Annotated in this window: 31 protein-coding genes (1 of these 31 only partly in view); 15 read left to right on the top strand and 16 right to left on the bottom strand. The window is 66.6% G+C overall.

All coding sequences use genetic code 11. The annotated features are described in order from the left end of the window. The 6 genes from AQZ52_RS14000 to AQZ52_RS13975 all read right to left on the bottom strand — a co-directional run. A partial coding sequence (locus AQZ52_RS14000; RefSeq protein ID WP_420806449.1) for a hypothetical protein occupies window positions 1-404 on the bottom strand: 404 nt, incomplete at its 3' end. A gap of 94 nt (window positions 405-498) precedes the next feature. Beyond that, a complete protein-coding gene (locus AQZ52_RS13995; RefSeq protein WP_067911937.1) occupies window positions 499-1,065 on the bottom strand; it encodes a hypothetical protein in 567 nt (188 codons plus the stop codon). Continuing rightward, window positions 1,058-2,407, bottom strand: a complete 1,350-nt coding sequence (locus tag AQZ52_RS13990) for a sensor histidine kinase (protein ID WP_067911934.1) — start codon at window positions 2,405-2,407, stop codon at window positions 1,058-1,060. Before AQZ52_RS13990 ends, AQZ52_RS13995 begins: the two co-directional genes overlap by 8 nt. Next, window positions 2,404-3,096, bottom strand: coding sequence for a response regulator transcription factor (locus AQZ52_RS13985; protein WP_067911931.1), 693 nt, complete (start codon window positions 3,094-3,096; stop codon window positions 2,404-2,406). The genes AQZ52_RS13990 and AQZ52_RS13985 overlap by 4 nt, the downstream gene beginning before the upstream one ends. Then, window positions 3,093-6,011: a CHAT domain-containing protein gene (locus tag AQZ52_RS13980; protein WP_067911930.1), complete on the bottom strand. Its 2,919-nt coding sequence runs from the start codon at window positions 6,009-6,011 to the stop codon at window positions 3,093-3,095. Before AQZ52_RS13980 ends, AQZ52_RS13985 begins: the two co-directional genes overlap by 4 nt. Window positions 6,012-6,412: 401 nt before the next feature. After that, window positions 6,413-7,009 carry a hypothetical protein gene (locus AQZ52_RS13975; RefSeq protein ID WP_156424940.1) on the bottom strand — a complete coding sequence of 199 codons (597 nt, stop codon included), beginning with the start codon at window positions 7,007-7,009 and terminating at the stop codon, window positions 6,413-6,415. 308 nt (window positions 7,010-7,317) lie between these two features. On the opposite strand from AQZ52_RS13975, the gene AQZ52_RS13970 reads away from it, so the two are divergent. The 3 genes from AQZ52_RS13970 to AQZ52_RS13960 are packed head-to-tail and all read left to right on the top strand — an operon-like array spanning window position 7,318 to window position 12,643. Then, window positions 7,318-8,376, top strand: a complete 1,059-nt coding sequence (locus AQZ52_RS13970) for a hypothetical protein (RefSeq protein WP_156424939.1) — start codon at window positions 7,318-7,320, stop codon at window positions 8,374-8,376. Beyond that, the gene (locus AQZ52_RS13965) at window positions 8,373-10,268 is read left to right on the top strand and encodes a hypothetical protein (RefSeq protein WP_067911924.1); all 1,896 of its coding nucleotides are present in this window, start codon (window positions 8,373-8,375) and stop codon (window positions 10,266-10,268) included. The genes AQZ52_RS13970 and AQZ52_RS13965 overlap by 4 nt, the downstream gene beginning before the upstream one ends. After that, window positions 10,265-12,643 (top strand): hypothetical protein, encoded by a 2,379-nt coding sequence (locus AQZ52_RS13960; RefSeq protein ID WP_067911922.1) that lies wholly within the window; start codon window positions 10,265-10,267, stop codon window positions 12,641-12,643. The genes AQZ52_RS13965 and AQZ52_RS13960 overlap by 4 nt, the downstream gene beginning before the upstream one ends. 36 nt (window positions 12,644-12,679) lie before the next feature. On the opposite strand, the gene AQZ52_RS13955 is transcribed toward AQZ52_RS13960, so the two are convergent. The 3 genes from AQZ52_RS13955 to AQZ52_RS13945 all read right to left on the bottom strand — a co-directional run bounded on the left by AQZ52_RS13955 (window position 12,680) and on the right by AQZ52_RS13945 (window position 16,905). Then, entirely contained in the window at window positions 12,680-14,089 is a 1,410-nt protein-coding gene (locus tag AQZ52_RS13955; RefSeq protein ID WP_067911919.1) for a PepSY-associated TM helix domain-containing protein, read from the bottom strand. A 2-nt stretch (window positions 14,090-14,091) separates the two neighbouring features. After that, complete coding sequence (locus AQZ52_RS13950; protein ID WP_067911916.1) at window positions 14,092-16,419, bottom strand: TonB-dependent receptor; 2,328 nt, start codon at window positions 16,417-16,419, stop codon at window positions 14,092-14,094. An 87-nt stretch (window positions 16,420-16,506) separates the two neighbouring features. Next, window positions 16,507-16,905 (bottom strand): DUF2946 family protein, encoded by a 399-nt coding sequence (locus tag AQZ52_RS13945; protein ID WP_067911915.1) that lies wholly within the window; start codon window positions 16,903-16,905, stop codon window positions 16,507-16,509. A gap of 215 nt (window positions 16,906-17,120) precedes the next feature. On the opposite strand from AQZ52_RS13945, the gene AQZ52_RS18585 reads away from it, so the two are divergent. The 5 genes from AQZ52_RS18585 (at window position 17,121) to AQZ52_RS13925 (ending at window position 28,141) form a co-directional block, all read left to right on the top strand. Beyond that, on the top strand, window positions 17,121-17,288 hold the full coding sequence (locus AQZ52_RS18585) for a hypothetical protein (protein ID WP_156424938.1): 168 nt from the start codon (window positions 17,121-17,123) through the stop codon (window positions 17,286-17,288). A 29-nt stretch (window positions 17,289-17,317) separates the two neighbouring features. After that, the gene (locus AQZ52_RS13940) at window positions 17,318-18,547 is read left to right on the top strand and encodes a parallel beta-helix domain-containing protein (protein ID WP_067911912.1); all 1,230 of its coding nucleotides are present in this window, start codon (window positions 17,318-17,320) and stop codon (window positions 18,545-18,547) included. Window positions 18,548-18,561: 14 nt separating this feature from the next. Continuing rightward, a complete protein-coding gene (locus AQZ52_RS13935; protein WP_067911910.1) occupies window positions 18,562-19,752 on the top strand; it encodes an SO2930 family diheme c-type cytochrome in 1,191 nt (396 codons plus the stop codon). Between the two features lie 346 nt (window positions 19,753-20,098). Beyond that, a complete protein-coding gene (locus AQZ52_RS13930) occupies window positions 20,099-26,488 on the top strand; it encodes a beta strand repeat-containing protein (RefSeq protein ID WP_067911907.1) in 6,390 nt (2,129 codons plus the stop codon). Window positions 26,489-26,620: 132 nt separating this feature from the next. Next, on the top strand, window positions 26,621-28,141 hold the full coding sequence (locus tag AQZ52_RS13925; RefSeq protein WP_067911904.1) for an acyl-CoA carboxylase subunit beta: 1,521 nt from the start codon (window positions 26,621-26,623) through the stop codon (window positions 28,139-28,141). On the opposite strand, the gene AQZ52_RS13920 is transcribed toward AQZ52_RS13925, so the two are convergent. Then, window positions 28,138-29,283 (bottom strand): DUF2332 domain-containing protein, encoded by a 1,146-nt coding sequence (locus tag AQZ52_RS13920; protein WP_169793749.1) that lies wholly within the window; start codon window positions 29,281-29,283, stop codon window positions 28,138-28,140. The genes AQZ52_RS13925 and AQZ52_RS13920 overlap by 4 nt on opposite strands. A 217-nt stretch (window positions 29,284-29,500) precedes the next feature. On the opposite strand from AQZ52_RS13920, the gene AQZ52_RS13915 reads away from it, so the two are divergent. After that, a complete protein-coding gene (locus AQZ52_RS13915; protein WP_067911898.1) occupies window positions 29,501-32,014 on the top strand; it encodes a TonB-dependent siderophore receptor in 2,514 nt (837 codons plus the stop codon). A gap of 71 nt (window positions 32,015-32,085) precedes the next feature. Beyond that, complete coding sequence (locus AQZ52_RS13910; protein WP_156424937.1) at window positions 32,086-33,939, top strand: methyl-accepting chemotaxis protein; 1,854 nt, start codon at window positions 32,086-32,088, stop codon at window positions 33,937-33,939. Between the two features lies 1 nt (window position 33,940). On the opposite strand, the gene AQZ52_RS13905 is transcribed toward AQZ52_RS13910, so the two are convergent. After that, a complete protein-coding gene (locus tag AQZ52_RS13905) occupies window positions 33,941-35,386 on the bottom strand; it encodes a helicase HerA domain-containing protein (protein WP_067911892.1) in 1,446 nt (481 codons plus the stop codon). 79 nt (window positions 35,387-35,465) lie between these two features. Next, window positions 35,466-36,848 (bottom strand): M24 family metallopeptidase, encoded by a 1,383-nt coding sequence (locus tag AQZ52_RS13900; RefSeq protein ID WP_067911890.1) that lies wholly within the window; start codon window positions 36,846-36,848, stop codon window positions 35,466-35,468. Window positions 36,849-36,979: 131 nt separating this feature from the next. On the opposite strand from AQZ52_RS13900, the gene AQZ52_RS13895 reads away from it, so the two are divergent. The 3 genes from AQZ52_RS13895 to AQZ52_RS13885 all read left to right on the top strand — a co-directional run bounded on the left by AQZ52_RS13895 (window position 36,980) and on the right by AQZ52_RS13885 (window position 40,765). Further along, window positions 36,980-38,539, top strand: a complete 1,560-nt coding sequence (locus AQZ52_RS13895; RefSeq protein ID WP_205626479.1) for an acyl-CoA synthetase — start codon at window positions 36,980-36,982, stop codon at window positions 38,537-38,539. An 83-nt stretch (window positions 38,540-38,622) separates the two neighbouring features. Beyond that, window positions 38,623-39,039 carry an MAPEG family protein gene (locus AQZ52_RS13890; protein WP_082697973.1) on the top strand — a complete coding sequence of 139 codons (417 nt, stop codon included), beginning with the start codon at window positions 38,623-38,625 and terminating at the stop codon, window positions 39,037-39,039. A gap of 4 nt (window positions 39,040-39,043) precedes the next feature. After that, complete coding sequence (locus AQZ52_RS13885) at window positions 39,044-40,765, top strand: N-acyl-D-amino-acid deacylase family protein (protein ID WP_067911885.1); 1,722 nt, start codon at window positions 39,044-39,046, stop codon at window positions 40,763-40,765. Here AQZ52_RS13885 and AQZ52_RS13880 read toward each other — a convergent pair. Continuing rightward, window positions 40,762-41,550, bottom strand: a complete 789-nt coding sequence (locus tag AQZ52_RS13880) for an SDR family oxidoreductase (protein WP_067911882.1) — start codon at window positions 41,548-41,550, stop codon at window positions 40,762-40,764. The genes AQZ52_RS13885 and AQZ52_RS13880 overlap by 4 nt on opposite strands. Before the next feature lie 77 nt (window positions 41,551-41,627). Continuing rightward, window positions 41,628-42,362, bottom strand: coding sequence for a CHAP domain-containing protein (locus AQZ52_RS13875; RefSeq protein WP_082697971.1), 735 nt, complete (start codon window positions 42,360-42,362; stop codon window positions 41,628-41,630). 193 nt (window positions 42,363-42,555) lie between these two features. On the opposite strand from AQZ52_RS13875, the gene AQZ52_RS13870 reads away from it, so the two are divergent. Together AQZ52_RS13870 and AQZ52_RS13865 are read left to right on the top strand one after the other, a co-directional pair. After that, window positions 42,556-43,422 (top strand): enoyl-CoA hydratase, encoded by an 867-nt coding sequence (locus AQZ52_RS13870; RefSeq protein ID WP_067911879.1) that lies wholly within the window; start codon window positions 42,556-42,558, stop codon window positions 43,420-43,422. A gap of 121 nt (window positions 43,423-43,543) precedes the next feature. After that, complete coding sequence (locus AQZ52_RS13865) at window positions 43,544-44,221, top strand: TetR/AcrR family transcriptional regulator (protein ID WP_067911877.1); 678 nt, start codon at window positions 43,544-43,546, stop codon at window positions 44,219-44,221. A 48-nt stretch (window positions 44,222-44,269) separates the two neighbouring features. Here AQZ52_RS13865 and AQZ52_RS13860 read toward each other — a convergent pair whose 3' ends face one another. After that, complete coding sequence (locus AQZ52_RS13860; RefSeq protein ID WP_067911875.1) at window positions 44,270-44,629, bottom strand: EthD domain-containing protein; 360 nt, start codon at window positions 44,627-44,629, stop codon at window positions 44,270-44,272. 213 nt (window positions 44,630-44,842) lie between these two features. After that, a protein-coding gene (locus AQZ52_RS13855; protein ID WP_067911872.1) for a peroxidase family protein crosses the window boundary here: on the bottom strand, window positions 44,843-50,593 show its 3' portion. Its footprint extends 750 nt past the window's final position; 5,751 of the gene's 6,501 nt are visible here — the last part of the coding sequence; the start codon falls outside the window, past its right edge — the gene reads right to left on this strand; it ends in the stop codon at window positions 44,843-44,845.

The raw sequence follows: 50,593 nt of genomic DNA, 5'->3' as shown, positions 1-50,593 counted from the left end.
TATTTCGAGGCGTAGTAGGCGGCCGGATCGACCAGAGTGATCCCGCTGGCAGCGAGCTTGGTCTTGAAATCCTCGAACACCGCATCGGTGATCCTCATGTACTCCTCCCGGCTGACGCCGCTGAGCTGGCCGATGGCCTTGCCTTTGGCATTGGCGGAGAGGAAGCCGCCACCCGAGAAATCGACCTTCTTGGTCAGGAAGACGACCGAGAACTGGCCGATCACGACCTGATTAAGGCCTTTGAACGCATCCTGCCGTTCGAACCAGACCGGGCCATTGCCGTGGCCGTTGATCGATTTGTTGATCATGCCGCCGATCAGGCCGGCACTGGCCGGAACAGACCCGATGCAAAGCAGCGCGGCGGCTGCAGCGGAACCGGCAAAGGCGAGACGAGACTTCAGCATGGCAACCCCTCCATCGAACAACACGGCAACGGTACCGCCGCTGCGGGCAGGGGCGCACGTTACAAGTCCTGAAAGGTTCGCCTGCGGTGCGGTTTCAGTAGGTCACGAGATAGAAACGACCGGGCCGGGCGCGGGCATTGCTGACGGTGATATCGTGCGGGAGCGAATAGAGCGGCACCCATGTGCAGGCGACACGGCCGCTGTCCGCCGTGCGGCGGCAGAGCGGAGTTGACTGGTCTTCCGAGACGCTGAGCGTAAAGCCGCCTCCGGATAGCGCGAGAACCTCGACGCGCGCCGACTGCCCGCCCGTGAAGACCTGCCGGGTATGGAAATCGCTGCCCGCGTTCAGCGTGATCGCGCGGTAGCCGGGACCGAGCATGCGGCCGCGTTCGGCAGGGATCACCGCCGGCGGCGCACCCCAAAGCACCGCCTGGTGCGCCCACGCGCGGGCAAGGTCGGGCTCGCCCTCGATCGGCTTTGCACCGCTGGTAGCGAGTGCGATGGCGGCCTGCATCAGGCCGACTGCATCATGCGCGGCCAGCGCGGTCTCGCCTGCCACGAACAGCGGTGTGAGCGAACCTGCATCCTCAGGGCTTTCAGGCGGGCGTACCGCTGCAAGCAGCGCCAGCGGCGCAAGGGCCAGCAGACAGCGTTCAGGCAATGACAAAGCGCGCACCCTTTCGGTCTCCCGTAACAAGCGTGGGTTCGCATCGGACTTGGAGGCCATGGCGCTCGGCAATCGCGCGGACAAGCGCAAGTCCAAGGCCGTGCCCGGCTCGACTGCCGCCTTCGTCCGCATGCGCGCGGCTGAACCGGTCGAACAGCGTTGCGGCGATGGCAGGATCGACGCCCGCACCCTCGTCTTCGACGACGATACGCGGGCCGGGTTCCACGATCAGCCGGATCACGCCGCCCGCCGTGCCATACTTGAAGGCGTTGTCGAGCAGGTTGCCGATGAGGCTTGCAAGCTGCACCGCATCGCCGCGCATCATGATCGGCGATGCGATATGCGCCTCGAGCCGGAGGCCGATCGCCTCGGCGCTGGGCTCGTAGAGCTGGACGAGCCGGCCCGCCAGCTCGCCCAGGTCGGTTTCCGCAAGGCTGTTCATCTCGCCGCGCTGGGCTTCGGAGGATGCGATATCGAGCAGCGCATCCAGCATGCGACGCAGGCTGGCAATCTGCCCTTGCGCGCTTTCCAGTTGCTGGTCCGCCTCCGGATCGAGGCCAGCCTCGCGTGCCTTGGCGATGCGCGCCCCGATGAGCATGAGCGGCGAGCGGGTTTCATGCGCGATGGTGTCGCTCAATTCCTTGCGCGCGGCGAGCAGGTGATCGACCCGGTCGAGCACCTGGTTGAGGTTTTCCGACAGCGTGTCGATCTCGTCACCCGCAGCCGAAACCTGCGCGCGCGCCTGAGGGCCTTCCACCCCGACGCGTGCGAAGACCGCATTGATCGCGCCCAGCCTGCGGTTGAGCGCCCGCGCGGCAAAGCGCCCTATGGCAAAGGCGATCGCTGCCATGGCCAGCAGTGCGGCTGCAAACAAGGTGCCGATCCCTGCGAGCGAGCGATCGGTGGCGGTGGTCGAACGGCCAACGAGGAGCCGCAGCCCGCGCCCGAGCAGCGTGACGCGGTATTGCACCCGCGTGCCATCGCCCATCCGCAGGGTCCCGGCGGCCGACACTTCGGGGCGGGCATCGGGCCATATCGGGAGATTGCCCGCGAGCACGTGGCCTTGCCGGTCTTCCACGCGGTACCAGGGCTGTTCGCCGCCGCGCGGGGTGAAGGCGAGGCGGTCTTCCACGCTGCGCCGAAGCGCGGGCAGGCCTTCCATCGCATAGCCTTCGACGAGCCCGGCGAGATCGGTGTCGATCGCGGTCTGGGTGAGCGCACGCGTGGCGCTGTCCACCGCAAGGAAGATGCCGAGGAAGATCACCGCGCTGGCCAGGGCGATCACCCCGGCAACCTTTGCGGCCACGCCCGCAACGATGGAGCGCCGGTGCGTCACGCGTGGCCGACAAGCCGGAAGCCGGCCCCGCGCACGGTCTCGATCGCGGAAGTTGCGAAACCTTCGTCGAGCCGCTGGCGGAGGCGGCTCATCGCAACGTCGATCACATTGGTTTGCGGATCGAAGCTCAGGCCCCAGACTTCGCGCAGCAGCATTTCGCGCGTCACCATGTCGCCGGCGTGATCCATCATGAACTTGAGGATATCGAACTCCTTGGGGCTGAGCGGCACGTGGCGGCCCTGTCTATGCGCGGTGCGCGCCTTCACGTGGAGCTCGATCTCGCCGTAGAGCATGAGCACGCCGGTTACCGGGTTGGTCGTTCGGCGCAGCAGGGCGCGCACGCGTGCAACCAGTTCGCTCGGCTCGAAGGGCTTGCCGATATAGTCGTCCGCCCCGGCATCGAGGCCTTCCACCCGGTTCTCGCTGCGGGCGAGCGCGGAGAGCAGCAGGATCGGTGCGGCGATCCCTTCGGCACGCAGGCGCCGCACGATGGAAAGGCCTTCGATTTCAGGCAGCATCCGGTCGAGCACGATCGCATCGAAGGTGCCGGCGATGGCTGCGGCAAGACCAGCGGCGGCGGAGGCATGCCACTCGGTGTCAAAACCGCCCCCGACGAGCGCCTCGATCACGAGCTCGGCGGCTTCGGCCTCATCTTCGACCAGCAGGACGCGGGGAACGGCGGCGGTCATTGCACCACCAGCGAAAAGGGCGCCCAGATCGCCGGATCGGCTCCTCCGGGCACCTTGCGGTCGGCAATCAGCCGGAGTTCGGACCGGCGCAGGGCTTCGGCCTTGCTCAACCCCCGCACAGCCCCGCGCACCGCTTCCACGGTCAAACGCGCGGCGACATCGTCGCGCACCGGCCAGAGCGAGACGAGCAGGCTGCGCGCGCCCGCCTGCATGAACCCGCGCGCAAGGCCGGAATAGCCGCCTGCGCCGTTTTCCGTGCCCGCGCCGGTGTTGCAGGCGGAGAGGATGACCCACTGCGCGTCGAGCTTGAGTCCGGCGATCTCGGATGCGGTAAGGAGGCCGTCATCGTCGCTGCTGCGCGGCTCGGCGGTGGGCGGGGTCAGCACGAGCGCAGGTTCGTCAAGCCCGCGCAGTTCGCCGCTGATGAGGCCATGTGTGGCAAAGGCAAGCAGCCCGAAGCGCGCGAGGGGCTGGGCGCGCACCGCTGCTTCGGAAGCGGCCGGGCCAGTGAGCAGGACGCTGCCGTTCGTGGGGAGCGCGCGTGCCATGGCCGTCAGTTCGTCCCCGGCGCGCGGCAAGCTCGGCAGTGCGCGCAACGTGGCCGCATCCGCGACGCTGCCGCGCAGGAGGCCCGCGCTGCTACCCGCGCCGCGCAGCACTTCGTTGGACGGGCCGAGCACGGGAGCGCCGACCCCGAGGAAGGCGACCGCCGCACCGGCGGTGGGTGGCGATGCCTTTGCCACGGTGGGCCGCACGGCAAAGGCAAAGCGGCGCAGGGCATAGGAAAGGGTGGCGAGATCGGGGGTGCCCGTGCGCGGCTGCGGCGCGGTCAGCAGCAGGAGGCCAGGCGGCAAGGTCATCAGCGGGCCTGAGCCGACGATGTCGATCTCGCGGCTGCGGGCGAGCGCTGCAAGCGCCGGCTTGGTGAAGATCGCACCGCCAAGCTGCCACGCGGCGCCTGCATCGAACGGCGTGGTGGCGCCCGCGCCGCCATCGAGATGCGCGCGCAGGCGCTGTACCGCGCGGTTGGCATCGCGCTGTGCAAGCTGGGCGCTGCTGACGGTGAGCCCGGCGGGGGTTAGCACAAGGCTCGTCAGCCGGTCATCGCTCTGCACCGGCAGCAAGAGCGCCTGATCGGCGCGCAGCCCGGCCTGCGCAGCCGCAGGATCCAGCGGCGCGGGCAGGGTCAGCGCGTCGTAATCCGGAAAGGCGCGGCGCAGCGCGGCAAGGCGGGTATCGAGATCAGCCTGGGCGGTCTTGAGATCGGCGTCGATCCGGGCGGTCTGTTCGGCCGACTTGCCCTGCGCGAAGCTGCGTTCGCGGCCGAGGTGGTCGATGCGTTCCTGCAAGTCCTGAACCGCGCGCACGTCGGCCCCGGTGGCAGGATCACGGCTGGCGGCGCGAGCGGCGAGCGCCAGGCTGGAGGCGCTGATCTCGGTGAAGGACGCAAGCTGCGCCGTGCGGAACGCCTCGGCCGGGTGGCCGGACGCGGCGGCCACGTCGGCCAGTCGCGACAGGGCGCTGCGATAGAACGGGGCGATCGCAAGGCGCGCGCGGCGGCTGGTGCGAGGATCGGCAAGCGCTGCGCTCATTCGCACCAGCAGCGGCTGCGCCCGTTCCCATGCCTCGGTATTGCGGCCCAACCGGGCGAGGATCAAGGCGTGCAAGGCCTCGGCATCGATCCGTTCGGGTGCATCGAGAGGCAGAATGCCCGCGAGCAGTCCCAGCGCCTCTCCACTGGCGGCAAGGGCTGCGGCGGGATCGCCCTGCAGCAGGCGTGTGCGGGCGAGCAGTTCGTGCGCCTGCCACACATCGTTTGCGGTATCGCCGCGTTCGACATAGGCGGCTTTGGCGCTGTCCACTGCGGCAACAGCCCCGGAATCGTCGCCCCGCGCCAGCAGGATCCGCCCGAGCCGGACCCACCCGGTGCCAAGCGCTCCCCGTTCGGATGTCCGGTTGTCCTTGACCGCCTCGAGCGAGCGCCGCGCCAGCGCCTCGGCCTCTTCCAGCCGGCCCTGCCGCACCGCGATATCGGCCAGCTTGCCGACCGCGACGCCGGCCAGCATGACATTGATGCCGGGATGTGCATCAAGCACCGTAAGCGCGCGGCGGTAGCTGGCCTCCGCCTCCGCAAGACGTCCGGAATCGGCATAGGTCGTCGCCGTGTTCATGTGGAAATAGGCAAAGCCGACATGGTTCGGTGGGAGCCATTCCGCAGCGCGCTGCAGGCCGAGTTCGGCATAGCGCAGCGCCTCGTCGTAGTCGCCAAGCCTCGCGAGAGAGCTCACCAGCGTGTTCATGCTGCCGAGGTAGGCCACCCGCGTGTTGCCTCCCGGCGAGCGCCCGTCGACGGCCTTGCGCAGGTGGCGCATCGCCTCGACCACCCGGCCGAGGCGGAGGTAGGAATAGCCGATATTGCCCTCGATCGCGGCAAGCTCGTCGAGATCGGGCTCGGCCTGCCTGCCGACGAGATCGAGCGCCGCCTGCAGCACCGTCAGCCCCTTCGAGGGATCGCCGTGGAGGCTTTCCATTGTTCCGAGGTTTTCAAGGAAGCTGACCATCATGGGATCCTGATCGAGCCGCTGCGCGCGGGTGCGCGCCACGACATCGTTCATCATGGCCGTGGCCCCCGGAAAATCGCCGGTATGCGCTGTGGCAACGGCGCGCAGCTTGTCGAGAACCAGCAGGTCGCGTGCGTCGATCTTCATGCCTTTGGCAACTTCGGCGCGCATCGCCTCCATCGCCGCGAGCTCCTCCTTCGGATTGGCGAAGGGCATGTCTCCGTTGTCGGCACGGGCGATCCGGTCGTGGAGCGAGACGCCAGCCGGCGCGCCTTGGGCAAGGACTGGCACGGCCGTGCCCAGCAGCAGCGCGAGGATGGCCGAACGCCCGATGTGCTGTCTCGACCGCCCCATGTTGCCACTCCTTCGAACGTGCTGCTCCCGAGAAATCCGATGCCGGTGTCTCTCGGCGCTCCCGCCCCCGCGGAATACTTACAAATGCAGAGAGGAAACCGCACCGCAAGTCCCTTTCAGGGTTTGTAAGGTGGCCGGAGGCGCGGGGCCCGCTAGCCTTTGCCCAACAGCCGACGTCTGGCTGCTTGGGGCCAGGTGCCCCGGGGCGCCGCGGATCGAGGCCGGCAATCAGGATCCCCGGATCCAGACTTTCCCGGAAGGGAACCATGGCGCACCGGCGGCCTATGCGACCCGGAATGCCAGTGCCTGTGGCAACCCCTCCTTCCGGGGGGCGGGTGCGGATATCGTCCCCGCCCACTTTCAAGACCTCGCCGGTCAGGTACGCGGAGCCGGTGCGAACCCTATTTTGCGGTCTGACGGGCTTCGGGCGGGCAGCTTCCCGGCGGCCCTTTCAAATCGCCGCCTGTGCGGGCGATATCGATCGAATCGACCGTGACCTGGGTGTCGCTCGGGACAGGTGCCTTGAGCGTCATTGTGACGCGCACGGGAATGGCCGCCTTGTCGGCCGCAAGCGCCAGACATGCCGTGAAAGGCTCATCGCTCCCTTTCGGCGTGATGTCGATCGGTCCGCCGGGGGCTTCCACCTTCAGGCTCCAGCTCCCGGCGGGCGCATGGTGAAACCCGCGGACAAAAAGCTGTATCGCTTCTTGCGCTTTGGCCGATCCCGAGCCGTTCGGGCCAATCACTCCGAGCGTGAAACCGCGCTGCGCCACTCTGTCTTTGTTGATCGTGCCTTTTTCGACAACTGCCCCGGTTTTGATTTCGAACTGGTCATACAGCAGACTGAGGGTGCTGCCGTCTGGTGATGAAGTGAAAGTTATGCCATCACCGGCCAGCAAACCTGAAAATGCAGGTTTGTGCGCCGGTTTTTGCGGTGAACAGCCCGAAACAAATGCAGTCGCTGCCAAGCAGCTTGCAAGCAGTGCTTTACGTGACATCGCTGTTCTCCCCTTTGTACCCATTCATCATCGCAAGATGATTTTGTGGTGAGAGTGGCCAAAAATATCTTGGCGAGGAAAGAAGATTTCATTCGATATTCGAAGAGATTTTTGTATATCGCAAGATTCGCTTTAAAACCAGCTATATAGTTCGCACTAAATCTGTTTGGAATGAATTAAAGCGACTGCATTGTCTTTTTCCCGTCTGGAAACTGTGCTGCATTCACAGGCCGTGGGCACACAATATGTGGGGGCGGTAGATGCGGGCTTTGCTTGGCGTTCGATGCATCCTGGGGGCAGCGTGTTGCTTGTCGCTTGCCGGTTGCGGTGTGCCTGTCTCGATGCATGTGGCGCGGGGGCTTGGTCCGGGGCAGGTCGATGATCAGGTGCGGTTTCAGACGACCTACTACTTCCGCACCTTCGACTACTGCTGGGATGCCCACACCCGGGTAAAGCTGGGCGAAGACAACAACGAGATCGACTACCGCCAGATCGTGCCGCAGACGGATACGCTCTACCGCTACCGGATGACGGGCAAGGCGAGCGCGATGTTCAACAAGATCCGCTTCGAGTCCGGCACGATGAAGGCGAGCGAGATCGACCCGTTCGGCAAATCGGTGAAGATCGAGGATGAGGACAAGGGCGCGGACAAGGATGCCGCCGGGGGGAACGTCGCCGGGCAGATCGCGCCCGCCACGGCCGACCAGTTGAACAGGATCCGCGGCCTGACCGACTACTACAATGCCCTTGCAGACCCGGCAAAGGCCAAACTCGGACCCGGCTTCCTTATCGATCTCCAAGGTGCAATCACGGCGTTTCTCGCCAATCCCACCGTCAGCAATCCCGATCTTGTGGCCCTGAAGGCCGAGGTGTCGAAGCTCTCGGGCGAACTGGCACAGACAAAGGCCGATCTGTTGGCGCGGATCGACGATGCGGAAAAGGCCATTCTCGCCAAAGTTGGCGCCGCACCCGGAGCAGCTGCGGCAACGCCGCAAGACGGCGCATCCAGCCAATTCTGCCAGGTGGGTGAGAAGCTGGCGAGGGGCTTCCAGATCATGGGGCCCGAAGGCATCCGCACGTTCAAGCAGGACGAGCGGCTGGTCATGGCAATGACGACGTCGAGCGCACCGCTGATCGCCACGATGCAGGAATACAGCAGCCGGGTGCTTTCTTCCAAGGGTGCCAACATGGCCGATGCGAACGCGATCACAACCGAAATGCTGCACACCATGTCAGCTCTTAGGGTTCTTGCCGATGCGCGGCGGGCGGAGGCCGAGCCGGCGGCGATCTACGACCAGGTCATCGCGGCGTTCGATCCTCCGGCACCTGCCGCTGCCAAAATTCCGTCGCTGCCGAGGTTGCCATGAACAGGGGTATCGCCACCGCCGCCGCCCGCTGGGGCAATGCCTCCGCCGCGCTTGCCCTCGCGGTGCTGCCGATCTGCGCGGAAAGCGCCCATGCGGCAGGTATGATGCGGGTGGAGGTCGAGGTTTACAAGGGACCGGTCGGCCAGTCGCTCGAAATCCAGATCGGGCAGGAAGCCGCCTTGCTGGCGGGAGCGGTCACGACGCTGGCAGGGCTGGAGCGTTCGGCAAACAGTTTGTGGAATGAATCAGAGCTGGGGTGCCGTCCTCCTTCGCCGGACTCCAGAAAAAGAGCCAGCTGCGCCTACTTGCAAGGTGCCATCGAAGCTGCCGCCGATGCCCGGGCCCAGATCTGCCGGATCAACGAATTTCCCCTCTACAAAGTGCTGGGCATCAGAAAGGATTACTCGGCGACTCAGGCCGCACTTGTCGGTCTCTACAGTGCCTACAGGGGTGTCGTGGGGCAGGGCGCAGCGGTCACTTCCGATACTGTCACTGCGGCACTTGCCGGACAACGCGATCCAGCCAGCGCCCAGAGCAAGGCCGCGATCATCAGCGCTTTCGAGAAGCTCAGTTCGGATGGCGTGCCTGTTGTCATGCAGGCCTGCGCCAATGCAACCGCCATCCGCACATTGCCAAAGGTCGACGAAGCGCCGCTTGCTGCCGAAGCCGTGCCGCAAGCCTATTTCCAGGCTGGGATAACGCCGAACCTGACACCAGCGGAGATCGTCAGCAATCTCACGCGCGAAGTCGCCACAATCGCCGCGCTGATGCAGGTGAAGGCCTATTCGATCACCAACAGCCTCGTCGGCTTCGTGCCCGGCGACCGGCGCGTGCGCAATCATGCGCTGGCGATTGCCTATACGCTGGCGGAATTTTCCAACCAGATCGCGGCGCGCAATCATGTCCTTTCGAAGTTCTGTGCGGTCAATTCCAACCCTAACTGTGAATCATCGCCACAAATGGCCCGCAAGTTCCCGACCGGCGATTTCCTGCGCGATTCCGGCACGACCGAATTCATCGACGTGTTCGACTGGTTCAACGCCAGCCTGCCGGGCAATCATGGCGCGCTGCGGCAGGTTGATCGCACACGGGCGATCAACCTGCTGACGGACGATTTCTACTGGGAGAAGGTCAATCAGGTCTACGCCAGCGGCACGGGCGAGGTGGCCATGGCCTTCATCAAGGATGATATCGGCAACTGGGATCTCAAATCGTTCTCCAATGATCCGACCAAGCTGCTTGCCGCTTACAGCCAAGCCGCGCGTGCGCTTATCGGCACGGCGGTCAAGGTGGCCACTACGGCCGGCACTGGCGGTGCCGGGGGTGTTGGAGTGGGTGTTGGCCAGCGGTTGCTGGGCCTCGCCAGCAGTGTCGTTTCGGGCGACGGGATCGGCGCGCCTTCGCTGGGCGGGCTCGATCTGGCGGCGCTGCGCGCCCGCACGCGCCAGCGGCTCGATACCGCCAAGCAGATGTTCATCGACCGCAAGGCCGCCCTCGAAGCGAAGCTGAAAGATCAGACGACCGAGGTCGGCAAGGCGGAGACTGCGCTCGCTGAGGCTGTCACCGCGCGCAACAAGGCCCAAGACGAGATTGCCCACGCGCGGGACATGCGTGCGCAGTGCGGGGCCGCCGACCAGCCGTGCGCCGATGCGGACCGCGCCTTGCAGGATGCCTATACCGGCAAGGACAGCGCCGACATCGCCCATGCCGCCGCCACTTCGGCGCTGGCCGAGGCCAAGGCCAAACAGGCTAAGCTGGTCGCCGCGCAGGACGTGTTGGGTGAGACCGCTGCGGACAGCTTCGAGCGCATCCTCGATGACTACAACCAGGACCTTCTGGTCCTGCAGCAAGTCGCCTCCAAGGGGGCGGGCGGGGAGACCGCCAAGCCATGAGCCGGCCATTGCAGCAATGGGTCTTCGTGGCGCGCTGCAAGGACCGGCTGGAGGCGCTGCGCAATTGGTCGAGACCGTTCCGGCATCTTACGTTTCAGACGCTGCTCTGCATTGGCGTCGGCACGGCGATGCTGTGTCTGTCGCCTGCGCGCGATGTCATGCGCAGCTTTGCGGAAACGGACAAACCGCCCTGGGAGTTCGATTGGGGATCGGCCACGCAAGTGCGCCTTTTAGCCAACTGGACCTGGTTGTGGCTGGCCTGCTGCTTTTCGGGCCTGACGATGTGGTACTGGCCCGCCATTCTCTACAAGTTCACGCCGGGGCTGAGTAACGACGAGGCGAAAGAGCAGCCTTGCTGGTTCCGGTGGGTCAGGAGGGGCTTCGGAATTTTTCCGTTTGGGCTGGCGCTGCTGGCGATCGCCCGCGTTGTCAGTGCCGATTCCAAATCGCTGTGGCGGCCCGGCACGCTGTCTCTCGTGGCAGGAATTGTCCTGCTGATGGTGTTCTTCATCCAGCGCAAGGTCTGGTTCAAAACGCGATATGCCAAAGATGAGGCGGGTTCGGGCATCTTCGACCTGCTCTACACCCGGATGTCGGGTGACAATGCGCGGACGCTGACCCCCTACGAGGGTACCTTTGCTTCCGTGACGCTGGCGATCAGCTTGTTGATACTCGGGTTTTTTTCCTGTGGGTACCTGCTGGGAGCATCTGTTCATGTGGTGGGTTGGATCGGCGCCCCGGCGATCCTGTTCTTCGCCATCGGCTTGATCGTACCGGGCCTGTCGCTGCTGATCTGGCTCTTGCGACCGGCGAAAGTGCCGTTGTTCACGCTCGTCTTCGGCTTTCTGCTGTTTTCGAGCCTATTCAACGATGTTCATACGATCACGGTTTCGGGGACCTACCGGCCGGATCGGCCGACCCTCGACGAGGCACTGGAGAAGTGGAAATCGGCGCACGCGCCGGGTGATCCGATCTTCATCGTCGCCGCCCCCGGGGGGGCATCGCGCGCGGCCTACTGGACCGGCACCGTACTCGCCGCGCTCGACCAAAAGACGCACGGCGAGTTCACGAAAAACGTCTTTGCCATCAGCAGCGTTTCGGGCGGATCGCTCGGCGCCTATGATTATGCCGCATGGCTCAGTGCGGTGCCGGCATCCTGCCGCAGCAATCCGGAGGCAACGCGCTTCGTCCAACGGGTGCTCGGTGCCGATTATCTTTCGCCGGTCCTGGCAGGCATGTTCAATCCCAATCTGGCCCAGATGTTCAGCCCCTTTCCCTTTCTGCCCAGCCGCGGCTGGTTTCTGGAGGAAGGCTTCCGTCAGGGCTGGCAGCATGAACCGGAGCGGGCCGACGAGCCATTCACGCACGCCTGCCGGCCCCGCATCGATCCGCTGAGGCTGGATTACACCGCGCCCTGGACCAACCCGCGCAAGGATGCCGGCTGGGTGCCGCTGGTTTTCGCCAACAGCACCCATGTCAAAACCGGTCGCCGCGTGATCTTCTCCCCGGTCAGGGCCTCGCACGTCGCTGGCCAGGATCAGTTTTACCAGACGTTCCTTAACGCCTACGATTTCACCAGCGACTTTGCCCATGGACACGGCATCGATGGCGCAAGCGCGATCCACAACAGTGCCCGGTTCCCTGTCGTCAGCCCGCCCGGGCGCACGCCAGACGACGTTGAAAGGGATCGGCAGGGCCGTGTTATAAAGAATCCGCAGGGCCATCTGGTGGACGGGGGCTATTTCGACTCATCCGGCCTCGTGACAGCCTACGATCTGGCGCGCTTTGTCGCGGGCCGGCTCAATCCGGATCCCGACCTCAAGGTGCTGCATCCTGTCTACATCATCGATATCGACAACGTAGATCGGGCTGATCCCGCAGATATCGAGCGCTTTTACGCGCCGACCAACAGCCAGTCGCAACCGTCCGCCGAAGGGGCGGAAACGCCACACGCCAACAAGCCGGTCAGTTCCAGATGGGGGCCGCTTCTCTTTGAGATTTCGCTGATCCAGCAGGGTTTCATCAACACCTGGTCCGCGCGCCAGCACTATGACGCCAAGCGCATTTCCGAGGCGACCAACGGATCCGGCAAAACGATGGGACCGGAAGCGATCGGCTATCTCCGCCTCGGGCTGCCACTGCCTGCTCAGGATCCCGACAAGACCGGTGCGGTAGCGCTGAACTGGGTGCTTTCATCCACGATGCGTGATCGGATGGACAGGTTCGGCCGCGCCCTCGCAGCGATGAAGTCCTCGGGTGATGATCCTGAAGTGGACAGAATCCTCAACTGCATCGGAAAGGCCTGCCCGGCCCGCGCGATCCTCGGGGCGGTTACCGCATCCGCCAACGCATCTCCGCCGACCAAGGCGCCCTGATTCATGGCCTGCGGGGCTGACTGAACAGCTTTGGCCCTATGGCACTGACGCCCCCCGCACAGGTCGCAATCCCAGCCAGCGTGCGGCAACGGGCAGACGCCGCAACAGGGCAAACTCGATCAGCAGCATCACGGCCATCGAGATCGCCAGCAGGGGCAGCAGCGCGGCAAGGGCGAGGCTGATGGCGACTACGCCGCCGATACGCGGGGGCATGGCGGGCAGGGGCGGGGCGCCAAGCCGGTCAGCCGGTTTGCGCCGCCGCCACAGGATGAACCCGGTCACGGCCAGCGTGACCAGCATCACCGCCGTCGCCACACCGATGAGCTGGTTCGCAAGGCCGAACAGCTGGCCTTCGTGCCAGGCAACGCCATAGCCGACGATCCGGTCGATCACGTGCTTGTCGGCAAAGACCTCGCGCGATGTTTCGCGGCCGGTCATCGGATCGAAGGTCAGCGCCGCGCGCAAGGGGCGGTTCTGGGTATCGGAGCGCACCGACCAGCCGGCCTGCGGCTTGCCGCCGAACGGCCGGACGCCACCCGGCGGGGTCACGATGACCGGGAAGGGGAGGTGCAGGCCCTTCGCCTCGGCCACGATTTCGCTGAGCGAGACGCCGGACATGGCGGGGCCAGCCATCATGGTGCCATCGGGCATACGGTGCATCGCGGCGGGCATTGAGCCTGCCATGGCCGCCATGGCCGCGTGATCGTGCCCGGCGTGTTCATCAGCGCCCGCAGGGGCGCCGCCGATGGTCCAATCCTGCTGACCCTTGACCCACCCCATCTCCGTCCGCACTGCCTTGAATGCGCTGCCCCAGACGTCGGCCCACGGCAGTCCGGTGACCAGCAGCACCAATGCGAGCCCCGAGACCCAGAAGCCGGTGACGGCGTGAAGATCGCGCCAAAGCATCTTGGCTCCCCTGCCGAACCGCGGCCAGACCACGCCGGCAAGGCCGCGCCCGGTGGGCCACCAGAGGTAGAGCCCGCTGAGGATCATCACGATGGCCCAGCTGGCGGCTAGCTCGACAATCCAGCTTCCCCGCTTGCCGATCAGCAGCTGCCCGTGGATGTCGTGCACCACCTGCATGATCCGCCACTCGGGATCGAGCGCGCCGACGACCCGGCCTTCGGGCGAGACGAACACGTCGCGCATGGCGCGGTCCGGAAGCGCGAGGTGGATCAGCGCTGCGTCGGTTTCGGCTTCCGGCAGGCGGTAGGACTCGAGCCGGCTGCCCGGGAAAGCGGCGAGCGCCGCCTTGACCTGCGCGTCGGCGGAGACCGTCCGCTCTGCCGGGAGGCCGCGCCAGGCGCGCTCCTCCCATGCATCGACCTGCGGTTTGAACAGGTAGGCCGCGCCGGTGAGCGCCAGGATCACCACCATCGGCATGACGAACAGCCCGGCATAGAAATGCCAGCGCCAGATGGTGCGATAGAGCGATGTGCGGTCCATGATCAGAGCCTCCAGCCCGCTTCGATGAGGAACGTGCGCTGGGGATAGGGATGAAACACCCAGGCGCGATCATTGGTAAGATTGTCGATCCCAGCAGAAAGCCGCAGCGTCTCGGCGACCTGCCAGTTGAGCCGCAGGTCCAGCGCAAACAGTTCGGAGGTGAAGCCGAAGGTATCGCCGCGCTGGAGGCCGAACAGATCGGTGTTGGGCCGGCTGGCATAGCGCAGGCCGACCGAACCCTGCAGTGCGCGCGTCAGATCGTAGCGCAGGTTGGCGTTGACGCGCCACTTGGGAATGCGCGGAAACTGCACCCCTTCCGCGGCTGGAGCCGCCGGATTGCGTAGCGTTTTCGAATCGATATAGGCCGCGTTGAAATCGATGTTCATGCCCTCGAGCGGCCAGTTCCGGGTCTCGGCGATCCCTTCGAACCCGAACTGGCGGGTGAGCGCTATGTTCTTGAACGTCGATGTCGTGATCCCGTTCTGATTGAAGCCCACGAACGCAAAGATCGTGTCGTCCACGCGCTGAAAGAAGGCAGAACCCGTCAGCTTCATCCAGCCGAAATCATGCACGGCGATGAGGTTGGCATCCTTGCTGCGTTCCGGCTTCAGCGCCGGATCGAAACTGTTGGGATTGAAGCTGCCGTCCCCGTTGAGACTGCCCTGGAACAGCTCGCCGACGGTGGGGTAGCGCGTTGCCGTCGCGAGGCTGAGCTGCAGGCTGGTATGCGCGCCCAAAGCATATTCGAACGCCAGGCTGCCGTTGACGCCCTCGTTGCTGCGGGCCGCATAGGCGTTCGCCACAGGCTGCCCCGCCAGCGGCCCGGTCGTGCCCAGTCTTGCAAGGCCGCCATCGTAAGCGCGCCAGTTGTCATAGCGTGCGCCGAGCGTGATGGTGAGCGGGTCAAGGAAAAGCTGCGCTTCGCCCCAGGCGGAAAGCTGGCGGGTCTTCCCGAAGGTCCGGGTGGAAAAGGCCTTGCCTGCCGCGCTTGTCCAGTCGTTCAGCGTGGAGCGGGTCTGGTCTGTGCGGTAGGCATTGGCGGTGAGGCCAAGCGCCAGCGCGCGCCGGGCGGTGCGGTTCTCGAGCGTGAAATCGCCGGTCCACCATCCCGTCGGCCCTTGCCCGGCCAGCGTGCCAGCGCCCCCCGTGCGCCCTGCCAGAGGGCCGTTCGATGTGAAGGTATCGGTGCGCGGCACTTGATAAGTCGAAATGGCCAGCCGTGCGGTGGTATGGGCGGCGATGTCGGCCGCGAGCTTGAGGCCGGCAAGGTATTCGTCGCGCAGGGTTTTCGACCAGTTGGCCCCTGCGGCGATGTAGCTCTGCGCCCCGATGCTCACGCGGCCTTCGCAAACGGCGTTGCCCGCCGCATCGCGCAGATAGCAATCGGGGGCGGTCTGGCTGTCCTCGTTGTGCCAGAACGCGAAGAGGAACTGGCCTGTCACCGCGCCGTTCTCGTAGCCGATCCTGAGCTTCGCCTGCTCCTGTGTGATCCGCGCCGGGGACTGCGCCGCGAAATAGGGGCTGCCGGCCGTGCCCGGGGCACCGGGGATGCCGGTTCCGGCGGCTGCGGCGCGGACATGTTCGGGATCAACCACCGCGCCGGTAACGGGGGTGCCGCCGCCGCCCGCCACGGGTGAGAGGCCCAGGAAGGTCATCGGCTGGCCTGTGTTGCGGAAATAGCGGCCGGTGAGGCGCAGCGACCAGGGGCCATCATGCTGCTTCAGGCCAACGCCGGCTTCGGCCGAGAAGCCGGCGTAATCATCCCCCGTTGCGAACTGCCGGTAGGGCTGGATGAAGCCCTGCACGGTCGCAAAGGCCTCGGTGCGGTCCGGAGCGCGGGTGGTGATGTTGACGATACCGCCCATCGCATTGCCGAGATAGCGCGACGAATAGGGGCCGTAGACGATGTCGAACTGCTTCACTTCACCGGGGCCGACGACCCCCCATTTGGGGGCGAAGCCGAAGCTGTTGCCGAGGAAGTTGGAGACCACAAACCCATCGACCATGACCAGCGTGCGGGCGCTTTGCGTCGAATGGGTGCCGCGAAATCCGGGTACGCCGTTGCTGTCGCCCGCGTAGCGTTTGCGCACGAAGAAATCGGGCGCGTACTTCATCAGGTCCTCGGTGTTGAAAGCGTTGACGGCCTCCAACTGTTGCGCGCCGAGGCTGACGGCAAGCCCGCGCGGGGCGATTTCGATCGGCGCGTCCTTCTGCCCGACAACGAGGATGGATGTGTCCGAAGCCTCGGCATCCGGAGCGGCGGTGTCTTGCGCCCAAGCAGGCGCGGCCATGCTCAGCGCAAGGCTGAGCGCGATCAATGAAGTCTTCATGGGTGGTATCCGCTTGCCCGGCACGCACGGCGGCGCGCGGGGACGATCTGTCAGGAAGCCTCACGCGCGGTGAGGCCGGTCAGTCTGTCAGATCAGCGCGGGTGGGCCGCGCAGCGGAGGGCGGACATGGCGTGTGCCCGCAAGGCTGGGCATGCGTACCGGCGCAAACCCGAGCAGCAGCAGGAACGCGATGGCCAGCGCGATGAACGGCGGCAGTCCGCCTTCAAGCGACGCAAACGACAGCGAGGCATAGGGGCAGGTGTCCCCGGCCTTGGCCTGTCCGTCGCTCTTTCCGCTGGCGGGGATCGTGATCTGCTTGGTCAGGTGGTCGCCGGACACATCGCCGCAGACGAGGATCGTGAGCGATCTGCCTTGCGAGCCGACCATATATCCGCTCGGCACCGCCGCCTTGAGCACGAGCGCAAGGCAGGCCAGCAGCATGGCCAGCCGGTAGTGCCCGCGGAAAAAGACGCGCAAGGTCTGCATCGGCGCGGCCCATAGGCGCAGAAGGCGGGCTTGTCACCCGGCAATATGGTGACGGTTGCGCCGGTTTGCGTCCTAAGGCCGATGCGCCGGGTATAGCCATCGAACTTCAGTTCGCTGCGAATTCAAGTTGTCAAAGGGGGCAGGGCGGTGTTCAACATGCGAACCGGCCAGCCTGCAGGCGCGCAGAGCCGGCACGGCAAGCCGCGGGGTTGGGGGTGAAGACTGCAAGCGAGCGCCCGACATTCTCGGGCTGGGCAGAAAACGTTCGCGGCGCGCGCGCCATGATCGGGATCGAGGCCATCGCGGTGGCCATGTCCGGCACGCCCCATACCTGCCTTTCGCCGCCCCGTTTCCACGGTGGCAGCGTGATCGTGACGTATTGACCGGTTTTGCCGGAGATGAGGAGACGAGGATGAAGGCTGCCACCCCGACGCACCGCGCCTTGCTGGCCGGCGCCGCTGCCTGCGTCATGGCGCTTTGCTCCCCCGCGCTGGCCGCGCCGGGCGCGCCCGATGCCGACGGGTTCGTCACCGACCGCGCCTTTGAAAAGCACCTTGCCGAACAGCTGCTCGATGCAAGGCCCGGCGATGTCATCACGATCCCCGAGGGCAAGTGGAAGCTGATGCGGGGCCTCTCGCTCACCGCGCCGGGGGTCACCATTCGCGGCGCCGGGCGTGACCGGACGGTGCTGTCGTTCGCCGGGATGGTGTCGGGGCCGGTCGGCCTCCAGGTGACGGGTGACCGCTTCACGCTGGCCGACCTCACCGTGCAGGACACCAAGGGCGACGGGGTCAAGGTCAACGGCACCAAGGGCGTTACCATTCGCGCTGTGCGCGTGCGCTGGACCAATCCGGACAAGGCCACCCACGGTGCCTACGGGCTCTATCCGGTCGGCTGCACGGATGTGCTGATCGAGGACAGCGAGGTCTTCGGCTCCTCCGATGCGGGCATCTATGTCGGCCAATCGGACAATATCATCGTGCGCCGCAACCGCGCCGAGCAGAACGTTGCCGGGATCGAGATCGAGAACTCCACCCATGCCGACGTCTACGACAATGTGGCCACCGGCAACACCGGCGGCATCCTTGTCTTCAACATGCCCAACTTGCCCAAGCCGGGCGGCTTCACCCGCCTGCACAACAACGTGTCGGAAGCCAACAACACGCCCAATTTCGGCGCCAAGGGCACGGCGGTCAGCATCGTCCCTGCGGGCACCGGCATGATCGTGCTGGCCAACGACGACGTCGAGATCTTCGACAACGTGATCCGCGGCAACAACACCGTAGGCATCGCCATCGCCAGCGATTATTCAACCAACTACAAAATCGAGGCGGGATCGCCCGGCGCACATGATCCCTATCCCGAGCGCGTGCTGATCGCGAACAACGTGATAACCGGCACCGGCGGCGCGCCCGACAACGCGCTGTTTCCGGCAGCGCAAGCGATCCTGGCCGCCGGGCAGAGCGTGAACCTTGTGTGGGACGGCTTTGCCCGCAGCGATGGCGGTGACAACGGCATCTGCGTGGCGGCAGGGGGCGACAAGCTCGTCCGGCTCGATGCCGCGCATCCGGGGCAGCTCACCCTGATCCCGGGTCGCGATTGCAGCGCGTTCCCGCGACAGAAAGCCGTCGTGATCCCCTGAAGTACGCCCCTGCCATGTCCACGCGACTGCGCCTCGCTCTTTGGTCGTTACTTGCCCTGCTTCTGGGCTCGGCTCTGCTCGGCCGCGCGGCAGGGGAAAGCGGCCTCGCGCCGGGTGCGTTTCCCGCCCGCCTTTCTGCCTGGGGGCTGATCCACCGTGAAGGCGGCATGCTCAAGGCGCGCGCGGGCAGCGTCACCTACGATCTCGCGACGCCGCTGTTCAGCGATTATGCGCTGAAGTGGCGCGTCCTGTTCCTGCCGAAGGGAGCGAAGGCCGCCTACGATCCTGATCGCGTGCTCGATCTGCCGGTGGGCACGGTGATCGCCAAGACCTTCTACTACCCGCTCGCCCCCACTGCGCAGCCGGGCGGTGAAGAGGTGCTCAAGGCCCACCCGGCGGACTACCAGACCGGCGTTGGCGGCCTTCGGGTGGGCCGGGTGCGGCTGATGGAAACGCGTCTGCTGGTCCGCCGCGCCGCGGGCTGGATCGCGCTGCCCTATGTGTGGGACGAGGACCAGCGCGACGCCACGCTCGAACGCGTCGGCGATACGATCCCGCTCACGCTGGTCGACGGAGCGGCGCGCACATCGTTCGTTTATGTCGTGCCGGGCACCAGCGATTGCGCCGGCTGCCATGCGCCCGATTACACCAAGGGTGCGATCAACCGGATCGAACCCATCGGGATCAAGGCACGCCACCTCAATCGCCGCTTCCCCGGTGCCTTCGGTGATATCAACCAACTCGCGCGGCTGGTCCGGCTCGGGCTGCTGACCGGGAAGCCGGCAGCCGCTGAGATCCCGGCGAATGTCGATTGGCGCGATGCGCGGTTGCCACTGAATGCGCGCGCGCGCAGCTACCTCGATATCAATTGCAGCCATTGCCATTCACCGGTCGGAGCCGCGCGTACCACCGGGCTGTGGTTCGATCAGGGCCACGAACACGGTGCAGATTGGACAAACCCGACGCGCACCGGTCTGTGCAAGCAGATCGTGGCCGGCGGGCACGGCGGGGGCGGGCGGCCGTTCGATGTCGCGCCCGGCGAGCCTGATCGCTCGATCCTGCTCTACCGCGTCGGCTCGAACGAACCCGGCACGATGATGCCCGAACTCGGCCGTTCGCTCGTCCATGCCGAGGGCCTGGCCCTGCTCGCCAACTGGATCGCCCGGATGGACGGCCAGTGCCGGCTCGCATCCGAGGTGCGCTAGCGAGGCAGGAAAGGTCAGAGCCGCCTCGCTCCGCCCTGCTCCGCCTCGGACGTTTTCCGTGATGGCGTTCTGAACCGAAAGTCTGTTTTGCCGGTTTGCCTGGCGTGCAAGTCCAGCCGTCCGGCGCTGTCGGGGCACAGGTTCTGATCGATCCGGACATATTTCCTCACGAACCGGTTTGCCTTTGACAATGAGCAGAGGTACCTATGTCACTGAGAGGAAGGCGTCCCCGGAACGGTCCTGTTTGCCTGTTCGTTGCCTTTGATCTCGCCAACTGAGTGGTCGCATCAATCTGGTTCGCCAGCGCGGATTTTGCGCGCTGGTCTGCATTCGGAAGAGGTACGCGATGAGCTCTGTTACGATCAACGGCACGGCTGGTAGCAATGGCGCTGCGGGCGCAACCCCCGGTGCAGGCGGAGCTGATGGTACCATCGGCAGCGATGCCTCGGCGGTCACGTCGACCCCCGCAGACAGCAGCAACAGTGCGGCGGCCTATGGCGGCTCCGGCGGCGCGGGCGGCAATGGCGCCAGCAACGGTTCGGGCACGGGCGGCAATGCAGGGGCCGGCGGCGCGGGCGGCGCGGCCAGCGCATCGGCGACCACGTCGCGGGCTGGCGGCGCGTCTGCGATAGCGACCGCGAATGGCGGCGGGGGTGGCAGCAGCGGCACCGGCGGCAGCGGCCTAACCCCGGGCGTCGGCAACAACGGCGGGGCTGGCGGCGCTGCCACAGCGAGCGTCCTTGCCGAAAATACGGCGGCGACGGCCGATACCGTTTATGCGTCAAACGCGGCAACCGGCGGTACGGGCGGGTATGCCGTTGATCCGGGGCACATCGGTGGGGCCGGTGGCACGGTTTCGGGCACCACGGCAACCGCGCGCACGGCCGGCAGCGGATCGGCCAGTGCCGTCGCCAGCCAGACGGGCGGCAATGGCGGCTATGGTTATTCCGGTGCCGATGGCGGGGCCGGCGCTTCGAGCAGCCTGACCAATGCGGTTTCGGGCTATACCAATGGCGGCAGTCTCTATCTGACCCAGTCCGCCTATGGCGGCGGGGGAGGCGGCACCGACGGTGGCCTCGTCGGCGCCTCGGGGTCGGCGCTTTCGCGGCTCACCGTGGATGACACGGCAAGTCCCACCAAGAGCGCCAGCATCAGCGTCTCGATCGCCTCTGGAGGCGGTACGGGCGGTTCCGGCGCGAAGGGCAGCTCCGGCGTGGCGGGCGGCAATGCAACCACCAATGCCAATATCACCGGCGCGGGCAGCATTTCCCTTTATGGCACGGCCAATGGCGGCTCGGGAAGTTACGTCTCCGGCAGCGGCGGCGGCACGGGTGGCAACGGCGGAACGGCCACGGCCACCGGCCTTGCGGCCAGCAAGTCCACCGGCAGCCAGCAGGTCAGCATCACCGTGGCGGCAAACGGGGGCGGCGGCGGCTCGGCCGATGGTGCCGCCAAGACCGCCGGCAACGGCGGCGTGGCGAAATCGTCGACCGCGCGCGGGACGACGGAAGGGGCCGGGATCGTCAACGTCACGCTGACGCAGAGCGGGGGCAGCGGCGGCAGTGGCAGCAACGATGCCGCTGCGGGATCCGGGGCCAACAGCACGCTGACCAATGCGGTGAGCGGCCATTCGAACGGCGGCTCGCTGGTGCTCAGCCAGTCGGCCTTGGGTGGATCGGGCGGCTCCTCGCGAACGGCAGCCGGCGCGGCCGGTTCGGCCACCTCCAACCTTACGTTCAGCGAGAACGCCGAGGTCAAGCAGAGCAATTCGCTCACCGCCAACATTGCGGCGAATGCGGGCGCGGGCGGAAATGCACTGGGCGGGTTTGATGGCAAGGCGGGCGGCAGCGCAACGGCGCTTGGTGCGATCACCGGTGCGCGCAGCGTCAACACGAGTGTTTCTGCGGGCGGCGGCACCGGCGGCTACACCTCGACCAGCGGGCTCGGAACGGGCGGCGCGGGCGGCGGTGCCGGCGCCTCGGCTGCGGCGACGAGCACGACGAGCGGGAGCGAATCAATCTCCGCAGCCGCAGCCGCCAACGGCGGCGCGGGCGGCTATGGCGACGGTGCGGGCAAGACCGGCGGTGCGGGCGGCAAGGGTGCGGTCAGCGCGGTGAGCGCGAGTTCGGCCGGCAGCGGTTATGTGACGGCTTCTGCGTTCCAGACCGGCGGTGCCGGTGGATACGGCTACAACGGCGCGAGCGGCGGCGCAGGTGCGGCTTCCGCCATCACCAATGCCGTTACCGGATCGAGCAAGGGTGGCTACCTGCAGCTCCAGCAGACCGCCAATGGTGGCACGGGTGGCAGTTCGAACGGCGGCAGCGGCGGGCTTGCCGGGTCAGCGACCAGCAAGCTCACCTTCACCGATACCGTCAACACCAACAAGAGCGCCACGATCTCTGCCGCGAGCAATGCGTATGGCGGCGGCGGCGGCACTGTCGGTGGCGGGCAGAACGGCGTGGCGGGCGGCGCAGCCATCGCGGCCTCCACGATCACCGGGACCCGCGCGGTTTCTGCCAGCAGCACGGCCTATGGCGGCGCGGGCGCCATCGTGAACGGCAGCGGCGCCGGAACGGGCGGTGCAGGTGGCAAGGCAACCGCGCAAGCGACCGCCGTATCGACGACGACCAGCAACGAGTCCGTTTCCGCCAATGCGCTGGCCTATGGCGCGGGCGGCGGCAGCGCCGATGGTGCCGGGAAGACAGCAGGTGCTGGCGCGGTCGAGGCAGGATCATCCGCATCGGCAACCAGCGCCGGGAACGGCCAGGTCTCCGCATCCGCAAGCCAGAGTGGCGGCTCGGGCGGCAATGGGTTCAACGGCGCGAACGCGGGCGCGGGCGGCGGCAGCACGCTTGCCAACGCCGTGACGGGCAAGAGCAATGGCGGTACCCTCTCGCTGACGCAGTCCGCCGTTGGCGGCAGCGGGGGCAGCGCCAGCAACGGCGGCGAATCCGGCGTAGGCGGCAAGGCGGCATCAAGCCTCACTTTCTCTGATGCGGCGGCCTCTACCAAGAGCGCACAGATCAACGTCAACACCGCAGCCACGGGCGGCAACGGCGGCGGCAACAGCGGCGGCGGGTCGGGCAAGGCAGGCGGCGCGGCAACGAGCACGGCTGCGATCACCGCGACAAAGGGCGTAAGCGTCACCAGTTCGGCCTATGGTGGCAGCGGCGGTCTGGTGAGCGGCTCCGGTGGCGGTATCGGCGGTAAGGGCGGGACAGCAACTGCCAGTGCCAGCGCGACATCGACGACCGCCACCAATGCGTCCGTCTCGGCCACGGCAACGGCCAACGGTGCCGCCGGCGGCTATGGTGACGGTGCGGGCAAGACAGCGGGTGCGGGCGGCGTTGCCAGCCTCACCAAGGCCAGTGCGATTTCCGCCGGCAATGGCTATGTCAGTGCCACGGTGACGCAGACCGGCGGTTCGGGCGGTACCGGCTACAATGGCGCGAGCGCAGGCGCAGGCGCGATCAGCACGCTGACCGACGCGGTGACCGGCTCGACATTGGGCGGGACGCTCTCGCTCAGCCAGACCGCCTCAGGCGGTTCGGGCGGCAGCGCCGCGAACGGCATGGCGACGTCGGCGGCGGGTGCCGCCGGTGCGGGAACGTCGAAGCTGACCTTCGATGATCGCACGAACACCAACAAGAGTGTCCAGGTTAATGCGAGCGTGACCGCCAATGGCGGTTCGGGCGGCGGTGCAAGCAGCGGCGCAGACGGGACTATTGGCGGCGCGGGAACCGCTGCGGCCACGATTACCGGCACGCGCGCGGTCTCCGCCACGGCCTACGGGACCGGCGGTACCGGCGGCTCGATCAGCGGAACCGGCGCGGGCTCTGCGGGCAAGGGCGGCGCTGGCCGTGCCACGGTCGATGCCGTCACCACCAGCACCTCGACCGATTCGGTGAGCGCTTCAGCCACGTCGATGGGCGGCCGGGGTGGCAATGCCACCGGCACCGGCCAATCAGCCGGCGCCGGTGCTGCTGCGAGCGGGTCCTCCGCTTCTGCGATCACGGCGGGCAACGGCACGGCCAGCGCCAGTGTCATCCAGACGGGCGGGTCCGGCGGCAACGGCCTGGACGGTGCGAACGGCGGCGCTGGCGGCGCCAGTTCGCTGTCCAATACGGTGACAGGCAAGTCGGTGGGCGGCACTGTTGCCCTCACGCAGAACGCCTATGGCGGTCAGGGTGGCAATTCGACTGGCGGGGTTTCCGGCGTTGGCGGGGCGGCGGCCTCGGCGATTGCGTTCGATGACACCTTGCAGGCGACCAAGAGCAATCAGATCAGCGCCTCGGTAACCGCCGTGGGCGGCGGCGGCGGAAGCAATCTCGGCGGCGGCAACGCGCTCGCCGGCGGCAGCGCGACGGCCAGCGCCCGCGCGGTCGGCGTAAAATCCGCCTCGGTCACGGTTGCGGCCAGCGGCGGTGCGGGCGGCAACGTCGGTGCCGGGGGCACCGGCAACGGCGGCGATGGCGGCAAGGCCACCGGCAGAGGCGTGGTGAACAGCCTTTCCGTGGGCAGCGATTACGTCACCGCGACAGTTGCCGTCACGGGCGGAACCGGCGGCTACGCCGATGGCGCCACCAAGGTCGCTGGCAAGGGCGGGCTTGCCTCGGCATCGGTTGCCTTTGCCAAGACGGCAGGCAGCGGCAGCGCCACGGCAAGCGTGACGCAGACGGGCGGTGCCGGCGGAACCGGCTACAACGGTGCCGATGCCGGCAATGGCACGGCCAGCGTGCTGACCAATGCGGCCGGCGGCTCGACCAACGCCGGCTCGCTCAGCTTGACGCAGAACGCCATCGGCGGCGCGGGCGGCAACATCTACGCCGGGTCGGCTACCTCGGTTGCCGGGCTCGGCGGGGCAGGCACCTCGAACCTCACCTACGATGACAACGTCGCCGCCCAGCGGTCGAACCTGATTTACGGGCAGGCGTCGAGCTCGGGCGGAAGCGGCGGGAGCGCCAATGACGGCGGTAATGGTCGCGCCGGCGGCGCCGCGACATCAGGCATCACCGTCACCGGCGTGCTTGGCGTCAACGTCTATGCCGTCGCCTCTGGCGGCAGCGGCGGCGCCGTGGGGGGAACCGGCGGCGGTGCGGCTGGCAAGGGCGGCGGGGCGGCGGCGTCTGCCACCGCGATCAGCACGGCCACCGGCAATTCCACGATCGCGGCCCAGGCGCAGGCGAACGGCGGAAATGGCGGTTCGGCCAACGGTACAGGCAAGACTGCCGGTGCGGGCGGTGTCGCCAGCAACGCGGCGGCGACGGCGAGCAGCAACGGCAACGGGCAGGTCTCGGCTACGGCCACGGAATATGGCGGTAGCGGCGGTGCGGGCTACAACGGCGCGGTCGGCGGCGCGGGCGCTGCCAGCACGATCACCAATGCGGTGAAGGCGGGCAGCAACAGCGGCACCCTCAACCTCAGCCAGACGGCCTATGGTGGTTCGGGCGGAAGCTCGAGCGGCGGGACCGGCGGCGCGGGCGGCCTTGCCAGCTCGAGCCTTGTGTTCGACGATGCCATTAATCCCCATGCCAGCGCCGCGCTGAACATCATCGTTTCGGCATCGGGCGGCTATGGCGGCAGCAACGCGTCCGGCGCAGGGGGTGCGGGCGGTGCCGCCACGGCCAGCGGCACGGGCACAGGCACCGGCACGCTCAGCCTCAATGTCACGGCCAATGGCGGCTATGGCGGTACGGGTTCGACCGCGGGCGGCAAGGGCTCGGTCGCCATGGCCACCGGCATCGGCTCCGGCACCACCACCAACGTGTCCGTCGCGGCCCACGGCGGCACCGGCACGACGAGCAGCTCCGGCATTGCTTCGGCCACGGCGACGGGCAAGGCGGGCACGGCGAGTGCCTCTGCCGATGCCCACCTGACCGCCGGGGCGCTGGTGCGTGATGTCTCGGGCAACACCTCGAGCACGCTCTATGGCGGCGGTTCGACCTCGAGCACGGTTGTCGACAAGGTTGTCGCGACCATCGGTGTGGCGGCAGCGGCCATGGACACCACCTCGCAAGGCGTGGTGCAGATTGCCGGCAAGCCGCAGGCAGCGGATGTCACCGCCATCCTCTCGGCCAACAGTGCGATCAAGGCGGCGTTCAACACCGCCTCGCCATCCTACTTCGCGATTGCCGAGGTGGGCGGGCGCCACAGTTCGCTGGCGGCGGGTGCCGAGACGGTTACGGCGTCCTTCAACCTTACCGTCGACCTCTCCCAGCTTGCCGTGCGCGAGCACCTCATCCTGGGCTTCTTTGGCGGCAAGAGTTTCGGGGCCACGGGCGTGACGGGCGTGACGCTGACGATTACCGCCAATGGCAGTTCGGTGGTGAGCGAAACGTTCTCCACCGCCGCGGCGGCGGTGACCTATTTCACCAATCATGCGGTGGATGTCGGCAGCCTGACCGCCCCGGCCTATGGCTCCGGCACGCTGAACCTGACCGCCACACTGACGGTGACGACCAAAGCGGCGGGCTCGGGCTTCTATGGCAACATCCTGATCGGCGATCCTCCGGCAGCGCAGTCGCACGAAGCGCTGCACCATGCCGATGCGTTCCACTTCCCGGCACCGCCTGCCGAGGCGGCTCTGCCGGATTCGCACATCCAGCCGATTGATACGGCACCGGCCGATCATGGCGCGGCACTGCCCGGCTGGGAAGCCGACGCGTTGCCGCTTGCGGTGCACGATTTCGGCGGGCTCGGGCTGATCCATCACGCCGGCGATCTGGTGCTGATCTGAACGGGGCGAACAGCAAGCGGAAGAGGCCCGGCCAAGCCCGCCACCTCTTCCGCTTTGCCGGGCCTGCGCGCGCTTCGGCTCTTTTCCCCGATGGCTGGACATGCCACATCACGGGGTGGGAGAGCGACAACGATGTCCTGGCAAGCCGAAATAGAGGAACTGCGCCGCCGCGAGGCCATGGCCGAGAAGATGGGCGGGGCCGACAAGGTCGCGCGCCAGCACGGGCGCGGCAAGCTCGATGCGCGGGCGCGGATCGCCGGGCTGGTCGATGCCGGATCATTCCGCGAGATCGGCAAGATTGCGGGCAAGGGGCATTATGACGCCTCCGGAGAGCTGACGGACCTCAGCGCCTCCAACCTGATTTTTGGCCGCGCCAACATCGAAGGCCGCCCGGTGGTCGCCTCGGCCGACGATTTTACCGTGCGCGGCGGTGCGGCCGATGCGGCGATCCATCGCAAGTTTGTCCAGTGCGAGATGATGGCGCATTCGCTCGGCATCCCCATGATCCGCATGATCGACGGCACCGGCGGCGGCGGATCGGTGCGCACGCTGGAGGAGATCGGCGCAACGTATGTGCCCGCCGTGCCGGGCTGGGGCGACGTGATCCGCAATCTCGACAGCGTGCCGGTGGTTGCCCTTGCCCTCGGGCCGACAGCCGGGCTGGGCGCGGCGCGGGTCGTGGCGAGCCACTATTCGCTGATGGTCAAAGGCCTCTCGCAGCTTTTCGCGGCCGGGCCGGCGGTGGTCGAGGCGCTGGGCGAGGCGAGCGACAAGGAAAGCCTCGGCGGCAGCGCGATCCACACCCGCAACGGCGTGGTCGACGACGAAGTGGCGAGCGAGGCCGAGGCGTTCCAGCGCGCGCGCCGCTTCCTTTCCTATCTGCCGAGCCGTGTCGGCCAGCCCGCTCCCCGCACCGCGCCGGGCGATCCGGTGGACCGCCGCGAGGATTTCCTGCTCTCCGCCGTGCCGCGCGATCCCAAGCAGGTCTATTCGATGCGCAAGGTGGTCGAAGCGGTGGCCGACAAAGGCAGTGTGTTCGAGATGGGCCGGCTCTGGGGCCGCGCCGCGATCACCGCCTTTGCCCGGTTCGACGGTTGGCCGGTGGCGCTGCTCGCCAGCGACCCCTCGTTCCTCGGTGGATCGTGGGAAGCGCGCACGTCCGAGAAGGTCGAACGTTTCGTCAAGCTGGCCGACCAGTTCCGCCTGCCGATCATCCACCTCGTTGACAATCCCGGCTTCATGATCGGTCTTGCCGCCGAAACCAGCGGCACGATCCGCTACGGGGTGCAGGCGATGAACGCGATCTACCGCGCCACCGTCCCGCTCGCCTCGGTCATCGTGCGGCGTGCCTATGGCATTGCCGGCAGCGCCATGAGCAATGCCGATGCGTTCCAGTACCGCTTCGCCTGGCCGTCCGGCGATTGGGGCAGCCTGCCGATCGAAGGCGGGATCGAAGTGGCCTACAAGGCGGAGCTTGAACAGGCCGAAGACCCCGCCGCGCACCTTGCGATGGTCCGCGAGCGGCTGAACAGGGTCCGCTCACCCTTCCGCACGGCCGAACGCTATGCGGTGGAAGACATCATCGACCCGCGCGAGACCCGCCCGCTGCTGTGCGAATTTGCCGAACTGGCTTGGTCCAGGCTGAGCGGCTAGTTACCGGGCTCGTCACGGGTCGGGGAGGCGCGGCCAAGGCCGATCCAGTCGAACCACTCGGCATAGGGATGGCACCGCGCGGCGAGCGTCGTGGTCCCGTCCTGCGGGCGGCCGTCCCAGCAGGTTACCAACACTTCGACATCGCTGCGCGCGGCGTTCCATTCGATGGCGACGCGCGCCAGCGGCCGCGCCGGACTGGCCTGCGCTCCGGCATCCGCGAGGAGCCGGTCGATCCGCGCGCGGTCCGCCGGCGGCATGTATTGCAGCGTCATCGCGTGAAACACGACGCGGCGTTCGCCGGCCAGCTGGGGGGATTCCAGCTGCTGTTCCAGCCATGCCGCCGCACTGGCTGCATCCACGCGCGGCCGGTGCCGGCGCGCCAGTGCGATGGCGGCACCCAGCCGCTGCGTGCGGGCCCTTTCGCCTGGCCAGACATAGGCGTGGAGGCGGTCTGCATCGCCCGGGTGCGCCACATCGAGCGGGCACAGGTCGACCCCCCGCGCGCCGGCGATCATGACAGGGCCCGCGGCGGGTGAGGGACCGGACCAGCGCGGGGCAATCCGCACCGCGCTGCCGGTCTTCCCCAGTTCGACCGCGCCGACTGTGATGGCGTAGTGCGCCAGATTGAGGTTAAGGCCTGCGCTGGAGCCCAGTTCAAGAATGCGGCAGGGCAGGGGTTGCGCTGCGGACAGGTCGGCCAGAACTGCGGCCAGCCCTGCGATCCGGGCAACTTCGTTGGTCTGGGTCGGGCCGCGCAGCCATGCGAGCAGGGCGTCCTCCCCCAGTACCAGCGCCTGCGTGACGGCGAGATCGAACTGTACAGGGTCGGGCACGGTCGCCGCACCGGCATCGCGGTAGAGCGCGTGCAGCATGGGGAACTGCTGCGAGCGGGCGAGCGCGTGGAGCCCGGCAGTCAGCCGGAAGATCACGCCGGCGCTGGCAAGGTCGCCCGGCCATGTCTCGATTGTGCGCGCGACCGTGGGCGCCGCGCACAAGGTGCGTCCAAGGCTGTCGAGCACGGCGGCCACGAAGGCCTTGCCGAATGCGCGGGCCTTGGCGGCCTCCACCGCCAGTTGCGCCTCTGCGCGCGGGGCCGGATCGGCGGAAACGGACGGGGTTGCGGCAAGGGCGGAGTGGTGCACGGACGCGATGCTTTCTGGACCCGGTTGTGGTTGCCCCGATCTATCCGTTTGTCGCAAACATGCTGGCAGCACCGGCTACGGGACACTTCGTATCCCGGTGAAATAGTTCCCTGAATCCGGGACGCTTCCACCGGGCAAATGCGTAATGGCCCGGCGCTCCACCCTTAACGGGCCCGGCTTAAGTGGCTCCCTTGTCATCCCTTGACGAGGTTCATCCATGCGACTTTCCCATCTTCTGGCGTCTACTCTTCTCGCAACGTCCCTTGCCACCCCTGCGCTCGCCGAAACGGCTGCGGGCGAAGGTGCTGCTGCCGCGAAGGCGCCTGCCTCCGATCCGGTGCGCAAGGAGATTGCCAAGCCGGCCGCAAAGGCCTTCAGCACCGGCGTTGCCAAGGGCCGCGACCTGCTCGATACCGCGATCTCGGCCAGCGTGATCGACGAGACCGATCTGCCCAAGTTGTCGGTAAGCTCGGTGGCAGGGATCATGCAGAACATTCCCGGCATCCGCGCCGAGACCAGCGATGTCGACGGCTTTTCGTCGATCACCGTGCGCGGTCTGCCGCTCTCGGCGGACGGGTCGAAGTTCCTGCAGTTGCAGGAAGACGGGCTTCCCGTGCTCGAATTTGGCGATCTCCACTTCGCTTCGGCTGATCAATTCCTCCGGGCCGACCTTTCGCTTTCGCAGGTCCAGGCAATCCGCGGGGGTTCGGCCTCTACCTTCGCATCGAACTCCCCGGGCGGCGTCGTCAATTTCATCTCGAAAACCGGTGAGACGGAGGGCGGCACCGTCCAGCTGTCGAGCGGCCTTGGCTATGATCTCAAGCGCGTTGATTTCGCCTATGGCAGCCCGCTCGGCGGCGGTTGGCGCTTCCACGTCGGCGGCTTCTATCGCGACGGCGAGGGTCCGCGCCGCATCGGCTACACCGGTTTCCGCGGCGGGCAGGTGAAACTCAACGTCACCAAGCAGTTCGAAGGCGGCTATATCCGCTTCTATGGCAAGTATCTCGATGATCGGCAGCCCAACTATTCGCTCTACCCGGTGCTGTTGACGGGTACCAACGACAAGCCGGTGGTGCAGGATCTTCCGGGCAACAGCGTGCAGGGCGATACCTATGAATCGCCCTACACCGCGCGCTATCCCGGGCTCGACGAACAGAACGCGCGCACCACGTACGACGGACGCACCGGTCTGCGCGGAATCAGCAAGTCGGTCGGCTTTGAAGTCCAGGACGATCTTGCCGGGTGGAGCGTGAGCAACCGCTTCCGCTACTCGGGGATCAGCGGCGAATACAATGAAACGATCCCGATGGTGACAGCGCCCGGCGCTGTGCTCGGCACGTTGCTTGGTGGTCCGGGGGCCGGCTTCACCTATGCCGCGGGTCCGGCGGCGGGACAGCCGTTCAACCCGGCCGCGCTGGCGGCGCTTTCGATCAAGATCGGGGCACGGCTCAACAAGATCGACAATGTCACCAACGACCTGCGCGCCAGCCACGTATGGCAGGCGGGCAGCGGCAAGCTGACCACGACGGCGGGGCTCTACCTCGCCTCGCAGACGGTCGACATGTACTGGAACTTTGCGAACACGCTCAACGACCTGTCCGGCGGCGGCCGCAACCTGCCGCTTGACCTCACCAGCGCGGGCGGCACGAAATTGAGCAATAACAGCATCTATGCCTATGGCTTCGGCTTCGGCGTGCCGGTTTCCGCGTACCACAACCACTATGATCTCGATTACAGGATCATGGCGCCCTACGGCTCGGTCAACTACCAGGTCGGCAAGCTCTCGGTCGGCGGCAGCCTGCGCTGGGACAAGGGCAAGGTTACCGGCAACATCTTTTCCGCCTCGCTGCAGGGCCAGGGCGTGGCCGCTGTCGACGTCGATGGCGACGGAACGGTGAGTGTAGCCGAGACCAAGGTGGCGATCCTGCCGCTGGGTCGGGCGGCCGTGGTCGATTATGATTATGACTACCTCTCGTACTCGGCCGGCGTGAACTACCGCTTTGCCGAAACCCTCTCCGCATTCGCGCGCTACAGCCGTGGCGGCCGTGCCAATGCCGAACGCATCCTCGGCGCCGGCTCGCTCAATACGGCCACCGGCAAGCTCTTTGATCCCTCGACCGCCTACACGCCGGTCAAGCAGGCCGAAGGCGGTATCAAGTATCGCCAGGGCGGTGTGACGGCCTATGTTACCGGCTTCTGGGCCTCGACCAGCGATCGCAATTACCAGATCGGCGCGGACAACAAAGGTCAGGTCATCGTCATCCCGATCGACCGGACCTACACCGCGAAGGGCGTCGAGTTCGAAGGCGAAGTGCGAAAGGGTCCCTTCGCGCTGACAGTCGGCGCGACCTGGGTCGACGCCAAGATCGGCAAGGACCGCACCGATTCCACGCTCGAGGGGAACCGGCCACGGCACATCCCGACGTTCTTCTGGCAGGCCCGTCCGCAATTCGAGTTGAATAAGGTGACCGTGGGCGCGGTGGTCAACGGCACCGCCGAGAGCTTTGCGCAGGACAGCAATATTCTCAAGCAGCCGGGCTATGTGCTGGTCAGCCCGTTCCTGCAGGTGCGGCCGACCGAGCGGCTGCAGGTTTCGGTCAATGCTTTCAACGTGTTCGACAAGCTGGCGATCGTCCAGCTCGCCTCGGCAGTCATCCCGGCAGGCGGGCTCACCAATGCGCAAGTCATGAACGGGCGCACCGTGACCGGTTCGATCCGTTTCTCGTTCTGATGCTTCCGGCCGTCCGTCCCTGATCCGGGGCGGACGGCCGGAGCTCCCGTCAATCAAGGAAATTGGGACCCGTGTTCGACCGTATGAGCATTCCCCGCCGTCTTGGTCTGTCGTTCATATCGCTCATCGCCACCGCTGCGGTGATGATGATCGTTTTCGGCGTGAGCCTCGCCATGGTGTCGAGCGTGACGGCGCGCAATACCGCCAGCCAGGATGTTCTCGCCGATGCGCTGACGCTGGAAACCGCGCTGCTGCGCCAGAACAGCCAGCTGCGCGGCTTTCTCGTCACAGCCGACGAGAGCTATCTGAAGTCCTATTACGAAGGGCGCGACGAATACGACAAGGCCTCCGCCGGGCTCGAGGCGCAGCTGACCGAGCCGGAGCTCAGGGACCTGCTGCTCAAGTCGCGCGCCGAAACGCTGAAGTGGCGGGCGAACTGGGGTGACAAGTATGTTGCCCTCGTGCGCTCGGGCCAGCGCGATGCCGCGCAAGATGCCATCCGCGCCGCTGGCAAGGCCGTGCTGGTCACCGATGCCGTCCTGCCGCTGCGCGCGATCAGGGACACCAAGATCAAGGCGATCAAGGAGGAGACCGCGCGGCAGGACTGGGCGATCACGTTTGCGTGGATCGCTCTCGTGCTGGGCGGCAGCGCGCTCATCGGCCTCGCTTTCCTCCTTGCGCGGCGGCTGTCAAACGCCATCGCGCAGCCGATCGGCGCGCTTACACAGACGATGTCGGCGCTGGCCGGCGGACGCAGCGATGCGCCGATCCCGGGCGCCGACCGCGCTGATGAACTGGGCGACATGGCCCGTGCCGTCATGGTGTTCCGCGATGCCGCGCTGGAGCGCGCCCGCGCGGTGGCGGATCGCGAGAAGGCCATGGCGCTGATCGGCGAACGGCTTGCCGCGGTGGCACAAGCCGATCTGTCCGTACGTATCGGGACAGTGCCGCCCGCTTTCCAGACCCTTGCCGACGACTTCAACGAGGCCATGGCGCGCCTGTGCGAAGCGATGGGGATCGTGCAGGACAGCATCGTCGCGATCAATCTGACCTCGAGCGAAATCCAGCAGGCGACCACCGATCTTGCCAGCCGCAGCGAGCAGCAGGCGGCCAGCCTGCAGGCGTCCTCCAGCGCGATGGACCACCTGACCACCCAGATAGAGAACTACGCCAAGATCGCCGCCAACGTGAGCGAATCCATGGTCGAGGCGCGCGGCGAGGCCGAAGGCGGTGGTCGGATTGTCGGCCGCGCGATCGAGGCGATGGACAATGTCGCGCGGGCCAGCACGGAGATTTCAGACATCACCGCGCTGATCGACGGGATCGCGTTCCAGACCAATCTCCTCGCGCTCAACGCCGGGGTCGAGGCGGCGCGTGCGGGCGAGGCGGGCAAGGGCTTTGCCGTCGTTGCATCCGAGGTGCGCGCGCTCGCTCTGCGGGCCACAGAGGCGGCTGGGGCGATCAAGCAGCGCGTTGCAGCGGTCACCAGCCATGTCGAATCCGGCGTGTCGCTGGTCAATGAAACGGGCGCCGCGCTCGAGGCGATCATTGGCCGTGTCAGCACGGTCACGGCCTCGATTTCGACCATTGCCAAGACTGCCAGCGAGCAGAGCGCCGACCTGCGCAAGATCAACCTCGCCATTGGCGCGATGGATCAGATGACCCAGCAGAATGCGGCAATGGTCGAGGAAACGAATGCAGCGACCAAGAACCTGACGCAGGAAGCCAATCAGCTGAGCCAGGCTTTCGCCAGCTTCACCATCGGGCGCGAGCGGCGCTCCGCTCCGGTGGCCCGCCTTGGGGCCGCTGTGCCGGTCCGCGTTGCGATTTCGCCGCCCCGTCCGAAGGTTGCTGCACCCGCTACACCCGCCGCTCCGCCGGTCAGCGGTGCGTTGGCGCTGGATGCGGATTGGGACGAATTCTGAATCAGGCTTCGGTGGGCAAGGTGGTCCAGCCCAGCGCGGGGATCGTGATCGACCGGCGTCCGGAAAGGTCGGTCCGGGCAACGATGATGTCGCGCTCTTCCATATAGCTTAGCAGGCGCCGCGCGCGGCCAAGCGAGCTGGTGCCATAGACGAGCGCGAGCTCCTGATCGCTCGGGCAGGGGCGGTTCTCGCTCGCGGCGCGGGCGATCAGCAGGAAGGCGCCGAGCATGTCGTCCGGCACCTTGCGGCCGGCTTCCAGCGCCGGTGCCCACGCCTCGTCCAGCCCCTCGAAAATGCCCGCGCGCGCTGCCGCCAGCCGCCGCGTGAAGCCTGCGAGGTCCAGCGGCGCCTGGCGAAGGCCCAACATCCGGCAGCGGACCTGAAAGTCCTGAAACAGCACGGAAGTCGTCTTGCCCGCCGCGTCCTCGTCGGTTGCGATTGCGCGCAGCGCTGATGCCATGACCGGCTCGGGATCGACCGGCTCGGCGGGCTCCTCGATCACCGGCTCGAGCGGCAGGCGGGCGAGCTCTTCGAGCACGATGGCAGCCGGCTGTGGACGCGGCAGCGGGACCGGCGCCGGCATGACCGTGTCCTCCAGGCCGCCGAGCAGAAACTCGCGCATGTCCGGCGCAGGCGCCTGGGGCAGGGGAACCAGCACCGGGCTGCTGCTGCGCGCCGAGGTTTCGACCGGCCCGATCTTCAGCATCACCGGCCGCCGGGCGATGGCCGGACCCAGGCCGAGGAACGTCCCGCGCGCCAGATCGCGGATGGTTTCGGCCTGCCGCCGCTCCATGCCGAGCAGATCCGCCGCGCGCGCCATGTCGATATCGAGGAACGTGCGCCCCATCAGAAAATTGCTCGCCTCGGCCGCGACATTCTTGGACAGTTTGGCGAGGCGCTGTGTCGCGATGATCCCGGCAAGGCCGCGCTTGCGCCCGCGCGACATCAGGTTGGTCATCGCGCCCAGCGAGGCGCGGCGCACCTCCTCGCTCACTTCCGCGCCGGCGGATGGCGCGAAGATCTGTGCTTCGTCGACCACCACCAGCGCCGGGAACCAGTGTTCGCGCGGGGCATCGAACAGGCCCATGAGGAACGCTGCGGCGCAGCGCATCTGCCCTTCCATCTCAAGCCCCTCGAGGCTGAGGACGACCGACGTGCGATGCTCGCGGCACCGGCGGGCGAAGTGGGTGATCTCGGCGACGGAGTAGTCGATCGCCTCGATCGCGACATGGCCGTAAGGGCCCGAAAGCGTGACGAAATCGCCCTCGGGATCGATGATGATCTGTTGCACCTGCCCGGCGCTGCGCTCCAGCAGCCGGCGCAGAAGGTGCGACTTGCCCGAGCCAGAGTTGCCCTGGACGAGAAGCCGCGTCGCCAGCAGTTCCTCGAGGTCGATCAGCGCCGGCGCCCCGGTGCTTTCGAATCCCATGTCAACCTTGAGTGTCATCCCCCGGCGCATGGCCCGGTTGCGCCGCGCGGGGCAAGCCCTGCGCGGCGGCTTATGCGACCAAATCCCCAGCCTGCGATCAGGGCATGGCAGGGATCAGCGTCAGGCCGGTCTTGCGCCCGTCGATCCAGCGCACCGCCTTGCCGTCGAGGAACGCGTTCTCCTCGGCGCGGAAGTCTACGCGCTGGCCATCCCATTCGGGCACGGCATGATAGGTCGTCAGCTCGATCGACCAGGCCGTGTTCGCGCGGATCGGCGCGGCTCCGCGCGGATCGGGGTTCTGGTTGTCCCAGAAGCCGATGGACGGGCCCGCGCCGTGGCCGTGAAAGCCGATCGGGTGCGAATAGATCGAGGGTTCGAGCCCGGCCGAGAGGGCGGCTGTCCGCGCGCGGGCCAGCGCCTCGTTGCCACTGCGCCCCGCCGCAAACTGGCTGAGGAGGATATCCTGCAGCCGGTTGGTGGCAGCAAGGCCCTGCCGCAGGCCAGCCGGCGCCTCGGTCTCGCCGGGCTTCAGCACATAGGCAAGGTGCTGCATGTCAGTGTTGAGCCTGAGATAGGTGATGCCGAAATCGGTCCAGAGGAGGTCGCCCGGCCGGATCACCTCGGCCCCTTCGAGCATCCCCTTCGCGCCCTTGCGCTGAATGCCGACCGAGGGGTGGAACCAGGTGTCGAGGCCCAGTTCGAGCAATCTGTCGCGGTACCACCACTGCACCTGCTCGGCGGTCGTCACGCCGGGGGTGATCACCTTGCGCGAGAACGCCTCGCCGATCACCGCGTGGGCGGTGCGCGCGATCATCGGATAGAGCGCCATTTCGGCGGGTGTGCGTGTCTCCAGCCAGCGGATCGCGAGGCCCTCGCCGCTCACGATACGCGGGCGCAGCGTGGCCGGCAGCGCGGCCATGAACTTGTCGTACTGGCTGACCGTCATCCCGTCGGCAAACTGGTGCAGATCGCTGGTGTTGACCGCGATCTTCGCGGGGTTTTTCGCCGCGATGATGTCTGCCGCCGCCTGCCACTGGTCAGGCTGCTTGTCGGGATCCCACGCCGCCGTGAACAGCCCGCCGAGACCGTAGCGGCTGACGGTCAGCCGCTCGACCGGCTTGCCCGCGCCCGGATCGTGGAAGATCAGGATCGTCCGCCGCCGCGCATGCATGTTCTCCGCGTCGAGCATCGTCGCCACCACCGGCTCCTCGAAATATTCGCGCGCCACCAGCAGCCACAGGTCGATGCCTTCGGCGCGCATGATCGCCGGGATCACCGTGTCGAGCCGCTCGGCGAGGAGGCGGTTCTCCGTCTCTGCCCGCTCGCGTGCGGAGAGCAGCGGCGGCACCGTCGGGGCTGCTACCTCCGCCTCGCTCATCCCGATCGGGGCGGGAATAGGGGCAGGGGAAGAGGCCGCCGAGGCCGCCAGCGGGAAAAGGGCAAGTGCAAGGCTTGCGGTGAATGCCGTGGTTTTGATCATCGGGCCCTGTCGTTTGCAGTTATGGCGCGACAGTGGCGCTTCACCGTCCGGGGATCAAGCGGCGGTGCGCCGGGGTTTGTATTGCAGGGCAAGAGCAGGCAAACAGACCTTGTACGGGAGAGAGGGAACACGTGAGCAGCAAGGTCAGTCTCGGTCAGGCGCTGCGGCGCGCGGTGCATCTGCGCGGCGCGGGGGTTGCCGTCATCGATGGTGCCAGGTCGTTCACCTGGTGTGCGTTCGCCGACCGGGTTGCCCGCCTTGCCGGGGCCTTTGCCGCGCTTGGGCTCGGTGAGGGCGGGCGCGTCGTGCTGCTGTCACTCAACAGTCACCGCTCGCTCGAATGCTTCTTCGCCGCGATCCATGCGGGCGGTGCGATCACCCCGCTCAACCACCGGCTGGCGCTGGGCGAGCTGTGCGATCAGGTGGCTGATGCCAGGCCCGACGTGATCGTGCTCGGCGATGATTTTGCCAGCTATCGCGGCGATCTGCTGGCCGCTGCCGGGGGCAAGGCTGCCCTCGTCCACGCGGGTGAAGGCCATGCCGGGGAGGGCATGCACTCGCTCGACGCGCTGATTGCCGAGACCGAGCCGCTGCCGGATCGCGGCCGTGGGGGCGACGACCTTGCCATCCTGATGTACACCAGCGGCACGACCAGCGCGGCCAAGGGCGTCATGCTCAGCCATGCCAATCTCGTCGCCAACACCGCGAACACCTATGGCGAACTGGGGTTCGGGCCGGACATTGTCCATCTCCATCACGGCCCGCTGTTCCACGTCGCCGCCGCGGCCCGCGTCTTTTCGGTGACCCACGCCGCTGGCACGCACGTGCTGCTGCCGCGCTTTGTTGCCGGCGAAGTCCTGGCCGAGATCGCCCGGACCGGCGTGACCCATGCGACCTTTGTCCCCACGATGCTGCGCGCGATGCTCGATGATCCGGCTCTTGCGAGCACCGATCTCTCCTCGCTGCGCATCCTGTCCTACGGCTCCGCCCCGATGCCCGAGGCGCTGCTCAGGGAAGTCATGGCTGCCCTGCCGAAGGTGGGCATTCTCCAGTCCTATGGCATGACCGAACTGTCGCCGGTGGTGACGATCCTGAATTGCCGGGATCACTTGCCCGAAAACCACGGCAGCGGCCTGCTGCGATCGGCGGGGCGCCCGGTCCTCCTGTCCGAAGTGGCGGTGGTCGATGTTGCAGACCGCCCGCTCCCGGTGGGCGAGGCGGGCGAGATCGTCGCGCGCGGGCCGAACGTGATGCTGGGGTACTGGAACCGCCCCGACCTCACCGCCGAGGTGCTGCGCGGCGGCTGGATGCACACGGGCGACATCGGCTATTTCGATGATCGCGGCTATCTCTACGTAGTCGACCGCCTGAAGGACATGATCATCTCAGGCGGCGAGAACGTCTATTCGCTTGAAGTCGAAAACGTGCTGACCGCGCATCCGGCGGTCTCGCAATGCGCGGTGTTCGGCCGTCCGCATGATCACTGGGGCGAGGCGGTCCACGCCGTGGTCACGCTCAAGGCGGGGATTGCGGCCACCGAGGCCGAACTCATTGCCCACTGCCGGGCCCATCTGGCGCACTACAAGTGCCCGCGCACGCTCGAGATCCGCGACCGTCCCATGCCGCTCAGCGGGGCCAACAAGATCTGGAAGGCCAGGCTCAGGGAAGAACTCCTCAGCTCCGGTCACTAGGTCCTTGCTTCAGCCCCAAAAGTAGGAGTTGCCGCCCGGCCTGCGCTGCGTCAGCTTCGGCGCAAGAACAGGGGGGAAGAGGCATGCCAAGGTCCATGGTCGATCCATACGTCTATGTCGTGATCGTCAGCGCCCTCGCGCTCCTCGCCTACTACTTCACGCTGCTCATGGCAGGGCTGGCGCGGGGGCGTTTCAAGATCCCGGTGCCCTCGCACAGCGGGCCTGAGGAATACGAACGCTATGTCCGCGCGCACCAGAACACGCTGGAACATCTGGTGCTGTTCCTGCCGGGGATGTGGCTCTTCGCCTATGTGGTGAGCCCCTATTGGGCCGCCGGGATCGGCGCGATCTGGCCGTTCATGCGGGTGCTTTATGCGCGCGGCTATCACCGGGCGGCGGAGAAGCGGCTGATCCCGCTCTATATCTCGATGCCGCCGATCTACACGTTTGTGCTCGGCTCGCTGATCGGCGGGATCGTGCGCGTGATGCAGGGAGCCTGAGGCCATGGCAACGGACTATGATCTGGTAATCCGGGGCGGCACCATCGCCGATGGCAGCGGCGGCGATCTGATCGAGGGCGATCTGGCCATCGCGGGCGGGCGCATTGCCGCTATCGGCGCGTTCAGCGGGCGCGGCGCGGAGGAAATCGACGCCAAGGGCCGGATCGTCACCCCCGGCTTCATCGACGTCCACACGCACTACGATGGCCAGTGCATCTGGGCCGAGGAACTCTCGCCGTCCTCCGCGCACGGGGTGACGGCGGCGGTGATGGGCAATTGCGGCGTCGGCTTCGCACCGTGCCGCAAGGCCGATCACGATATGCTGATCAACGTGATGGAAGGCGTGGAGGACATCCCCGGCGTGGTGATGACCGAGGGGCTTTCGTGGGACTGGGAAACCTTCCCCGAATACCTCGACAAGGTCGCCGCCCAGAAGCGCGATATCGACGTGGCCGCCTATCTCCCGCACTCGCCCTTGCGCGTCTATGCGATGGGCGCGCGCGGCGCGGCGCGTGAGGCTGCCACGGAGGACGACCTTGCCCTGATGCGCCGCCTCACGGCCGATGCCATGCGCGCCGGGGCCATCGGCTTTGCCACCTCGCGCCTCTCGATCCACAAGACCGCAGATGGCGGCGCGATCCCCACCTTCGATGCCGATATTGCCGAGCTTGAGGCGATCACGCGCGGCATGGGCGATGTGGGCGCGGGCACGTTTCAGGTCGTGCTCGATGCCTTTGTCGGCTGGGACAAGGAATACCGCGTGATCGAACGGGTGATTGCTGCCAGTGGCCGCCCCGCCACCTTCACGCTCGCCTCGGGCAACGATGCGCCGCCGCGCTGGCGCCGCGTGCTCGAAAAGCTGGAGGCGACCAATGCGGCGGGCGGCACGGCCCACGCACAGGTCATGCCGCGCCCCATCGGCCTGATCGCCGGGCTGGAGCTGACGGTGCACCCCTTCGTGCTCTGCCCGAGCTGGAGCAGAATCGCGCACCTTTCGATCCCCGAACAAGTCGCCGCGATGCGCGATCCTGCGCTGCGGGAGGCGCTGCTCAGCGAAGACTTCGCCCCCGGCCACCCGTTCAACGCGCTCGCGCGCAACTGGCGCTGGCTGTTCCCGCTCGACAACCCGCCTGACTATGCGCCGCCTGCGCACCTCAGCATGGAGGGCCAGGCCGCCGCGCGCGGGTGCACGCCGCAGGAAGTGGCCTACGACCGCCTGCTCGAAACCGAAGGGCGCGGCCTGTTCCTCGCCGCGCTCGGCAACTACGAGAACGCCTCGCTCGCCAGCGCGCACGAGATGCTGAAGCACCCTTATTGCGTCCCCGGCCTTGGCGATGGCGGCGCGCATTATGGTGCGATCTGCGATGCGAGCTATTCGACTTACCTGCTCACCCAATTCGTGAAGGGGGAGGGGCCGCTGAAGCTCGATCTGGCCGAAGCCGTCCACATGCTCAGCCGCAAGGCCGCGCGCGCCGTTGGCCTCCATGATCGCGGCCTTCTGGCAGTGGGCGAACGGGCCGACCTCAACGTGATCGACTTGGACGGCCTCTCGCTCCACCTCCCCGAAGTGGTGCGCGATCTCCCCGCCGGCGGCCGCCGCCTCCACCAGCGCGCGAGCGGCTATGAAGCGACGGTGGTTGCGGGCGAAGTGATCCGCCGCTTCGATCAATCGACCGGTGCGCGGCCCGGGAAGCTGATCCGGGGGGGCGGGTACCGGATCAACTAGAAGATCGAGGTACCCATCCCGCCATCGACCACCAGCGATTGCCCGGTGACGAAGCTGGCCTGCGCGCTGCACAGCATCGCGACCATCGCGCCGAGGTCTTCGGCATCGCCGAAGCGTCCGGCGGGGATGCGCGCGGCTTTCACGAAGGCGGCGACTTCCTCGTCATAGGTGCGGCCATTCTTCGCCGCGCGCGGGTTCATCATGTCTTCGATGCCGGGGGTGTGGTGCATCCCCGGCAGCACCGAGTTTACCGTCACGCCGTGGCGCGCCAGTTCCTTGGAGATCGCGTGGCAATAGTTGGCGAGCGCCGCGCGCGGCGGGCCGGAGAGGACGCGCATGGCGGCAGGGTATTTCGCCGCGCCCGTGCTGATATTGACGATCCGCCCCCAGCGCCGCGCCATCATGGGGCTGCTGAACGCCTTGATATAGTCGATGGGGCTGAGCAGCGCGGTCGTCACCGCCTTCTCGAACGCCTCGCGCGAGACGTCGCGGAAATCGCCGGTGAAGGGGGGCGGGGCGCAGGTCGCGACGAAGATATCTGGATCGGGGCAGGCGGCGAGGATGGCTTCGCGGCCCGCGTCGCTCGCATGATCGGCGATGATCGGGTGGACTTTCGCGCCCGTCTCGGCCGCGATGGCAGCGCAGGTCGCTTCCAGCCGCTCGGTCCCGCGTGCCGAGATGAACACTTCGGTGCCTTCGCGCGCAAGTGCCAGCGCCGCCCCGCGCCCCATGCCCGCGCTGCCGCCGTTCACTAGCGCCTTGCGGCCCGCAATTCCCAGATCCATCGTCCGCGTCCCTCACTTGCTTGCAGGTTCTGGCATCCCGCGCCCCGCACCGCGCGTAAACTGGCGATTGTGGGAACTCAGTTGAGGCGGCTGGCGATGATCCGGCCGATGGGGTCGTTCCTGAGGCTCCGCTGCGCGGCCACCATGCGGCGCGCGGGTGCGACGCTTGTCTCGGGCACGATGCCCTTGAGGAAGTCTGGCCCGATCCGCGAGGTATATCCCGCCTTGGGCGCGGACGCGGGTGCGGAGGCCGGCACGGTCAGGCGTTCGTTCGGTCCCAAGGCTTTTGGCGGCTTGCGGTTGTAGATGAAGCCCTCGACCGGCCAATGCGTGGTGCCGAGCCCGCCGAGCGGGGCATACCACACGCGCACTTCGCTCCAGTCGTTCGCCGGGGAGACGTCGACCGCGCGCACGTTGTCTTCCAGGTGGCCGCGCCGTCCGTCGATGGGGGACCAGTTGGCGTGGCGCAGCAGCACGGTGCGCGAATCGATGATCCGGCTGACCGCGGCGACATGGCCGAGCACCATCGCGCCGTGCGGGCGGAAGGCCATGACCGCGCCGACCCGGGGCTGCGTGCCGCGCGCATAGCGGCCAGCGGCCTGATCCCACCAGGTATGCGCATCGCCAAAAAGCTGGATGCCCGAGACCTCACGGGCATAAGGCACGCACTGGATATAGGGGAGGGGTGCCTCGGCGTCCGCGTCGTCGCTTGTCTGTGCCGCAGGCACTGGGGCGAGCGGACGCGCTGCGGCTGGTACCGAAAGGGCTGCGAGCAGGCCTGTGACGACGAGGCGGAGGGCAAGGGATGACATGCCCGCAAGTATCTCAATCTATAGTAAATGCGGGCTTTTGGGCCCCCTTACCAATATTACCGAGCGCTCGTCTGCGGGGCCTCACCCTGCATCACCTTGATAGTTGACGAACCAGTCTGCGCCGGTGCCAAATCCGGAAAAGTTCCCACTCCACAAGGAGTTCGGAGCGGTATCAGGCGAAAGGAATGGCGTGATGGATGATAGGCTGGCCTTCGAGGATATCCGTTACGACCGGCCGGCGGCGCGTGTCGCCCGCATCACGCTGGCCCGTCCGGATAAGCACAATGCGCAGGGTCTGCGCATGCTTTACGAGATCAACGACGCGCTCGACATCGCGATGGAAGACGACGATGTGAACGTCGTGATCGTCGCGGCCGACGGCAAGAACTTTTCGTCCGGTCACGATCTTTCCGATCGCTCGCGCATCGGCGACTTGCGCCTGCCCGTCCTCGGCTTTGGCGGTTATCGTCATCCCGGGCCGCAGGGCCACATGTCGCGCGAGCAGGAAGTCTACCTCGGCTTCTGCTGGCGCTGGCGCAACTTGCCCAAGCCGATCATCGTCGCGGTGCAGGGGAAGGCCATCGCCGGCGGGCTCATGCTGATCTGGCCGTTCGACCTCATCATTGCCGCCGACGACGCCGAGTTTTCCGACCCCGTCGTCGCGTTCGGCATGAACGGCCACGAATTCTTCGTCCACGCCTTCGAGCTTGGCCACCGCAAGGCGAAGCAGATGCTGTTGACGGGCGAGCCGATCCGCGCCGAGGAAGCCAAGGCGCTCGGCATGGTCAACGAAGTCGTGCCCCGCGCCGAACTGGAGGGCTTTACCCTTGCCATGGCTGAAAAGATCGCCTCGCGCCCCGCGATCGGGCTCAAGACCGCGAAGATGAGCGTGAACCAGTCGATGGACGCGCAGGGCCTGTGGAACGCGATCCAGTCCGCGTTCAATCTCCACCAGTTCGGCCACGCCAACAACTATGCGCTGCACGGACAGTTGGTTGATCCGGCGGGGCTGGAGACAATCAGGCGCGAGGCGCGGGCGAGCCGGAAGGACGAGGCCTAGCCCGCCCGACATGCCGCTTTTCGGAGCCTGCCGCCGCCTTGTCATCCGGCATCGGGGACAACCGCCACCGCCGCGCCCGATATGGCTTGGCGAAGCGCGCGGATAGGGCGAAGGTGGGGCCGTGACCGGATCGACGATGCAGAAGCGCATGCTCAGCGCGATGAGGCCCTCAGGGCTGGGTGAAGAGCCTGCCCGATGGCAGCAGCAGAAAAGCGCGCGCACGCGCCAGCGGCTCGTTGAGGCGGCTATCGATTGCCTTGTCGAAGGGGGCTATTCGCGCCTCACCACGCTTGCCGTGGCTGAGCGTACCCGCGTCTCGCGCGGGGCAATGCACCACCATTTCCCGACGCGGATGGACCTTGTAGCTGCCGTTGTCGAACATGTGTTCTACGGGCGTATGCGCTTGTTTCTGGAGGACTATCTTTCGAGCCTCGCAAGCGGCTCCGAAGCCGAGATGCTGGAGATCGCGGCGGCCGCACACTGGCGCAGCGTGCACACCCGCGAATACGCGGCCTATCTCGAACTTGCGGTCGCCTCCCGCACCGATCAGGAACTCGATCAGTTCTTCGGTCCCGTCGCACGCCGGTATGACGAGGTGTGGATCGCCGAGATGATCGAATCGTTCCCCCAGTGGCGCGACCAGTGGGAGCAGATGAAACTGGCCAGCGATCTCGTCAGCGTGATGCACATGGGGCTGCTGCTCCAGCAGCCGATCTATGGCGAAGCGCGGGCCCGGCGTCTGCACACCTTGACCGAGGATGTGCTGCGCCTGATCTACGCCGGCAAGGTCCGCTCCTGATTGCCGGCGCGTCCGCCCGGCCGTTTGCCCCGGCCTGGGGCGGCGCACTCAGCCCTTCCGGGGCATCGGCGATCCATGCGGCTCCACCCGGAATGAACGGATCAGCGTGCGGTCGAACAGCTTTTCCTCGTCCTCGGTGATCAGCTGCCGCGTCGCAGGTTCGGCCATCGCGGCAAAGCATTCGGCCATCGCCTGCTCGTCGGGAAACTCGATTTCCATCACCACGTCGAAATCGTGGTCCATGTCGGTGCCGTCGAGCGGGTGGAGGTGCTTGCGCTCATAGCGGGTCGCCCAGGGCCCAAGCACTGTCTCGCCGATCAGCCGGTGGTTCGTCTCGTAGTAGGCGATGAAATCAGCCTTGCTCATGCCCGGGCGGCGCTTCAGCAGGGTAAGAACGGTCACGGTCATCGCGGTGCGCCTTTCTTGCGGTATCGGCATTCCGGTATCGTCTTCATGGTGCCGATCGGGCCACTCCTGAAAATGCTGGTTTCAGACGCAGCACCGCCGGCCAGACGCTATCCCGCGGCTCCTCACACCGCACCCGCGTCGTACAAAAGGAAAGGCGGGCCGATCCCCCTTTCGAGGGATCGACCCGCCATCCTTTCTGGCTTTCCCGGTTCGTCAGATGATGAAGTCGGGGATGGTGCCGGTGATCGTGTGGCTCACCTCGAACACCACGTCCGAACCGGACTGGAAGCCAGACTGGTTGTTGGTATCGACTACCACGAAGGCGTGGTTGATAGTGGTATCGTTGATAATCACCACCTTGCCGGCGTTCGAATTGCCCGCCGCCGTCAGGCCGACCGCAGTGGCCAGTGTCGCATCGGAAGTGATCGCACCGCTTGCCGTCACGACCGTGTAGGCATCATGCGCCTGCGCTCCGACCGCACCGAGGCTTGCGCCAAAGCGCACGGTGTCGGTGCCGAGGGTAAGGTCGACGAAGGTGTCGCGGCCCGCGTAGCTCTGCGAGTCCGAGAGCGCCGTGAACACGAACACATCCGCACCGACCCCGCCGCGGAGCGTGTCACTGCCCGCACCGCCGGTCTCCGTGTCGTTGCCGCCACCACCGTCGATCCGGTCGTTACCCGCACCACCAACAATGGTGTTGTTGACGAACGAGCCGGTGATCGTGTCGCTTCCGGCCGTACCGGTGATCTGGGCGATGCCGGACAGGTTCGTGGCAGAGAAGTTCAGCGTGCTTCCAGATGCGGTTCCACCCGTGATCGTGACGTTGGAGAAGCCACCGCCCGAGATGGTCTCGATGCTGTTGGCCGTGCCGAAGCCCGAAGCGAGTGTGATCACGACATTGTTTGCGGTGGCCTGGATCGTATCAGCTCCCGCGCCGCCGTTGATCGTGTCAGTGCCGGCGTTGGCATTGACGATGAAGGTGTCATCGCCGTCACCGCCATTGAGGGTATCGTTGCCGTTGCCCCCGTTGATGACGTCGTTGCCGGCATTGCCGTTGATCGTGTCGCTGCCGTCAAGACCGTGGATCACGTCCGCCCCGGCGGAGCCGGACAGCGTGTTGTTGCCCACGGTGCCGACAAGGGCATCCTGCGAAGAGATGACCTGCTTCGTGCCGAAGGCATCGGTGTAGCTCACCACGTCGCGGACCAGCCTGGTCTGCGTGAACGACAGCGCCGTGCTCAGCGATGCGCCGTTGCCGATCAGCAGCACGTTGTTCCAGGTAGTGCCGCCATCGTTCGAGCTCTGCCACTGGTGGCTCAGCGTCAGAGCGCCCACGACATCCGGATCGGCCAGCGTGCTGTTCGCGGTGACGGTACCGTCCTGCGCGATGAACAGGTTGGTCCCGGCCGTGATCGAAAGCGTGACCGAACCGGTTGCCGCCTCGTCCACGTTGTTGACGGTGACAGCAAGCGCCTGCTGACCCGAAATCCCGCCATCGCTTGCCTGCACGATCACGTCGTAGACGTTGTTCGTGCCCACGTCGGTCGGAGCCTCGAAGTTCGGCGCTGCGACGAAGGTGAGGGCACCGGTCTGGGCGTTGATCGCGAACTTTGCAGCATCGGCACCGCCAATGATCGAATAGGTCACTGGACCGCTCACGGCAGCGTCAGAGGCATGCACGGTCGTCACCGCCGTGGTGTTCTCGTCAATCGTGACGGTTCCGGTCGCCTTGCCGCCATTGGAGTCGATAAGCGGCAACAGATTGTTGGCAGTGACCGTCATGTCGGCGAACTGGAACTTCGCGACGTTGACGACGAGGTCGGTGCCGTCCTGTGCCGCCAGCTCGCCCGTTCCGACAACCTTGAACGCAACCGCACCGTTATACTTCACGCGGCTGATCTGATAGTCGTCACGGTTGCCCGTGTAGACCACCGTGTCGGTCCCGCCGATGGTGTCGGCACCGCCGGCAGCAAGGCGGCTGTTGTTGCCCAGCACCAGATCCTTGAACTGATCGGAGCGCAGCATTTCGGTGAAGTGCTTGTCGAACTGCGCGCCGGAAAGGGCATTGGCCGCATCGATCACACCGCTATTATCGATCGTTTCCGACCACAGCACGCGGTGCGAGGCGCCGTCGTAGCGGGCATCTTCGAGCTGCTGGTCTGCGGTCAGCCCCTGGTTGTCGTTGTTGTGGGTATAGCCGGAATTGTACTTGCCGATCAGCGAGTCGAGCCGGATCGAGCCGCCGACGATCACGTCGTCGCCAGCGCCGCCGACCAGGGTGTCAGCACCCGAGCCGCCGACGATCCAGTTGTTGCCGGCGTCGCCGGTCAGCGCATCGCCGCCCTTCGAACCGATCACACCCTCGATCTGTGCCGTCGCTACCTGCGCGATGTTGCCGTTGGGCGCGGCAAGCGGGTTGGTCTGGTTGTTCAGATCGAACGGAACCCCGCCCTTGCGAACAGCGTTGTCGCTGAAGTCGACAAGGTCGAAACCGATCGTGCCGGGCTTGTCACCCTCGTCCGTGGTGCCGTTGCCGCCGAGCACTTCGTCGGTGCCGATACCGGTGGCCTGGGTGCTGTCACCCGGGCGAAGGATATCGTCGCCTGCACCGCCGAACAGCTGGTCGGAGTCCGCGCCGCCAACCAGGAGGTCGTTGCCGTTGTCGCCGTAGAGGATGTCCTGCCCGCTGCCGCCATCGACATAGTCGTTGCCGTCGCCGGCATGGGTGAAGGGATCGGTGTCCTGATCGCCATAGACCTGGTCGTCGCCCGAACCGGCCGAGAGCTTGTCGATGCCGATGCCGCCATGGAGGACGTCATTGCCGTTGCCGCCGATGATCTGGTCGGAACCGTTGATGTCCGAGCCGCTCGATTCGCCGTAGAGCATGTCGTCGCCCGAACCGCCGTCGATCAGGTCGGGGTTGTCGCCGCCGTAGATCTTGTCGGCGCCGGTGCCGCCATAGAGACGGTCGATGCCAAAACCGCCATAGAGCGTGTCGTTGCCGCCATCGCCGTAGATCGTGTCGTCACCGGCAAGGCCGTAGAGCAGGTCGTTGCCGGCAGTGCCCGCGATCACCTCGTTGGAATCGGCGCCCGAATTCGGCGTGCCGTCGAGGTTGACGCCGTCGTTGAGCACCTGGTGCATCGCCGAGAACGCCACGTCGTCGAACAGGTTGTGCCCGCCGTTGATGCCGCCGATCAGGTCGACCGTCAGCTTCCAGCCTTCGTGCGCCGCATCGATCACACCGGAGTCGATGGTGACCTTCTGCCACGAACCATCACCGGTCGTGGTCACTTCCTCCGTGGCGAGACCGACCTTGTTGGTTCCGTCCGGGCTCACCAGCGAGAGGATGACATAGGCCGTGCCGATCGCGGCATCGACGCGGTCGCCGACATTGACGGTCAGCGTGTAGTGGTCGCCCTTGACCGCGGCGTAGGCCAGCTGCTGGCTGATCGTCGCGCCGTCGGAGAGGTCGGCCACGGGGCCGCCACCATGGCCCTGCACGGCCGAGACCGCCGGGTCGAGCGTGACGACCTGTGCATTGCCCTGTGTGGTCCAGCCCTGGAAGCCGACGTTGAACTTGGCCGACATGACCGCCGGGCGGTCGAACACCTTGCCATCCTCGAGGCGGGTGTCCTGGATGTACTGCACACCCTTGATGGTCACCGTGTGCCCGTCGTTGGCATTGTTACGGCCGCCGTTCGAATAGATGCCGATCGTGCCGTTCGCGACGTTGGCCATGTCGCCATACTTGTGCTCGTTGCCGGTGGTCTGCGCTTCCTGGCCGGGCGCCACGACTTCCTTGGTCGCCCCGAGATCAACGTACTTGTCGGAATAGCCGAAGATGTTGCCGTTGAGGTGGGTGAGGCCGGTGTTGCGCTCGACCAGATCCTTGAGCTGCCCGTTGGCGACTTCCTCGCCGAACTGCTGCCCGGCCAGACGGTAGAGGTAGTAGAAGCGGTCGCCGTCCATCAGCGATTCGATCTGGTCGACGAAGATCTTGTCGAAGGTCTCGCCCAGCAGGCCGCCCGGCTGGTGCACTTCGGCGAGGCCGCCAAGCCACGCATCGATGTGCTTATAGCCGCTGTCGCCGCCGTCGAGGAAGGCGTTCGCCTGGTCGACGGTCATGCCCATCGCCTCAACGTCGCCTTCGTTGATCGAGCCATCGGCAAGGCCGACGATCGCCTGCGCCTTGGCCAGATCGCCGTCGAGCGAATAGGCCGCGATGAAGTTCGCCAGCGAGGAGGGGTGCTGCATGTTCTGGCCGAAATCGGTCCAGCTGACATAGGCCTGCAGGCCCATGGTGGTGCGCAGCGTGTTGAGATCGGGCAGGCCGATGTCACGGCCACGCGCGATGTTGATCGCGGCGAGGTCGAGCGGCTGGCCGAGCAGGCCCTGGTTGAGCGCCGGGGTTACGAATTCGTCGATCTCGTTGGCCTGCTGGTGGGTCATGCCCAGCAGGATCGAGGACGGACCGGTGCCAGCATACTTCTCAGGCGAAAGGAACGCCTGCTCAAGAGCATAGCCCATGATCTTGCCGGTGAGGCCCTTGGTCGGATCGATCGTGTCGATCGTCTCACGCAGCTGCGAGTGGCCGAAGCGGAAGGCGCCCTGCGCGTATTCCAGCGTGACGGCGGCGTTCTTTTCGGACGAGTAGCCGACGAACTCCTGGATGTTCGGCGAGACGTTGCGGGCATACTGGTCGACCGCGGAGTGCTGGTACTCCATTTCCACGATCAGCTTCACGCCGGCAAAGACCTTGTCGGTGTTCCACGCGATGTCGCCGTTCTGGGTGATGAAGTCGCCCGCGGCATTCGTGTGGCCGGTGTCGATCTGGTAGCTGTGGAGGTTGGTGAGGTCGCCTGAAGTCACTGCATCCCGGTGGAGCGCATCGAGCAGGTTCTGGACCTGGAAGTTGTGCTCTTCATGGAAGATGTGGTGGATCGAGGTGAGGCCGAAGTTCTCGTTCACGCGGCCGTCGCCGGCGATGTAGTGGTCACCCACCGAGGCAAGCAGGATCTGGCTCACCGCATCGTGCACGCCGGTGATGTCCTGGTGCGTGATCGTATCGGTCGTCTTGATGCTGAAGTTCGAGAAATCGACGAAGGGATAGAGCGCGTTGGCGCCCGAGAGCACCGGCTGCGGGCCGGGCAGGCCCGAAAGCGTCAGCGTGCCGTTGACGATGCCGAACGATACACCGGGGCCGAAGAGCGCCTTGACCTTGGCATCGAGCGTGGCGATCGCGGCATCGACCTGTGCGGCCTGCGCGGTCGTGCCGTAGGTGGCCTCGCCTGCATCCTTCACGCCGTTGGCGTTCTTGTCGTAGAAGCCGTGGAGATGGCCGACGTCGAAGCGCGGGTTCATGTCGAGCAGCAGCGAGCTGCCGCTGGTGCCCGCAATCACATGGCCCTGCGCGTCACGGTTGCGCAGGTTCGATACGTCTTCCCAGCTCAGATCGTCGCGGCCCGTAGCGACGACATGCGCGCGCAGTTCCGCCAGCGTGGGCAGCGTTTCGTGGGTCAGCGTGCCGTCGGGCTTGGTCCAGGCGGTTTCGAGGGTTTGGCCGTCGAGCAGGTTCATGCCGGCGTGGTACTGGCCGCTGACCGGATCGCGCACCCATTCGCGCAGGAGGTTGGTCAACCCGTCGTGCGAACCGTAGGTCTGGCTCTGGTCGATGTAGGGCGAGGTGTGGTCGACATACTGCGAGCCGTTCGCATCGACCGTCTGGACCGTCGCGCGGTTGATCGTGATCTCGTGAACCGGGCGGCCGTCCGGGCCGGTCATGCCGTAGAGCGGATCATCCGCGGCCAGCGCGATCTTGATCGTCGCGCCCGAGCTCTTGTCGATGAAGTCAAGGCCGTGGTCGAAGAACTGGCCGAACAGCACGAAGAAGCCGTTCGAAGGCGACACGCCCGGATTGAGTGTGCCAATGAAGTGATCGTCCTGGCCAGCCGAAGCATTAAG

The sequence above is a fragment of the Novosphingobium fuchskuhlense genome, from assembly GCF_001519075.1.
GTDB lineage: Bacteria > Pseudomonadota > Alphaproteobacteria > Sphingomonadales > Sphingomonadaceae > Novosphingobium > Novosphingobium fuchskuhlense.
The sequence above is the reverse complement of the archived record's forward strand: the minus strand, read 5'-3'. Positions and strand labels throughout refer to the sequence as shown.

Coding starts and splice junctions, on each gene's coding strand:
- AQZ52_RS13985 (WP_067911931.1), bottom strand. CDS start 3,096: ATGACCGCCGCCGTTCCCCGCGTCCTGCTGGTCGAAGATGAGGCCGAA.
- AQZ52_RS13980 (WP_067911930.1), bottom strand. CDS start 6,011: ATGGGGCGGTCGAGACAGCACATCGGGCGTTCGGCCATCCTCGCGCTG.
- AQZ52_RS13975 (WP_156424940.1), bottom strand. CDS start 7,009: ATGTCACGTAAAGCACTGCTTGCAAGCTGCTTGGCAGCGACTGCATTT.
- AQZ52_RS13965 (WP_067911924.1), top strand. CDS start 8,373: ATGAACAGGGGTATCGCCACCGCCGCCGCCCGCTGGGGCAATGCCTCC.
- AQZ52_RS13960 (WP_067911922.1), top strand. CDS start 10,265: ATGAGCCGGCCATTGCAGCAATGGGTCTTCGTGGCGCGCTGCAAGGAC.
- AQZ52_RS13955 (WP_067911919.1), bottom strand. CDS start 14,089: ATGGACCGCACATCGCTCTATCGCACCATCTGGCGCTGGCATTTCTAT.
- AQZ52_RS13950 (WP_067911916.1), bottom strand. CDS start 16,419: ATGAAGACTTCATTGATCGCGCTCAGCCTTGCGCTGAGCATGGCCGCG.
- AQZ52_RS13945 (WP_067911915.1), bottom strand. CDS start 16,905: ATGCAGACCTTGCGCGTCTTTTTCCGCGGGCACTACCGGCTGGCCATG.
- AQZ52_RS13940 (WP_067911912.1), top strand. CDS start 17,318: ATGAAGGCTGCCACCCCGACGCACCGCGCCTTGCTGGCCGGCGCCGCT.
- AQZ52_RS13935 (WP_067911910.1), top strand. CDS start 18,562: ATGTCCACGCGACTGCGCCTCGCTCTTTGGTCGTTACTTGCCCTGCTT.
- AQZ52_RS13930 (WP_067911907.1), top strand. CDS start 20,099: ATGAGCTCTGTTACGATCAACGGCACGGCTGGTAGCAATGGCGCTGCG.
- AQZ52_RS13925 (WP_067911904.1), top strand. CDS start 26,621: ATGTCCTGGCAAGCCGAAATAGAGGAACTGCGCCGCCGCGAGGCCATG.
- AQZ52_RS13915 (WP_067911898.1), top strand. CDS start 29,501: ATGCGACTTTCCCATCTTCTGGCGTCTACTCTTCTCGCAACGTCCCTT.
- AQZ52_RS13905 (WP_067911892.1), bottom strand. CDS start 35,386: ATGACACTCAAGGTTGACATGGGATTCGAAAGCACCGGGGCGCCGGCG.
- AQZ52_RS13900 (WP_067911890.1), bottom strand. CDS start 36,848: ATGATCAAAACCACGGCATTCACCGCAAGCCTTGCACTTGCCCTTTTC.
- AQZ52_RS13890 (WP_082697973.1), top strand. CDS start 38,623: ATGCCAAGGTCCATGGTCGATCCATACGTCTATGTCGTGATCGTCAGC.
- AQZ52_RS13885 (WP_067911885.1), top strand. CDS start 39,044: ATGGCAACGGACTATGATCTGGTAATCCGGGGCGGCACCATCGCCGAT.
- AQZ52_RS13880 (WP_067911882.1), bottom strand. CDS start 41,550: ATGGATCTGGGAATTGCGGGCCGCAAGGCGCTAGTGAACGGCGGCAGC.
- AQZ52_RS13875 (WP_082697971.1), bottom strand. CDS start 42,362: ATGTCATCCCTTGCCCTCCGCCTCGTCGTCACAGGCCTGCTCGCAGCC.
- AQZ52_RS13870 (WP_067911879.1), top strand. CDS start 42,556: ATGGATGATAGGCTGGCCTTCGAGGATATCCGTTACGACCGGCCGGCG.
- AQZ52_RS13860 (WP_067911875.1), bottom strand. CDS start 44,629: ATGACCGTGACCGTTCTTACCCTGCTGAAGCGCCGCCCGGGCATGAGC.